This window comes from Asanoa ishikariensis (assembly GCF_900107455.1).
GTDB lineage: Bacteria > Actinomycetota > Actinomycetes > Mycobacteriales > Micromonosporaceae > Asanoa > Asanoa ishikariensis.
The window spans coordinates 2,442,255-2,498,317 of the sequence record NZ_FNQB01000001.1; the positions used below are offsets into that span (position 1 = coordinate 2,442,255).

A 56,063-nucleotide genomic window follows, 5' to 3' on the forward strand; every position below is an offset into this window, starting at 1 on the left:
TGCAGACGGCCGGCGTGCCCGTCGCCGAGGTGCCGCGGCTCGAGCGGCTGCTCTCCACGCTTCTGCTCGGCTTCGCCAACTCCGAGGTCAACGGTCGTTTCGGTGCGGGGCCGCCGGACGGGGACTGGGACAGCGAGTTCGCCGCGGACCTGGACGACGAGATTCGCCTGATCGAGCAGGTGATCGCCCGATCAGGCACAGGGCCTAGCGCGTTCGGTGCCGGATGATCAGCGCGACGCCCGCGACCATGAAGGTGAGCACCAGCACCACGCCGCCGTTGAGCAGGACCAACTGGCGTAGCTCGGCCAGCAGTGTGTCGAGGTCGCGGCCCGTGGGCAGGGAGTCTTCGGGGATGACCCGCTCGCCGCCGCCGATGCCGCCGCTCATCACGTCGGGCTTCTGCGGGATGGGCGCGCCGGCGATGCGGAGGGCCTCCGACATGGTCATCCGGCCGAGGAACCACGCGGCGGTCGTCTTCTTCTTGTCGGGCTGCGCGGCTGGGCGGAAGGCCTTCGGCCCGCCCTTGGCCAGCGGGTAGAGGTCGTAGCTGTAGCGCGGCTTGTCGTCGAACCGCACCACGACGGTGAACTTGCGGCCCAGCGCGGCCGCCTTCGGCGCGGTGATCTGGCCCATCGTTCCGCCGAGGAAGCTCACCTCTTTGAGCAGGTCAGCGAAAAGCTGGGGCTTCTCCGTCGCGGTCACGGTGATGTCGCCCATGCCCTCCGACGTGAGGGTCAGCCCGGTGGGCTTGGGTGCCTTCGGCGCCTGACCGACCACAGTGGTCGGCTGTGCTGCGAGCGCGGGAGCGGCCGCGCCGGTGGCGGCGAACATGAAACCGGCGGCAACCACCAATAACAACCGTCTAAAGACCGATCGCCCCACCACCGTCCTCCTCGCCCCGTTCCGATGGCTGGCTGGTGCTTACTGCATAGACTCCGCGAACGGCCCACAGGTTGCACACAACCGTCGGGTTATTTGCAGCTTTCTGCCATCTCGGTGCCCCTCGCGGGGGACGCCGCCGTGATCATCGGCAGGCCGGCATCGTAACCGGCCCGCACAATGTCGTGGGGACCGGTCCCGTCAGAGGCGGGCGCGGGCGGCGCGGATGCGGGCCAGCGTGCGTTCGCGGCCCAGCACCGCCAGGGACTCGAACAGCGGCAGGCCCACCGAACGGCCGGTAACCGCCACCCGGACGGGTGCCTGTGCCTTGCCGAGCTTGAGCCCGCGCGCGGCGCCGACCTCTTCGAGCGTGTTCTTCAGCGTCTCAGCGTCCCAGGAGGGCAGATCCGCGTATGCGGCCGCCGCGCCGTCGAGCAGGTCGGCCGAACCGTCCTTCATGGCCTTCGCCCACGCCGCGTCATCAAAAGAAGGCTCGTCGAGGAACAGGAAGTCGACGTTGGGCACGATCTCGCTGAGCACCGCCACCCGGGTCTGCGCCAACGGCGCCACCGCAGCGAACGCCGCCGGGTCGAACGAGGCGGGGTCCCACGGCGGCGCGGGGATCGTCGCGGTGCCGGTCAGCCAGGGCTGGCAGGCCGCGATGAACTCGTCGACGGACAGCGCGCGGATGTACTCGCCGTTGAACGCGCGCAGCTTCTTCTCGTCGAAGAACGCGGGGGAGGGGTTGACCTCCTCGAGCCGGAACTCGTCCTCGATCACCGACCAGGGCACGATCTCCCGGTCGTTGCTCGGCGCCCAGCCCAGCAGCATCAGGTAGTTGCGCATCGCGTCGCGGAGGTAGCCCTCGTCGCGGTAGGCCTCCAGGGCCACCTTGTCGCGGCGCTTGGAGAGCTTCTGCCGCTTCTCGTTGACCACCACGGGCACGTGGGCCCAGACCGGCGGCTTGACGCCGAGCGCGTCCCAGAGCAACTGCTGCTTGGGGGTGTTCGGCAGGTGCTCCTCGGCGCGGATCACGTGCGTGATGCCCATGGTGATGTCGTCGACGACGTTGGCCAGCAGGAACACCGGCGAGCCGTCGGCCCGGGCGATCACGAAGTCTTCGATCTTCGCGTTCTCGAAGGTGGGCTCGCCGCGGACCAGGTCGACGACCTTCGTCTCGCCCTCGTCCGGCATGCGGAACCGCAGCGCGCGGCCCTCGCCCGGCCCGAGGTTGCGGTCACGGCAGAAGCCGTCATATCCGGAGTACGAGTTCCCGGTGCGGGCCTGCACCATCTCCCGCGTGCAGTCGCAGTAGTAGGCCCGGCCGGCGTCGTAGAGCCGGCCGGCGGCGGCGCGCTGCTCGTCGGCGTTGGCCGACTGGAAGTACGGGCCCTCGTAGCTGTCCCGCTCGATGCCGAGCCAGTCGAGTGCGGAGAGGATGCCCTCGGTCCACTCCGGGCGGTTGCGTGCGGCGTCGGTGTCTTCGACGCGCAGCACGAACACACCGCCGTGCTGCTTGGCGTAGATCCAGTCCTGCAGCGCCGTCCGGGCGCCGCCGACATGGAACATTCCCGTCGGGGAGGGGGCGAATCGCACGCGTACCGTCACGCGCCAAGCCTACGGGCGACGCCCGGCCACCCCGCCACCAGGTTTCCCGCGTGAAATGTCCGGTTCTACGGCACCGAGCGGATCTTGCGCACCAGTACGCTGCCGAGCAACGTCACCACCGCCGTCGCCGCGTACAACGTGGGGTATCCGCCCAGGTAGACCACGATCCAGGCGGCGCAGAACGGCCCGAGCGCCTGGGGTGCCGAGTTGGCGATGTTGATCACTCCGAGGTCCTGGCCGCGACTCGTCGCCGCCGGCAGCACCTGGGTGATCAGTGCCGCGTCGACCGCCAGGTAGGCGCCGTAGCCGGCTCCGAGCAGCACCGCCGCGACCACCGCCGCCGTCCAGACCGGCCAGATCGCCAGGATCAGCGCGGCCACGGCCATGATCACGCCGGACCAGATCACGAAGACCTTGCGCCGGCCGGAGCGGTCCGACAGGCGCCCGGCGTACACCGCCGTGGCCATCATCCCGGCCGTGTAGAGCAGGATCAGGATCAGCAGCCCGCCCTCGGGGTCGGCGTAGTGCACCCCGTCCTCGAGGAAGTAGAGCAGGTAGAGCGTGCCGAGCGCGTTGCCGACCTGGACGAGGAAGCGGGTGCCCCAGGCCCAGGCGAAGTCCGGGTGGCGGCGCGGGCTGATCCACATGCCCCGGAGGAGAACTCCCCACGAGAACGGTGGCCGGTGTTCCCGGGGAAGCGGATCGTCGCCGGTGAGGAACGCGAACGGCAGCCCGAGCAGGAGTACGGCGACCGCCACCGCGACGTAGCCGGAGATGGTGCCGGTGAACACCGTGGTGACCAGCACCGCGCCGATCACCAGGCCGAGTGCCTGGGGGATGCCGGCCCAGCCGGACACCCCGCCGCGCTGGTCGACCGGCACCCGGTCGGGCAGCGCCGCGGTCAGCGCCGCCAGCATCGCGTTGAAGCAGGCCTGCGCGGCGACCCAAGCGAGCGTGACGCCGAGGATCGTCTGCTGCTGCGACAGTGCCAGCAGCGACAGTGCGCCGAGCACCGCGCCGCCGACCGTCCAGACGTGCCGGCGCCCGAAGCGGCGGCCGCCGACGGTCAGCGTGGTGCGGTCGGAGAACGCGCCGGCGACCGGGTTCGCGATGATCGCGGCCAGCGCGCCGAAGCCCATCGCCCAGGCCAGCGCGGTCTCCTTGTGGCCCGGTGCGATGTCGGCGACCTGGTTGGGCAGCAGGATCTGGATCGGCGTGAAGAAGGCCATCCAGACGCCGAGGTTGGCCGAGAAGAGCAGCGCGATCCAACCGCGCCGGACCCGTGCCGTCGGCTCGGCCAGCGCCGCCGGCAGGGCGGACGCCTCCGGGTCAACGGTGGTCACGGATGCGCTCCCGCAGCCATTCGAAGGAGCTCTTCGGCGTACGCGCCTGCGTATCGAAGTCGACGTGCACCAGCCCGAACCGCTTGGTGAACCCCTCGGCCCACTCCCAGTTGTCCAGCAGCGACCAGACGAAGTAGCCGCGCACGTCGACCCCGTCGGCCTGGGCGTCGCGCAGGGCGGCCAGGTGAGCGTCGAGGTAGGCGATCCGGTCGGGGTCTTCGCAGGTGCCGTCAGAAGAGACCACGTCGTCGTACGCGCAGCCGCTCTCGGTGATGTAGATCGGCGGCAGTTTTCGGCCGTAGCGACCGTGCAGGGTCACCAGCAGCTCGCGCAGCCCGTCCGGGGCCACCGGCCAGCCGAACGCCGTGGTCGGGTAGCCGTCCAGCGGCACCATCTCGAACGGCAGCGGGCTGCCGTCCTCCGGGCCGCGTACGCCGGTCGGGTTGTAGTAGTTGACGCCGAGCGCGTCGATCGGCGCGGCGATCACGTCGAGATCGCCGTCGCGGACCACCGAGAGGTCGGCGGCACCCTCGGGGTAGCCGAGGCCGAACAGCGGGTCGGTGAAGACCCGGTTGTGCAACGCGTCGTACGCCGTCGCGGCGGCCAGGTCGGCGGCCGAGCCGGACACCGGCCGCGCGGGCGAGTAGTTGTTGGCGATCGCCACCGGACTGCCGGAGTGGTCGCGCAGCGCGGCCACCGCGAGCCCGTGCCCGAGGAGCTGGTGGTGCGCCACGGGGAACGCCTCGAACAGGAGCTGCTCGCCCGGCGCGTGTGTGCCCAGCGCGTAGCCGAGCGACATGTGCACGAACGGCTCGTTGAGCGTGATCCACATCCGCACGCGGTCACCGAGCCGCTGCGAGACCAGCGCGGCGTACTCGCCGAACCGGTGTGCGGTCTCGCGGTCGAGCCAGCCGCCGCGATCCTGGAGGCTCTGCGGAAGGTCCCAGTGGAAGAGCGTGGCGACCGGCGCGATGCCGGCGTCGAGCAGCCCGTCGACGAGGCGCTCGTAGTAGTCGAGGCCCGCCGCGTTGGCCGGCCCGGTGCCGTCGGGCTGGATCCGGGGCCAGGCGATCGAGAACCGGTACGCGCCGACGCCGAGCTCCCGCATCAGCGCGATGTCCTCGGGAAAGCGGTGGTAGGAGTCGGTCGCTACCGCGCCGGTGGTCCCGTCGACGATACGGCCCGGTGTCGCGCTGAAGGTGTCCCAGATCGACGCGCCCCGGCCGTCTTCGGTGGTAGCACCCTCGACCTGGTGCGCCGAGGTCGACACTCCCCAGAGGAACCCGCCTGGCAGCTCCGGCATCAGCTTCCGCGCCTCCTAGGTAGCGTTACCGGCCGGTAAGCCGAAACTGGCTCGGACTGTAACCCCCGTCTCACCCGCCAGTCGAGAGGTTCGCTTCGATCAAGCTTTGGGCCGCCCGGCGTACCGTCGCCGGGATCGTCCCGAAGTACCTGATCTCGCCTGTGTCGGGCTCCCAGACACCCCGCACCCACCCGTCGACGACGACGGTGGGTGAGATCCAGCCCTGCGGCCGCGACACGTCGGCCTTGTGCCCCGCGGCGCCGATCTGCTCGAGTTGCCGGGTGCTTCCGGTGATGTACGGGTCGAAGGCCGGCAGGAGCGCGACCTCTCGCGCGCCCTTCTTGGTGAGCCCGGCGAGGTGCTCGGCCGGTAGGCGCATGGCTGTGCCGTCGACGTCGACCGTCGCGAGGCCTTCGAGTCGTTGGAACGACTTCTTGGCCAGGGCCGGCGTGAGGTCGAACCAGCGGGCGAACTCCTCGGGGGTGGCCGGGCCGTACGCGCCGAGGTAGTCCCTTGCCAGCCGGTCGATCGCGGCGTCGGTCTCCACGGGCTCCCAGTCGCCGAGCCAGCGGCGGGGCGCGACGAAGGTGACGTTGCGTCCGCGCGGCGGCCCGGAGCAGAGCTGCCCGCGGAAGGCGGCCGGCTTGAGGATGGTGCCGAAGCCATGGGTCAGCCGGTCCTTGAGCTCCTGGTGGCCGGTCGCCTCGATGATCGCGTCGGCGAGCTCCTCGCGGGTCAGTGGTTCGTCGGTCAACACGTCCGGCAGCGCGGTCAGGATGTCGCTCATCTGTGCGGCGGTCACCCCGTTGTACCTGAGCCACGAGTTGGTCTTGTCCCGCGTGCGCGTCGACATGGCCGCCACCCAGTGCGGGAAGTCGTCGGCCGGGAGCAGGTGCAGGGTGCCGCGGGCGGCCCAGGTGCGGACCAGGGTGCGGCGTTCGTACAACAGGTGGTCGATTCTTGCGGGTTTCGTGGTGCGCAGCGCGGTCGCGGTGACCGCGGACGCCGCCACCTGGGCGTGGACGCCCACGACCCGGCGCGCCACGGCGACCGGGTCGGCCGCCTTCTCGTCCGCCAGGTGATGCCGGCGCATCCGCCACCGCAGAACCTGCTCCCAACCGACGGTGGTCATGCGTCCTCCCGGTGGCGTTGTGTGAGTAACCACTTTAACCGGTTACGGCGGCGGCTGGCTGCCGAAAAAGCATTCGCAAAGCGATCACTGTGAAAGTCGGGCCAACGTCCTAACAGGAGGTCCCAGTGATACGGAAAGCCCTGAGCGTCGGTCTGGCCGGTGTGCTGATCGCGCTGTTCACCGCCGTCGTGGCGCCAGCGCCGGCGCAGGCGGCCGGTACGCCCTCGACGTCGCCGAAAGTGATTCCCGAGGTCACGAGCGAGGTGAATCCGCCCTGCCGGGACGGGTATGCCTGCGCCCACGTGCTCGGCGACTCGGTCGGCAACTACCGGTACATCTTCAGGTTCTACACGTACAACACGTACAACCTGAACGGCTGGACCAACTGGGGCTATGCGATCAACCGCCAGACCAACGGCGCGTCGATGAGGCTGCTCAACCAGAGCGGCGGCCTGATCCTGTGTGTTCCGCCGAAAAACCAGCCGCTGGTGGACTGGTATCCGGTCTGGAAGATCCAGCTGAGCCCGACTCCCTGCTAGCAACGCCACCGGGTGGGCGAGGATCTTCCTCGCCCACCCGCTCGCGCGCGGGATCTACCCTCGTCGACATGAGGGGGACCTGGCTAGTGACCATCATCGCGACGGTCGGGCTGTTGCTCGTCGCCGGTCTGCGCTCGGTTCGGCGGCGTCGCCGGGCCCGCCTGTCGGCTTTGGATCAGGCCCGGCGCGCGACACGCGAGATTCGCCGCGACAACCGCAACCGGCGGGGCGGTCGCATGCGCGGCGACGGGAAGCACTTCGGCCGCACGAAAATCAACAAGTACGGCGACGAGCGGCATTCGGACCCGTCCAGCGGGGATTACTCGGACCCCGGCGGCGGGTACTCGGACTCCGGCGGTGGCGGCTCCTCCGACTCCGGCGGCTCGGGCGGTGGGAGCTACTAGCCGCGATCTGCGACGCTCCTATGTGTGGACACGTTGATCGCTCAGTTGCCGGTCCTGATCGGCGTCCTGATCGGGACCCTCGGGACCATCGCGGCCACCACGCTGACCGATCGGTCACGGTGGCGGCGGACGGTGTCGGTCCGCTGGGACGAACGACGTCTCGACGCGTACGTGGCGTACGCCTCCGCGGTCAAGGAGATCCACGCTCTGCTGTTCCGGATCACCGCTGACGACCGGCCCGGGTCCCTGTCCCATCGCATCGACCGCGACGCCGGGCTGGCGCTGCTGGCCGAGGCCGACGCCGCGCGCACCAAGGCCTGGGAGAAGGTGCTCATGCTGGGCGACGCCGCCGCTGTCACGGCCGCGCGCGACTGGCGCCAGGCGGTCCGCAAGCTGGAGTTCTTCGCGTTGGGCATCGCCACCGACTGGGAGCGATGGGACGGCGCGGTGCGCGACGTGGACGACGCGCGGGACCGCTTCTACGTCGCCGCCCGCGCGAGCCTGACGGTGGGCGGTGGAAGCGTCGCCCAGTCGCCCTGGCTGGCCGAGGTCAAGCTCGCCCCGGAGCAGCGCGAACCGTCGAACGGCTAGCGCTTCCGACGACGCCGCAGGAAGAGGGCGGCCGCCGCGAGGGCGCCGAGGATGGTCCAGTCGCCGGCCACGGTGGCCTCCGGCAACGGCACGGTCGGGTTCGGCGGGCGTGGAGGTTCCATTCCCTGACGGTACCGATCGCGATCAATGGGGAGGCGCCTCAGAGCGGCGCCCTCCCCAACGCGGATGTCACGGGACGATGCGGGTCCCCGGGGTGTCGCCGGGCAGGCGCGACGAGTTGTTCTCGAACGGTGGCACGGGCGTGCTGCCCAACAAGGACCCGTCCGCCGCGTACGCCGTCACCGTCGCCTGCTGGTCCGGTGGCACGGCGGTCGTGCCGAACCCTGACCCGTCCAAGGTGACCGGCACAGGTGACCCGCCGCCGGCCGTCATCGCCGCCCGGGCCGTGCCGGTCGGGGTCGCCACCAGCACCCGGTCGGTCCGCCCGTCACCGCCCTCGGCCCGCAGCCGCCAGGCGATCGGCCGAAGCTCCGCGCCCGCGGCCGGCAGCAGCAACCGCAGATCGGTGCGGCTGCTCGTCGCAGAGCCGTGCAGGGCGTACGCGACCACCCCGCCCCCCGAGGGCTGCACCGTGAGCAGCACGGCCGCCTGCCCGTTCACCGAGCCCGACCAGCGGAGCCGGACAGTGGTCCCGGACGCCGGCAGGTGGCTGTCCGTGAGCGCGAGCCGGACGAAGCTGGTCAGGATCGCGGGGTCCGGCGCCGGTCCGCGGCTGCCGACCACCGCCGAGGCGAGCTGGCCGGCCGGCGGCTCGAACGGGTCGCCGTCCGCCGACGAACCCCAGCCACCGAAGACGGCGCCCGAGTAGACCACCGACGAACCCCGGGTGACCCGGGCGTCCAGGCCGGGCGGCAGCGGCGCGGGCGGCAGGAGCACGACACCGACCCCGCCCCCGTCCGATCGGGCCAACTCCCGCCGCTCCACCACCCCACGAGCCGCATAGCGAGGATCGCCGCTGATCGTGACAGTGGTGTCCGGCGGCCCGATGACCAGGGCGTATCCACCCCGTTGCCCGTCCACCTGCGACAGCGTGACGACCGGGTCGCCGGCATCCTGGTTGCCGGCGTACGTCATCTCCGAGGGCGCGGCGCCGGCCGGGCCGTCGTACCAGATCAGCTCCCAGCTCGTGACGAACCCGAACCGCAGCGGTACGAGCACGAGCGCGACCCGGCGGCCCGGCGCGTCGCTGGCGTACAGCACCTTGATCCGTTCGCGTCCCGCCACCGCCCAGAAACCGTCCGGGTCCTGTAGGCCCGTGACCCGGTCACGGAACGCCGCCACCCAGGCGGTGTCGCCCGTCAGCGAACCCCGCGGCGGCGCGGACGCCAGCGCCGACCAGGGTGACGCGAGCGCGATGCCGGGCGCCCATCCGGGCAACGGCACCACGTTGGTCTGCACCCCGACCGCGGCGGCCACCACCACGGCCAGGGCCGTCCGACGGACGCGGCGGGTCCGCCGGCGAAGCCGCTCGCGCCGGGCGAACCCCGGCCAGGGGTCCTCGGGCGCCGAGATCGTGGCAGCGGCCTGGCGCAGCGTGTCGGTCAGCATGGGTCCTCCTGCAGTTGTGCCGGTGCCTCGTGGGCGAAGTCGAGTCGCAGCCGGGCCAGCCCGCGCGACGCCTGGCTCTTCACGGAGCCGACGGAACAGCCGAGGACGCGGGCGGTGTCCGCCTCGCTCAGGTCCTCGAAGTAGCGGAGCACCAGGATCGCCTGGGTCCGCGGCGGTAGCCGCCGCAGCGCCGCGAGGAGCTGTTGTCGCTGCTCGACCTGGAGGTAGGCATCGGAGCCCGCCACCGCATCGGAAGCGACCAGCGGCACCTCGATCGCCCGGCGCCGCCGCCACCACGAGGTCGCGGTGTTCACCATGACCCGGCGCACGTAGATCAACGGTGTGTCGATCCGGGCCCAGCGCCGGTGCGTCTTCTCGAGCGCCGACTGGACCAGGTCCTCGGCCGTGCCGCGGTCTCCGGTCAGCAGGTACGCCGTCCGCAGCAGCGGCGCCCACTGGTCCCGGACGAACTGCCGGAACCGTTCCTCGTCATCCACGGGAGGTAGACGCCACGCACACGCGAAAGGTTGAGTCGCGAAAAAGGGCGCCCCGCACGAAGCGGGGCGCCCTCAGCAAACCAGCAACCTTACGAGTCGCCGCCGGTCTCGCCCACAGGCGCGGCGTTGACGTCGTCGATCGCGTACTTGCGGGCCGCCTCGACCGGGATGGACGGGGCGAGCTCGCCGCGGACCGCGAGCTGGCGCAGCGTCGCCACGGCCACCGACTCGGCGTCCACGTTGAAGTGGCGGCGCAGGGCGTGCCGGGTGTCGGAGAGACCGAAGCCGTCGGTGCCCAGCGACGTGTAGTCGCCCGGGATCCAGCGCGAGATCAGGTCCGGCACGGCGCGCATCCAGTCGCTGACCGCGACCACCGGGCCGTCCGTGCCCGCCAGCTTGCGACGGATGTACGGGACCCGCGGCTCGCTGCCCGGGTGCAGCAGGTTGTATTCCTCGGCCTGCACCGCGTCGCGACGAAGCTCGGTCCAGGACGTCACCGACCAGACGTCGGCGGCCACGCCCCAGTCCTGGGCCAGCAACTGCTGGGCCTTGAGCGCCCACTGCATGCCCGTACCCGAGGCCAGGATGTTGGCCTTGAGGCCGCCGCCCTCGACCGCCGGGGCGGGCGAGTAGCGGTAGATGCCCTTCAGCAGACCCTCGACATCGAGGTCGACCGGCTCCACGGGCTGGAGGATCGGCTCGTTGTAGATGGTCATGTAGTAGAAGACGTTCTCCGCCTCCTCGCCGTACATCCGGTGCAGGCCGCGCTCGACGATGTGCGCCATCTCGAACGCGAACGCCGGGTCCCACGCCACGACGGCCGGGTTGGTCGCCGCGATCAGGTGGGAGTGGCCGTCCTCGTGCTGGAGGCCCTCACCGTTGAGCGTCGTCCGGCCGGCGGTGGCACCGAGGACGAAGCCGCGGGCCATCTGGTCGGCGGCGGCCCAGAAGCCGTCGCCGGTGCGCTGGAAGCCGAACATCGAGTAGAAGATGTACAGCGGGATCATCGGCTCGCCGTGCGTGGCGTAGGAGGTGCCCGCCGCGGTGAACGAGGCCACGGAGCCCGCCTCGTTGATGCCTTCGTGCAGGATCTGGCCGCCCAGCGCCTCCTTGTAGGACAGGAACAGCTCCCGGTCGACCGGGGTGTAGTTCTGCCCGTGCGGCGAGTAGATCTTGGCGGTCGGGAACAGCGAGTCCATGCCGAAGGTGCGCGCCTCGTCCGGGATGATCGGGACCCAGCGCTTGCCGAACTCGCGGTCCTTCATGATGTCCTTGAGCAGGCGCACGAAGGCCATCGTGGTGGCGACCTTCTGCTTGCCCGACCCGCGCTTGACGTCGCCGAACCGCTCGCTGCCGGGGATCTGCAGCGGAATCACGGTCGTGTTGCGCGTGGGCAGGTAGCCGCCGAGCGCGCGCCGGCGCTCGTGCAGGTACTCCATCTCGTCGGACTTGTCCTCGGGACGGATGTACGGCGGGAGGTACGGGTTCTCCTCGAGCGCCTTGTCCGGGATGTCCAGGTAGAGCCGGTCGCGGAACGTCTTCAGGTCGTCCAGCGTCAGCTTCTTCATCTGGTGGGTCGCGTTGCGGCCCTCGAACGAGGAGCCGAGCGTCCAGCCCTTGATCGTCTTGGCCAGGATGACCGTCGGCTGACCGGTGTGCTCGGTCGCCGCCTTGTAGGCCGCGTAGATCTTCCGGTAGTCGTGACCGCCGCGCTTGAGGTTCCAGATCTCGTCGTCGGACATGCCTTCGACCATCTTGCGGGTACGCGGGTCACGGCCGAAGAAGTGCTCTCGGACGTACGCGCCGGACTCCGCCTTGTAGGTCTGGTAGTCGCCGTCCGGCGTGGTGTTCATCAGGTTGACCAGCGCGCCGTCGGAGTCGGCGGCCAGCAGCGGGTCCCACTCGCGGCCCCAGACGACCTTGATGACGTTCCAGCCGGCACCCCGGAAGAACGACTCGAGCTCCTGCATGACCTTGCCGTTGCCCCGGACCGGGCCGTCGAGCCGCTGCAGGTTGCAGTTGATCACGAAGGTCAGGTTGTCGAGCTCCTCGCGGGCCGCGATGCCGATCGCGCCGAGCGACTCGGGCTCGTCCATCTCGCCGTCGCCCAGGAACGCCCATACGTGCTGGTCGGACGTGTCCTTGACGCCACGGTGCTGCAGGTAGCGGTTGAACCGCGCCTGGTAGATCGCGTTCATCCCGCCGAGGCCCATGGAGACGGTCGGGAACTCCCAGAAGTCGGGCATGAGGCGCGGGTGGGGGTACGACGGCAGGCCGCCGCCCAGCCCGGCGTGGGAGAGCTCCTGGCGGAAGCCGTCGAGGCGCTCCTCGGACAGCCGGCCCTCCATGAACGCGCGCGCGTACATGCCGGGGGAGGCGTGGCCCTGGTAGAAGATGTGGTCGCCGCCGCCCGGGTGGCTCTTGCCCCGGAAGAAGTGGTTGAAGCCGACCTCGTAGAGCGCCGCGGCGCTGGCGTAGGTCGAGATGTGGCCGCCGACGCCGATCTCCGGACGCTGCGCGCGATGCACCAGCATCGCCGCGTTCCAGCGGATGTAGGCACGGATCCGTCGCTCGACGAACTCGTCACCGGGGAACCAGGGCTCTCGCTCCGGCGGAATCGTATTGATGTAGTCGGTGGTGGTCAGCGGCGGGACGCCGACGTTGCGCTCACGAGCGCGCTCCAGCAACCGCAACATCACGTACCGGGCGCGCTTGGCGCCACCCGCGTCGATGACTCCGTCGAGAGACTCGACCCACTCGGCGGTTTCCTCGGGGTCGATGTCCGGAAGCTGGCTCGGCAGGCCGTCACTGATCACCGGGCGCTTGCGTTCCGTAGCCACAGGCATTCCTCAGATTGTGGGGACGACTGACATTTCGGAGCCAAGTGTCCCGGGTGTGGGATTCGTCTCCAACGCCATACTGCCCCGTTTCTCATTCCGGCGTCACGTCGCGTATGGCCAGACGCGACACTCGACACACATACCAACCGGTAACTCACCCCGGAAGGAATGAAAAGCGGACCTGTCGGACAGCGTTGTCCCCGTTGGTGTCGACCAGGCAGATGGACTGCCAGGTGCCCAGGGCGAGCCGACCACGCAGAACCGGGATGGATGCGTACGGGGCGATGAAGGCGGGCAGCACATGGTCGCGGCCGTGGCCCGGCGAGCCGTGCCGGTGTCGCCACCGGCCGTCCGCCGGCAGGAAACCGTCGATCGCCGTCAGCAGATCGGGGTCGTCGGAGCCGGAGCCGCTCTCGATGATCGCGATGCCGGCGGTGGCATGGGGCACGAACACGTGCAGCAGCCCGTCACCCTCGCCCGAGACGAACTGCTGCGCCTCGGCCGTCACATCGCGCACGGTCGGCCGGCGGCCCGTCTCGACCGTGATCACCTCACTCCGCATCCGGCCAATTCTAGGGATCATCGGGACACCGTGGGTGCGTGTTCTGCGTGGCTGGTGGGGCAGGTGACTGGCCGTGAGTGGTCTGCGTCGGTAATGCTTTCGACGTGACCACGCCGCAAGATCTCGACGAACGGTTCCGGGCGGCGGTCGGCGCGCTGACGCCCGGCACCGCCGGCCTCCCCGAGGGGATGACCAGCGAGCTGGCGCGCGCCGTGTTCGACGCCCAGCTCACCAGCCGCCATCTCGACCTGGCCGCGCGCTGGCTGCGCAGCTTCGGCGAGGGCTTCTACACGATCGGGTCCTCCGGCCACGAGAGCAACGCTGTTGTCGCCGCCGCGCTCCGGCACACCGACCCGGCCTTCCTGCACTACCGCTCCGGCGCGTTCTACGCCGCCCGGGTCGGCCAGGCCGGCCTCGCGGATCCGGTCGCCGAGACGGCCCGTGACGTGCTGCGCGGCGTGGTCGCCTCGACCAGCGAACCGATCGCCGGCGGCCGCCACAAGGTGTTCGGCAACGCGGCGCACCACGTCGTGCCGACCACCTCGACGATCGCCTCCCACCTGCCCCGCGCGGTGGGTGCGGCGTTCGCGATCGAGCGGCTGCGCAAGGTCAACGGCAACGGGGGCGGGTCCGAGGCACCGTGGCCGGCCGACGCGGTGGTGGTGTGCTCGTTCGGCGACGCGTCGGTCAACCACGCGACGGCCACGGCGGCGCTCAACACCGCCGGCTGGATCGACCACACCGGTATGCGCCTGCCGCTGCTGCTGGTCTGCGAGGACAACGGCATCGGGATCAGCGTGAAGTCCCCGGCCGGTTGGGTCGCGTCGACCTTGCGGGCTCGCCCGGGACTGCGCTACTTCGCGGCCGAGGGCGACGACCCCGCAGCCGCGTACGCCACCGCCGCTTCGGCCGTTGAGCACGTGCGGCGGTCGCGCAAGCCGGCCGTGCTGCACCTCTCGACCGTGCGGTTCATGGGGCACGCCGGCGCGGACGCCGAGGTGGCCTACCGGCCGGCCGCCGACCTGGAGCGCGACCTGACCCGCGACCCCGTGGTGGCGACCGCGCGGCTGCTGGTCTCCTGCGGCCTGGCCACCCCCGAGGAGCTCCTGGCCCGGTACGACGAGGTCGGCTGGCAGGTGCGCAAGGTCGCCGAGGAGGTGCTGGGCGAGCCGAAGCTGACGACTCCCGCCGAGGTCGTGGCAACCCTGGCACCCCGGCGGCCGGTGCGGGTCGCCCGTACCGTGGCGGATTTGTCGGTCTCGTCGTTGACCGAACGCGAGGCCGCCTTCGGCGGGCGCCTCCCCGAGGACGCCGGCCCCTTCACGCTGGCCCAGACGATCAACGCGGCGCTCGCCGACGGCCTGCTGGCCAACCCGAAGATGGCCGTCTTCGGCGAGGACGTGGCGCTCAAGGGCGGCGTGTACGGGGTGACCAAGGGCCTGCGCGAGCGGTTCGGCGCGACCCGCGTGTTCGACACCCTGCTCGACGAGACCTCGATCCTGGGCCTGGGCCTGGGTTCCGGGCTGGCCGGGATGCTGCCGGTGCCGGAGATCCAGTACCTGGCCTACCTGCACAACGCCGAGGACCAGCTCCGCGGCGAGGCCGCCACCATGCAGTTCTTCTCGGGCGGCGCCTACCGCAACCCGATGGTCGTGCGGGTGGCCGGGCTGGCGTACCAGGAAGGCTTCGGCGGGCACTTCCACAACGACAACTCGGTCGCCGTGCTGCGCGACATCCCGGGCCTGGTGGTCGCGGTGCCGGCCCGGGCCGACGACGCCGCGCCGCTGCTGCGCACCTGCCTCGCCTCGGCGGCCGTGGACGGCAGCGTCTGCGTGTTCCTCGAGCCGATCGCCCTGTACCACACCCGTGACCTCTACGAAGAGGGCGACAACGAGTGGCTGGCGCCGTACCTCGGCCCCGCGTCGTGGTCCGAGGCGCATGTGCCGATCGGGCGGGCGCGGGTCTACAACGTGGGCTCGGCCGAGGACTTGACGATCATCACGTTCGGCAACGGGGTACGGATGTCGCTGCGGGTGGCGGCCCGGCTCGTCGAGGAGGGCATCGGCGCGCGGGTGGTCGACCTGCGCTGGCTCGCCCCGCTGCCGGTCGCCGACGTGATCCGCGAGTCGTCGGCAACCGGACGCGTGCTTGTCGTGGACGAGACACGACGTTCTGGCGGCGTCGGCGAAGGTGTCCTCGCGGCCCTGGTAGACGCCGGATATGTCGGATCTGTGAGCCGGATCGCATCGGTCGACTCGTTCGTCCCGCTAGGCCCAGCGGCCAGAGAAGTGCTGGTCGCCGAGGATGCGATCACTCAGGGTGCCCGAGCGCTCCTGGCACGGTAAGTTTCCCCGGGGGACCCGAAAAGTCCGCGTCACACGTCGGCCCGGCAGAAAATCGAAGCCGGATCGGTCGGTGCGCCACTTGCGCGGGAGCCGCTGACTGTGTGGACTTTGCGGGAACTGCAACGAATGAGGGAGGCACGCAACAGTGAGCGCGACCGCAGGTCAGGCCGCCGACGGCGTACGCAGCCTGGCGGACCGGTTCGGCATCGAGCCGGGGATGGTCGTCATGGAGATGGGGTACGACGACGATGTCGACCAGGATCTCCGCGACGCCCTGACCGACCGCTCCGGTGAGTTGGTCGACGAAGACACCGACGAGGTCGTCGATGCGGTGCTGCTCTGGTACCGCGACGGCGATGGCGACCTCTTCGAGATGCTCGTCGACGCACTCGGCCCGCTGGCAGGCAACGGCGTCGTCTGGCTACTGACGCCCAAAGCCGGCCGTGACGGGCACGTCGAGCCGAGCGAGATCACCGAACTGGCACCGACGGCAGGTCTCCAGCAGACCTCCACGGTCAACGCCGGCAAGGACTGGAGTGCCGCCAGGCTCGTAGTGCCCCGCGGCTCCCGCAAGAAGTGATGCTTCAGGTCGGCACGCCGGCACCGGACTTCACGCTCAAGGACCAGAACAACCAAGAGGTACGACTTTCGTCGTACCTAGGGTCCCATCCGGTCTTGTTGGTGTTCTATCCGCTGGCGTTCTCGGGCACGTGCAGCGGCGAGATGGCGGCGCTGGAGAAGGCGCTGCCGTCCTTCGCCGCTGCCGGCGTCTCGGTCCTGACGATCAGCGTGGACTCGTCGTACTCGCACAAGATCTGGCTGGAACGCGAGTCCTGGTCGATGCGGATGCTGGCCGATTTCTGGCCGCACGGGGGCGTGGCCCGCTCTTACGGGGTCTTCAACGAGTCGGCCGGGTTCGCGGACCGTGGGACGTTCCTGATCGACAGGGCGGGGTCGATCAGGTGGGCGGAGTGCCTAGGCCCGGGTTCGTCCCGAGACACGGCCGTGTGGCTGGCCGCAGTGGCCTCCCTGGACGACGGCTGACCGGGCCGCGGTCGGGTAAGCTACGGCCGATCCGGGGCGCGTAGCTCAGCGGAAGAGCACTCGCCTTACAAGCGAGGGGTCGCAGGTTCGAACCCTGCCGCGCCCACCAAATCGCTGCCTAGATCCTGTCCGCTTCGCGGCCAGGATCTAGGTGGCGATTTGGCATTCCTATACCGGGGGCGACCCCCGGACGCTCCACGGTTTCGTGGGCGCGGTCCGCGTAGGCGCGAGGTAGACCCAACGCCTGCGTTGGGTCTACCCCGCCAGCCGGCATCCGGACCGTCGCTCGGGCGAGTCGCGACCGTCCCGCGGTGATGTGCGGAGAGTAAGGTCACCAGTACCCCTTGTGGCATCGACGTCCGTTAGTGCAAAATGCAATAGCGGGACGGGGGATTGGAAGTATTTCGTGGAGGGCTTCTGCCAACTCGGAACGCGACGCCTATCCGCATCGAACAGGGAGATCCATGAGAGTGCTGAAATTGGCTGCGGCAATTATGTTCGCAGCCGTCTTCGTCGTGGGAGCACCTTCGGCCGCCTCCGCGTCCGGCGGTGACAGCGTCGCGGGCGCGTCGCCTGTCAGGGTGCAGATGTCGGCGGCTGCCGCCGCAGCCCAATGCTCCACCTACCGGGTCGAGTCGATCGCCAACAACCTGCCGATTCGGGTCGCGGCGCAGCACACCGCCGCTCTGCACACCGTTGCCCAGAAGGGTTACCGATACAATTGCACGGGATGGTACGTGCTGGGTGACCGATACACTGCGTGTGGTGTCACGAATGCCAACGGATGGCTCGAGCTCGACTTCGGTGGAGCTTGGCGCTATACCTATATGACTTGCCTCAAGGACGTTTAGTCAAAAGGCAGTTGAGGGCCAGCGCGCTCCACGGTGCTCGGCCCTCACCTCCGCGGTGCTCAGAATGCAGCGAGGTCGGATCAATTCCCGCCTCGGCCTTGTCGACATATACCTACGGCGACTGATTCCTTCGTTCGCCGCACGCGCGGCCGATTCCTTGCCGACATATGTCCACACGACGTCGGGCTTGAGATCATCCGCTATCCCGGAGAGGTCGACGTCTGCCGAACCTTCGTGCCCGGTTCGCGGCTGATGTTGAGGAACAGCACTTGGCCGTCGATCCGGTCCTGCGTTCCCGGTCGGTAGTAGGCCACGGCCCGGTGCACGTCGGTGTTGTCCGTGCAGACCGTCCACGAACGCTTCCAGTTGTCGAGGTCCACGATGAAGTAGTTTGTGTCGCGAACGGCATCACCGCTCAGCCTGCTGCTTTGACCACGGATCTCCTCGCTCCCACCACACCGACCGTCTTTCCGGTCAGCCGGACCGGCATCCGCCGGGGCGTACAACGTCAACGGCTGGCGATTGGCAACGAACTGGGTGTTGAGCGAATCCGGATGTCTTATTGAGGTCTCGGCGCCGGCGCCACGGCCGCGTAAGAATGCTTGAGCTCGTGGGGTTGGGCCAGCCGGTGGACCTGGTTGGTGTCGGGGTCGATGCGATAGACGCCGTCTTCGATGACACTCGTCCGGCAGATCAGCCAGACCGTGTGCTCGCCCGCGACGATCCGGACGTGGGGTTGGTCCCAGGACGCGCCGGGGATCTCCAGGCGTCCGAGGATCCGACCGGTTCGCACGTCCAGGCGCACCAACGCCTCGTCGTCCCGGTCGACGATCCACAACGATCCGAGGGCCACAGCGGCGGAGGCTGCCTCCAGTTGGCGCCGCCGGACCAGCGGGGACGCACTGCCCCCACCCGGATCGAGCCGCATCGCGGTGCTCTCGGACAACGCCCAGATGTCTCGACCGCTCTGGTGGACGGTCACGACGAAGCTGCCGTCCGGAACGCGCGTCGTCCACTTCGGTCGCATCGTGTCCGGGTCCAGCACCACGATGTCCGGCTCGTTGTAGCCCATCGCGAGGACCAGATCGTCAGGGCCGGCCGTCATGGAGTCGAGCACGCCGGGTGGCGGGATCCGAGCGGAATCCAAGGCGGCGTGCAGCCGGTCGCTCTCGTCGGCAACCGCGCCGGTCCGCGGATCGACACGCAACAACTGCCGGCCCTGCCCGAAGAACACCCAACGATCTGTGGCGGCGGCCTGAACCGCCCCGCCGAACCGCCGAGTGTCCCGTTCGGCCGGAGTGGCGGAGCTCTCGCCGGCAGCCGTCACCCGCCACACCCGGTCCGTACCCCAGATCCACATCGCTCCATGCGAATAGTGCGGCATTCCGACCAGGCCGCCAGGCGGTCGTGGTGCGATCACCGGCGGCGCCAGCAGCCGCGCCGTGAACGGGTCGACCAGCGCCACTGACCCGTCCGACCCGAACACCCAGACGAGTCCGCCTCCTGCCTGCGGATACCACCGGACGTCGCCCGTCCCGCCGAGCTCGACCCGCGCGCTGGCCTGACCCGTCCGCCCGTCCCAGGCCAGCAGCACGTTCGACTCGTCGACCACCCACAGCGCCTCGTCCGTCATAGCGGATGATTCTCGATCCACCAGGCGTCGCCGCGGTGCCCCGACCGGTTCGCGTCCGATTCCCGCCGGACTGGGGCCCCTGTCGGCGGGTTTGCTGGGCGCATGACGAACTCGCACGACGAACAGGTCCGCTACTTCGACTCCCTGCACCGCGCCGCGAAGCCGATCGTATTGCCCAACGCCTGGGATGCCGGGAGCGCGCGGTTGATCGAGGACGCCGGGGCGGACGCCATTGCCACCACCAGTGCGGGCGTCGCCTGGGCGGCCGTCGGTGCCGCTGACGACGGGTCCATCGGCCGGGAGCGGGCCGTCGAGCTCGTTGCCCGGGTGGTGGCTGCCGTCCGCGTGCCGGTGACCGCCGACATCGAGGACGGCTACGACGAACTCGCCAGCACGATCCGCGGTGTGCTCGATGCCGGAGCAGTTGGGGTCAACCTAGAGGACGGCGTGCGGGCGCACCCCGAGCGGATCGCGACCGCTCGCCGGGTCGCCGGAGCGGGATTGTTCATCAACGCGCGCATCGACACCTACCTGCGCGAGCTCGGCGACCCCGCCGGCCGCCGAAAGGAGACCCTCGACCGCGCCGCCGCCTACGTCGCCGCCGGTGCGGACGGGGTCTTCGTTCCCGGCGTGACCGATCCCGAGACCATCGCCGCCCTGGTGAAGGAGATTCCGGCGCCGCTCAACGTGATGGCCGGCCCCGCGTCGCCCACCGTCGACGAGCTCGCTGCCCTCGGCGTCGCCCGGGTCAGCGTCGGCCCTGCGATCACCCTGGCCGCGTACGCCGCGATCCAAACCGCCGCCCGCGAGCTTCTCACCACCGGCACCTACGACGCGCTCGGCACAGGGTTCGCGGAGATCGACGATCTCATGGGCCGTCACTCACACGTGTGACCTGAGCCACCGAACTGACCGCTCGGTCAGATCCTGACCGAGCGGTCAGGGAGTATGTGTGTGTGGTTCGCATTCGGACGCGCGACGAGATCCTTCGGGTCGCCGGGGAGCTCTTCACCCGGTACGGCTTCAAGGGCACCTCGCTGCACGACATCGCGGCTGAGGTCGGGTGTTCCAAGGCGACCCTGCTCTACCACTTCGCGCACAAGGACGCGATCCTGCTTGCCCTGGTCGAGCCCGCCCGGCAGTCGTTGATCGATCTCGTGGCGCGCCTGGCCGGGGTCGACGACAAGGGTGTCCGGGACGCGGCCATCGGTGGGTTCATCGACCTCGTTCTCCGCTACCGGCGCGAGGTCGCGCTCATCTACGACGTCACCCCCCAGTTCCTTCAGGAGCCGGCGTTCGTACGCGTGCGTGAGCTGACCGACGCGCTCGTCGCCGGATTCGCCGGGCGCTCGGCCGATCCGAATGACCAGACCGCGGCCAAGGTGTTGCTGGCCGGCATCGCCGCTGTGGTCATCGACGACAAGCGCGACGAGGTGGAACTGCGACCGGCGCTCGTCGCGGTCGCCCGTCGCGCCCTCATCCCCGGGAAGGACTGACATGGCTACCTTGCTCTACCGGCTGGGTCGCGCCTCGTACCGCCGCCGCAGGCTGGTCGTCGTGCTCTGGCTCGTGCTGCTCGTCGCGCTCGGCGGTGCGGCGCTCGCCTTCAAGGGGCCGACGTCCAGCAACTTCACCATGCCTGGCACCGAGTCGCAGCGCGCGATCGACTCGCTGCGGCAGGAGTTTCCCGAGGGGGCCGGGGCGGTCGGGCTGATCGTCGTCGCCGCGCCGGAAGGGCGCACGTTGACCGACGGGCCGCTCACCCAGGCCGTCCATGAGGTGGTGGAAGAGGCCAAGCGGCTGCCCGGCGTCGTCGGCGCGGTCGACCCCTTCCAGAGCAAGGCCATTTCCCAGGACACGCGGTACGCGCTCATCCAGGTCCAGTTCGCCGGTCGTGCAGACGAGCTGACCGAGGCGCAGCGCAGCGCGTACGAGGAGACCGGTGCGGCTGCCGAGCGGGCTGGACTGCGGGTCGGCCACGGCGGTGAGGTGATGAACTCTCCGCCCGAGGTCGGTGGCACCGAGGCGATCGGCGTGGCCATCGCGCTCGTCGTGCTGCTGGTGACCTTCGGCTCGCTGGTCGCCGCCGGCATGACGATGCTCAACGCGCTGATCGGCGTCGCCGCGGGCATGGCCGGGCTCTTCGCGTTGAGCAGCGTGGTCGAGCTGACCAGCGTCACCCCGGTGCTCGCGCTGATGCTCGGGCTCGCGGTCGGCATCGACTACTCGCTGTTCATCACCTCCCGGCACCGCCAGCACCTCAGCGAGGGGATCGAACCCGAGGAGGCGGCGGCGCGCGCGGTCGGCACCGCCGGTTCGGCGGTCGTCTTCGCCGGCGTCACGGTGGTCATCGCGCTGGCCGGTCTGGCCATCGTCGGCATTCCGTTCCTGAGCGCGATGGGGTTGGCCGCGGCCGGCACAGTGGCGGTGGCCGTCCTGGTCGCGATCACGCTGCTGCCCGCGCTGCTCGGGTTCGCCGGACTCAAGATCCTGCCTCGGAAGCAGCGGGGCGCGGCGCCGCAGCAGCACAAGGAGGGCTTCGGCTTCCGGTGGGCCCGGCTGGTGACGCGGGCGCGCATTCCGGTGATCCTGGTCGGCATCCTCGGTCTCGGCGCGCTGGCGCTGCCCGCCGCCGACATGCGGCTCGCGCTGCCGGACGCCGGCGCCGGTCCCGAGGGCACCCCCGCCCGCGTCGCGGCCGACCTGGTCGCCGAGGGCTTCGGGCCGGGCTTCAACGGCCGGATCACGCTCGTCGTATCCACCGACTCGCCCGAGCAGACCGCGGCCGCCGTGCAGCAGGTCGGTCCGGCCCTGGAGGGCACGCCGAACCTGATCGCCGTCACCCCGCCCACGATGAGCGGCGACCAGCGCACCGCGCTGCTGGGCATCATCCCCAAGGAAGGGCCGACCGCGGCGAGCACCGAGACGCTGGTGCACGACGTGCGGGCCAAGACCCACGGCCTCGGCGGCGCCGACGTCGCGGTGACCGGGCAGACGGCGGTGGGTGTTGACGTCTCGGAGAAGCTCGCCGACGCGCTGCCGGTCTACCTGCTGATCGTCGTCGGCCTCTCGGTGCTGCTGCTGATGCTGGTCTTCCGGTCGATCCTGGTGCCGGTCAAGGCCGCGCTCGGCTTCCTGCTGACGGTCGGCGCCACGTTCGGCATCACCGTCTGGATCTTCCAGGAGGGGCACCTGGCCGACCTGCTCGGCATCGGTACGCCCGGCCCGCTGATCAGCTTCCTGCCGATCCTGCTGGTAGGCATCCTCTTCGGACTGGCGATGGACTACGAGGTCTTCCTGGTCTCCCGGATGCGCGAGGACTACGTGCACGGCGCCGACGCCCAGCACGCGACGATCTCCGGCATGGGCCACGGCGCCCGGGTCGTGACCGCGGCCGCGCTGATCATGATCAGTGTGTTCGCCGGCTTCGTGCTGATCGACGACCCGATCATCAAGTCGATCGGGTTCGCGCTGGCACTCGGCGTCGCGGTCGACGCGTTCGTGGTCCGGATGACCATCGTCCCGGCCGTGATGTCGTTGCTCGGCCGGTCCGCGTGGTGGCTACCGCGCTGGCTCGACCGGGCGCTGCCCAACGTCGACATCGAGGGCGAGAAGCTCCGCGCGGAGCTCGTCGAGCCCCCGGTCCGCGAGCCGGTGGGCGCCGGTCACCGCTGACCCCGCGCAATAGGAAGGGCCCCTTGTTAACGGTGCGCGTTAACAAGGGGCCCTTCCTATGCGGAAAGCGTTAACAAGGGACCCTTGCTTGGTCAGCGGCGTGCCGTCAGGTGCACCGTGACCTCCGCGCCCGCCTCCTTGCCGACCGTCTTCTTCAGGGCCGCCCGCACTGGCAGCCAGTGCGGGCCCTGGCCCGAGGGCATCAGGGTCGAGTCGAAGGGGTGGCCGTCGATCGTGCCGCTGACCTTGACCGCCTTGCGGGTGCCGAGCAGCTCGTGCGAGCCGGGCAGCTCGATGTAGGTCGGGAAGGCGCCGTCGACCCGGATCGGGGCCGTGAAGGTCGCGTCGAGCTGGTCGGTCATGTGGTTCCTCCAGAGGTCAGGCCTTCGATGACGGTGTCGACCACGTAGGACGCCAGCGCGTCCACCGTCGCCGTGTCGTGGTGGCGCATCGGCCCGCGGGTGGTCAGGTCCGCGAAGCCGTGCACGGTCGACCAGCACGCCCATTCGGCGTGCGGCCGGCGCGCGGCCGGCAGCCCGCCCGCTGCCACCAGGGCGTCGAGCGCGTCGAGCAGTAGCTGGAACGGCGCGGGGAACGGCCCATTGGCTCCGGGCGGGCCGTCGTCCCGGGTCAGGATGGCCAGCTCGAACCAGCCGCGTTCCGCCCGGGCGAAGTGGATGTAGCCGAGGCCGACCGCGCGCAGCCGGCCGAGCGCGGAGGCAACCGGCGGCAGGTCGGGGGAGATGCCCGCGATCCGTGCGCGCATCGCGTCGGCCAGCAGGTCCTGCGCCTCCAGCGCCACGGCCAGCACCAACGCTCGGCGGTCGGCGAAGTGCCGGTACGCGGCGTTGGGTGAGACACCGACGGCGCGGGTCAGGTCCCGCATCCCCAGCGCGGCGGCCCCACCGGTCCGCGCGACCCGCAGCCCTTCCGCGATCAGCGCCGCGCGGAGGTCACCGTGGTGATAGGACACCCTGGAAGGGTCCACGACCCTGGTGTACGGTGTCAACATTGCTCCAGTGGACATCGTCCACGCAGGAGCGGCCCGCGCGGACCGGGGCGACCGGGGAGACCGGCACTGCTGGTCAGGAACGCCCACACGGGGGCGGTCCGCGCGACGGCCGCTGGGTCTTTTACCCCACGCGAAGCATCGACTGCCATGGACGTGTTGACGGTTTCCGTAGCACGTCGGTAACCTGGCGCCCAACTTGCCGCAAGATTGCGACAGAGTCCTGCAAACTCTGTCGTGCAGCACTGGAATTTTCGCGCAGCGCACCCCCGTCCCACAAAAGCCGTTCCACCGGCTCCGTGCCGGACTTCCGCCCCTTCCCGGTCGCACCGTCGCCCGGGGAGAAGTCCCCACTGCGAAAAGGACAGCGATGAGACGCACCAGAATCGTGGCCGCCGCGCTCGCGGCGGCCCTCGTCACCATGGGTTGGCAGGTGCCGGCAGCCGCGGCCGGCGGTCCCAACCTCGCGCTCGGCAAGACCGCCTCGGCCAGCTCGACCAACGGCGGCTTCGGCGCCGGCAACCTCAACGACGGCAACGCGGGCAGCTACTGGGAGAGCTCCGGCGCGCTGCCGCAGTGGGCCCAGGTCGACCTCGGCGCCAGCACGAGCATCGACCAGGTGGTGCTCAAGCTGCCCGCCGGCTGGGGCGCCCGCAACCAGACCGTCACCCTCCAGGGCAGCACCAACGGCACGTCGTTCAGCACCCTGGTCGGGGCGCAGAGCTATGCGTTCAACGGCAACCCCGTGACGATCAACTTCACCGCGACCAGCACCCGGTACGTGCGCGCCAGCGTCTCCGCCAACACCGGCTGGGGTGCGGCGCAGCTTTCCGAGCTCGAGGTCTACGGCGCCGGCACCGGCGGCAGCGACAACCTCGCGCAAGGTAAGGCGACCGCCGAGAGCGGGCACGCCGACGTCTACGGCTCCGGCAACGTCGTCGACGGCAACCAGGGCACCTACTGGGAGAGCACCAACAACTCGTTCCCCGAGTGGGTGCAGGTCGACCTCGGCGCGGCCCAGACCGTCAACCGGGTCGTGTTGAAGCTGCCGACGAGCGGCTGGGGCACCCGCACCCAGACGTTGAGCGTGCAGGGCAGCACCAACGGCACGTCGTTCACCGACCTGGCCGGCTCGCAGACCTACACGTTCAACCCCGCGGTGGCCGGCAACTCGGTCTCCATCACGTTCAACCAGGCCACCACGCGGTACGTGCGGATCAACATCACCGCCAACAGCGCGTGGCCGGCCGGCCAGCTCTCCGAGGTCGAGGTCTACGGCCCGGGCGGCACCACGCCGGACACCACGCCGCCGAGCGTGCCGGGCACGCTCTCCTACAGCGTCTCCGGTACCACCATCACCCTGAACTGGGGCGCCTCCACCGACACCGGTGGCAGCGGCCTGGCCGGCTACAACGTCTACCGGGACGGCACCCAGATCGCGACGGCCGGCACGGGCACGTCCTACCAGGACACCCAACCGGCGACGGCCACGGTGAGCTACTACGTGCGGGCGAGGGACAACGCCGGCAACCTGTCCGGCAACAGCAACACGGTCACCCGCACCGGCACCCAACCCGGCGACACGACTCCGCCGAGCGTGCCGGGCACGCTGTCGCACAGCACGAGCGGGACCACGATCACCCTGAGCTGGGGCGCCTCCACCGACACCGGCGGCAGCGGCCTGGCCGGCTACAACGTCTACCGCAACGGCACGCAGATCGCGACCGCCGGCACCGCTACGTCCTACCAGGACAGTCAGCCGGCGACGGCCACGGTGTCCTACTACGTGCGGGCACGGGACGGCGCCGGCAACCTGTCCGGCAACAGCAACACCGTGACCCGCACCGGCACCCAGCCGCCGGGCTGCACCAACGTGGCCGCCGGCAAGACGATGACCGCGACCGGCTCGACCTTCACCTTCACCCCGGACAAGGCCAACGACGGTCAGCTCGGCACCTACTGGGAGGGTGGCGGCGGCTACCCGCAGGACCTGACCGTGGCCCTCGGCGCCAACCACGGCGTCACCGGGGTCAATGTCAAGCTCAACCCGGACGCGTCGTGGGGCACCCGTACCCAGACGATCCAGGTCCTCGGTCGTGACCAGGCCGGCTCGACGTTCACCAGCCTGGTGGCGGCGACCGCCTACCAGTTCGTCCAGGGCAACAACGTCGTCGCGATCCCGGTCTCGGCGACCGCCGCCGACGTGCGGCTGCGGTTCACCTCCAACACCGGCGCCCCGTCGGGCCAGGTCGCGGAGTTCGAGGTCTGCGGCACCCCGGCACCCAACCCGGACCTGGTGGTCGACTCGGTGAGCTGGAGTCCGGCGTCCCCGAACGAGAGCAGCGCGATCACGCTGTCGGCGACGGTGCGCAACGCGGGCACCGCGGCGGCCGGCGCGACCACCGTCAACTTCAGCCTCGGCGGCCTGGTCGTCGGTTCGGCGAACGTCGGCGGGCTCGCCGTCGGCGCGTCGCAGACCGTCACCTTCAACGCGGGCACGCGCTCGCAGGGCAGCTACGCGGTGACCGCGGTGGTCGACCCGAGCAACACGATCATCGAGCAGAACGACGCCAACAACAGCGCCACCGCGTCGTCGCAGCTCGTCGTCGCCCAGGCGCCGGGACCGGACCTCCAGGTCACCGGCGTCACCAACAACCCGTCGAACCCGGCGGTCGGCGCGGCGGTCTCCTTCACCGTCAGCGTCAACAACCGGGGCACGACCACGGCGGCAGCCTCGGTGACCCGGGTTTCCGTGGGCTCGACGACGCTGAACACCAACACCGGCACGATCGCGGCCGGCGCCACCGCCACGGTGGCCGTCAGCGGCACCTGGACGGCGACCAGCGGCGGCGCGACCATCACGGCCACCGCCGACGCGACCAACGTCGTCGCGGAGACCAACGAGACCAACAACACCCGTACCCAGGCCATCGTGGTCGGTCGCGGCGCCGCGGTGCCGTACACCTCCTACGAGGCCGAGAACGGGCAGTACACCGGCACGCTGGTCGAGGCCGACGCGCTGCGGACGTTCGGGCACACCAACTTCGGCACCGAGTCGTCGGGTCGCAAGTCGGTGCGGCTGACCAGCCAGGGCCAGTACGTGCAGTTCACCTCGACCGTCCAGACCAACTCGATCGTCGTGCGCAACTCGATCCCGGACTCCGCGAGCGGCGGCGGCACCACGGCGACGATCAGCCTCTACGCCAACGACCAGTTCGTGCAGAAGCTGACCCTGTCGTCGCGCAACAGTTGGCTCTACGGCACGACCGACGACACGGAGAGCCTGTCGAACACCCCGCAGGCCAACGCCCGCCGGCTGTTCGACGAGTCGCAGGCACTGCTGGCCCAGTCGTACCCGGCGGGCACGCGGTTCAAGCTCCAGCGCGACTCGGGTGACGACGCCGCGTTCTACTACCTCGACCTGATCGACCTGGAGCAGGTCGCGCCGGCGCTGAGCCAGCCCGCGGGCTGCACCTCGATCACGTCGTACGGTGCGGTGCCGAACGACAACGTCGACGACTCGGGCGCGATCCAGCGTGCCGTCACCGACGACGAGAACGGCGTCATCTCCTGCGTGTGGATCCCGGCCGGGCAGTGGCGGCAGGAGCAGAAGATCCTCTCGCCGGACCCGGGCCGCAACGGCAACAACCAGAAGGGCATCCGCAACGCCGTGATCCGCGGCGCCGGCATGTGGCACACGAAGCTCTACACGAACACCGAGCCGCAGAACGTGCAGGGCAACATCAACCACCCGCACGAGGGCAACGTCGGCTTCGACATCGACGACAACACGCAGATCTCCGACCTGGCCATCTTCGGGATGACCACCAACCGGGCCAACCGGGGTCACGGCATCAACGGCCGGCTGGGCAAGAACACGAAGATCAGCAACGTGTGGATCGAGCACGTCAACGTCGGCGCCTGGGTCGGCCGCGACTACTCGGACACGCCCGCCTACTGGAACCCGGGCGACGGGCTCCAGTTCTCCGGGATGCGGATCCGCGACACGTACGCCGACGGCATCAACTTCGCCAACAGCACCCGCAACTCGACAGTGTTCAACTCGTCGTTCCGCACCACCGGCGACGACTCCCTCGCCGTCTGGTCGAGCACCTACGTCAAGGACCAGGCAACCGACATCGGGCACGACAACCACTTCACCAACAACACGATCCAGCTACCGTGGCGGGCCAACGGCATCGCGATCTACGGCGGCTACGGCAACACGATCGAGAACAACCTGGTGTACGACACGATGAACTACCCCGGGATCATGCTGGCGACCGACCACTCGCCCCAGCCGTTCAGCGGGACCACGCTGATCGCCAACAACGGCCTCTACCGCTGCGGCGGGGTGTTCTGGGGAGAGCAGCAGGAGTTCGGCGCGATCACCCTGTTCGCACCGGGCCAGCCCATCCCCGGCGTGATCATCCGGGACTCGGAGATCGTCGACTCGACCTACGACGGCATCCAGTTCAAGACCGGCGGCGGACGGGTCACCGCCACGATCAGCAACGTCCGCATCGACAAGTCCAACAACGGCGCGGGCATCCTCGCCATGAGCGGCGCGCAGGGCAGTGCCACGCTGTCCAACGTGACGATCACCAACTCGGGGACCGGCGACATCGTCCGGCAACCCGGCACCCAGTTCGTGATCACTCCGTAACGGGAAGCGCGATGCTCCCCGGTGGTTCCGGCCACCGGGGAGCTCGTGCGTCAGCGGCGGTGCGGCGTCGCTGGTGAAACAGGTGGTCGCGAACGGCGGGGAGCGCGTGCGTCAGTGGCGGTGGGGCGTCGCTGGTGAAAACGGGTGGTCGCGAACGGTGGGGAGCGCGTGTGTCAGCGGCGGTGCGGCGTCGCCGGTGAAAACGGGTGGTTGCGAACGGCCGCGGAGCGCGTGTGTCAGTGGCGGTGCCGGCGTCGCTGGTGGAACAGGTGGTCGCGGCGCACCAGGTCGGCGACCTCGCTGGCGGCCAGCGGCGCCGCGTAGCGGGCCAGCGCGTCGAGCAGGTGGTGCGGGTGGGTGCCGACGAGGCTGACGGTCGGGTCCTGGCAGTGGCCGAGCCGGGCCTGCTCGTGGGTGAGCACGACGGCGGTGCGCACCGGGACGTCGTGCCGGTTGCGGCGCAGCCAGGCGGCGAGGTCGTCGGCGATGTCGTTGACGCGGCGTGGCAGGGCCCGCCCCGCCCGGTCGACCGCACGCCCGGTCCCGACGCTGTGCCCGCGGGCGTCGAGCTTCTCCCACCACCACTGGTCGCCGACCGCGTGCAGCCGGATTCGGCGCCGCTCGACCTCCACCGCCCAGATGCCGTGCGGCCCGACCAGCACGTGGTCGGTCCCGCCGCGGCGGTTGCGGTAGCCGCGCAGCATCACCCAGTCGTCGGGTAGCACGCCGAGCGCCGCGGTGAGGGGATCTTCGCCCAGCACACCGGTCGCGCGCGCCGGCGCGCGATCGCCGGCCAGCAGCACCTCCTGCCAGTCGGCGCCGACCCGGGTGGCCGGGGCAGGATCGCGGGCCGGCGGTGCGTCGATCAGCCGGCGCCACACCCGCCGCGCCCCGCGCACCCTGGCCCAGAGTTGCCGCGCGGCCACCGAGGTGCTGGGCAACCAGTGCTCGCGCGGCGCGGTGTGGTCGGAGAGCATCTCGACCCGCATGGCCCCCGCGCCCCTTCCGCATCGAAGAATCGACCTACTCCTATCACGTTGGGTGCTTGTGTGGCTACCCAAAGCGACGAAGTGATGCGGAAGTGGTAGGTCTCAGCCCGCGCGGGCGGCCAGCATCTCGCGCATCCGGCGCACCTCGATGGACTGGTCTGCGTTGACCTCGCGGGCGACCCGGTCGGCCGCGGACTCGACACCGCCGCCGTCGCGGTAGAGCTGCCCGACCATCGTGATCGCGCCCTCGTGGTGGCGGATCATCAGCTCGAGGAACAGCTTGTCGAACGCCGGACCGTTGGTCGCCGCGAGCGCCGCAAGATCCGTGGCGTCGAGCATGCCCGGCATCAGGCCGCCGTGGCCGACGTGGTTCGCGTGCGGCTCGGGCAGCGGCTCGCCGCGGTCGACCAGCCACTGCTGGAGCTGGGCGATCTCGTCCTTCTGCGACACCTCGATCCGCTTGGCGAGCTGCGGGATGTCGGTGCTCGGGCTGCGGCCGGCGACCAACGCGGTCAGCTCCAGCGCCTGCAGGTGGTGCGTGACCATCTTGCGCATGAAGTCGGCGTCGGCCGGCGAGTGCGGCGGCGCGGACAGGCGGGTGAGCTCGTCGGGGGAGAGGGTGCGGGAGTCCTGACCGGGCGCGCCGGGTTGCACCACCCGGCCCGGTGCGGGCGGGGTGCGGTTGGCCTGGGGCGACTCGTCGCGGTTGGCCGCCACCGAGATCCCGACCGCGCCCGCGATCAGCGCGGCGGCGACCAGCGACACGACGACGACTCGACGGTTGACCTGCATGGACGTTCGTCATCTCCGATCAGCGCCGGCAGCCGCGGCTGCGCCGGACGGCCAGCGACGTTGTTCCAGGGCCCTTCCGAGAACGAGCGTTCGTTCATTCCAGCTAGGGCTCGGACTTGGGCTCCGCGAACGAGCGTTCGTTCATTCCAGCCAGAGCTCCGACTAGGGCTCCGCGAACGAACGTTCGTTCATTCCAGACAGGGCACCAGATGCACAGTGTGGCATCGACAGGGCGCCCACCCCTGCGGGGGGAGCAGGGGTGAGCGCCCTGAGTTGGCACGCGCTCAGCGGGTCGGCGAACCGGCCGCCGTCGCGCGCCACCGACGTGGCGCCCGGTCAGCGGGGGGAGCTGAGGCGGGCGCCACGTGCGGCGTTCAGTCCAGTGCGGCGCACTGGCCGACGGCCAGTCCGCGCACCTTGTTCTTCGAGCCGACGTTGATCGGCGTCGGGTTGTTGCCGGTGCAGGACAGCACACCGAACACGTCGTTGCCGGCGATGACCGACGCGACACCCGGTGTACGGGCGCCGCTCAGCGAGACCGCGCCTCGGATGGTCGAGTCGACGACCGCGAGGCTGCCGGTCGTGCCGCTGACCGCCATGGCGCCGTTGAGCGTGCTGTCGTACAGGTGCACCGCGGACGCCGACGACGACGCCAGGGCGCCGTTGATCGTCGAGTTGATCGCGAGCAGCGAGGCTCCCGGCCGCACCGTGATCGCACCCCGGACGGTGGCACCGTCGAGGCAGGTCACGCCGTCGGCCACCACGATGCCGTTGCGGTTGCCGGTGATCGTCGTGGTGCAGGTGCGGACGAGTTGGTCGAACCGGGCCCGCGTGTTCGCCAGGCTCGGCGTCCACGTGAACTTCTGCTGGTGCTGCGGGTTGGTCTCCGGCACCTGGACCTCGCGGGCGGCCGCGATCTCGGCGGCGGAGAGGAACTCGCTCGGCTTGAGCCCGAAGGTGTCGAAGCCACGCGCGATCTCACTGCCGTAGACCTGGCCGTTGTGCCAGTAGGCCGACCAGAAGCCACCGAGAGACAGCGCGTTCGGGTTGACCGGGCCACGGTCGAAGAAGGCGATCTCCTTCGGGTTGGCCGAGTCGGTGAAGTCCAGCACCGACAGGCCGCCCTGGTACCAGGCCTGGACCATGATGTCCCGGCCGGGCACGGGGAGCAGCGAGCCGTTGTGCGCCACGCAGTTCTCGACAACCGTCTGCGGCACCGGCAGCTTGTAGTAGCTGCGGAACTCCATCTTGCCGTCGACGATGTCGAAGATCGCGTTGGCACCCCACGACGGCAGGTCGGTGTCGCGGCACCGGGCACCGGTGCCACCGCCCCACTCGTCAGTGAAGATGACCTTGGTGCCGTCGTTGTTGATGGTCGCCGAGTGCCAGTACGCGAAGTTGGGGTCGGCGACCTCGTCGAGCCGCTTCGGGTTGGCCGGGTCGGAGATGTCGATCAGGATGCCGTTGCCCTCGCAGGCGCCGGCGGCCAGCCCGATCGCCGGGTACGACGTGATGTCGTGACAGGCGTCGGTGACCGGCGACGGGCTCCAGTTGCTGCCCGACGGGTGGCGCGGGGTCTGCGGCGCGTTCTGCAGACCGTCGACCGCCCCGGTCGTCTCGTCCGCGAACAGCCGCGGGTTGTTGACCACGGCCGCCTGGTCCGGCGCCGCGACCGGAACCTTGATGACGTCGATCCGCCAGCGGGACGGGTCCACGCCGGCGGCCGGGTTGTTGTTGCAGCCGGCCAGGCCGTCGGTGCGGACGCCGGCCGTGCCCGAGACGTACACGTACACGTTGTCGGTGTCGCCCGGCTTGGTGACCAGCGAGTGCGTGTGCGAGCCACGGCAGAGCTGGACCGCGGCCACCTGCTGCGGGTTGGTCACGTTGCTGATGTCGAAGACGCGGACGCCCTGGAACCGGGTGCCGACGGCGGGGTTGGTGCCGCAGTCGACCCGGCCGCGGGTCTCCTCGACCGACATGAAGAGCAGGTTGCCGAAGACGGAGACGTCACCCTGGCCGCCGGGGCAGACCACGGTGGTCAAAATGGACGGTGCGGACGGGTTCGCCACGTCGAAGACGGTGAAGCCGTTGTAGCCGCCCATGAACGCGACGTTGCCCTTGAAGGCGAGGTCGGAGGCGACGTAGGAGAAGTTCGAAGGGTTGGCCGGATCGAACGAGCCGGCCGGCTTGTCGACGTGCGCCAGGCGCTCGATGTTGCTGGCGGCCTCTTGCGCGTCGAGCCAGCCACCGGTGAGCCCGATCCGGGGATCCGGATCGGCGGCGGCGGCACCGGGGGTGAACGCCAGGATGAGGAGCGCCGCCGCGGTGGCGGCGAAGCCCTTTCTGATGGTGATGGCCATGCGGTGCCTCTCGGGGACAGGGGGACCGAAAGCGCGGCCGGGTAACGACCGCCTCGCACCGCACACGTTATATCGAACAGTGGACATTCGATAATGCCTTACGGCCAACTTTTCATCGGCCGGTTGTCGCGATCACTTGCCAAGTCGACACCGTGTTCCGGCGCACGTGAGGAGATGCAACGGATAAGTCGGGCTCGCCGGGTTATGGCCCGGCCCCTTACGGGATGTTTGGCCGGATCGCCCGCACCGTTATAGTTCCCGCGTGACGGAAGATCTGCCGAAGAAGCGCAGCCCACTGGCGGCGATCGCTGATGTGGTGAGCACTCCGGTGGCTCCTGCCGCGCTCGACGCGATCGACCTCCGCCTACTCGAGTTGCTCGTCCAGGATGCCCGGACCAGCCAACGCGGGCTCGCGCGCGAGCTACAGATGTCGCCACCCGCGGTGGGCGACCGGATCGCGCGGTTGGAACGGCTCGGCGTCATTCGCGGTTATCGCGCGGACATCGACTGGGCCGCGCTGGGCTTTCCGATGCAGGTTTTCCTCTCGGTTATCGCCGCCACCGACCAGGCGTCGATAATTCGCGCGCTGCACGCCATCCCGGAGGTCGAGGAGGTCAGCGTCGTCACCGGTTCGATCGACCTGCTGGCCCGGCTGCGCGTGCGCGACCAGGCGCACCTGCGCGCCATCCTGCTCGAGGGCATCTGGCAGATTCCCGGTGTCTCTCGCACCGAGACATTGCTGAGCCTCGCGGAGACACCGCGCAAGGACTTCGTGCAGGGCCTGATCGCGGAGCTCCGCGAGGAACGCTAGCTGTATTTGCCCATTCCGCCCGCGACGTCGATCGAGGCGCCGGTGATGTAGCTCGCCCGGTCGCTGGCCAGGAACGCCACCAGGCCGGAGACCTCGTCCACCGTGCCGAACCGGCCCAGCGGCACCTCCTGCGCCGCGAGCTCGGCGAAGAACTCCTCCTCGGTGAGCTCCGGCGCCCGCCGCGCCCGGATGTTCGCCCACTGCGGCGTCACCACGAACCCGATGCTCACGCTGTTGACCAGGATCCCCTCGGGCCCGTACTGCTGGGCCAGCACCTTGGTCAGGTTGTGGCACGCGGCCCGGTTGACGGAGGTGGCGAAGAACGTGGGATCGGGATAGCGGGCGTAGACCGCGTTGATGTTGACCACCCGAGGGGCGGCACTGCGTCGCAGGTGCGGCAGCGCCGCGCGGGTACAACGGATCTGCGAGAACAGCTTGACGTCGAGGTCCTGCTTCCAGTCCTCGTCGGTCAGGTCCTCGAAGCCGCCCGGGTGGGCGCCGCCGGCGTTGTTGACCAGCACGTCGATGCCGCCGTGCTCGGCCGCGACCGCGTCGACCATGGCCAGCACCGCGTCCGCGTCGGTCACGTCGCAGACGTGCCCGGACACCACCGCGCCGTCCACTTCGGACAAAGACTTGACGGCCGCGGCCACCTCGTCCGGCGTACGCGCGCAGATGGCCACCGAGGCGCCCTCGGCCAGCAGTTCCGCGGCGACGCCGTACCCGATGCCCTTGCTGCCACCGGTGACCAGCGCGTGCCGGCCGGTCAGGCCGAGCTTCACGCGTCGCCCTTCTCGAGCGCCGCCTTGGCCTGCTCCAGCAGCGTGGCCCGCGGCGGCGTGAAGAAGTCGACCTCGAGACAGGGCGTGCCGGTCGTACGCGCGCCGTGCGGCACCCACGGCGGGATCACCGCGACGTCGCCGGGCTTGAGCACCCGCACGTCGCCGTCGACCTCGAACTCGATCTCACCCTCGAGGACCAGCACGACCTGCTCCTCCTCGTGCGTGTGCACTGGCGCCTCGGCGTGCGCCTCGAACTGGACGAAGTTGAGCAGGCTCCGCTCGCCCAGCACGGGCTGGAAGTTCAGCCCCGGCAGGATCTCGTGCGGATCGATCTTCGTGCGGTCGACGAACCGGCCGGGCGTGGTCGGCGTGCCGCCGGTGCTGCCGAAGTGCGAGTCCGCGTTGGTCATGCGCCTGCTCCTAACAGAAGGCCGAGCCGCCGGGTGCCTTCGGCGATCTCGTCGGGGGTGGTCGCGCTGAACGCCAACCGCAACGTGTTGTGCGTGTCGCGGCGAGGGTGGAACGGTGCGCCCGGCACGTAGGCGATGCCGACCTCGCGCGCCCGCGGCAGCAGCGCCGCGGTGTCCAGGTCGGCCGGCCCGGTCACCCACGTGAAGAAGCCGCCGCCCGGCTCGCTCCAGGAGAACTCCGGACCCAGGTGCTTGGTCAGGCCGGCCGACATCGCCGCCCAGCGCTCGGCGTAGGCCGCCCGGGCCCGTGCGAGCTGGGCGTCGAGCCGGCCGTCGCGGAGGAACGACTCGGCCAGCCACTGGCCGAAGGCGCCCGCGCACTGGTCGGAGTTCTGCTTGGCGCGCACCAGGTGCGGGATCAGCGTCGGTGGCCCGGCCGCCCAGCCGAGCCGGATCCCCGGGAACAGGATCTTCGAGAAGGTGCCGACCTGGACCACCACGTCGGGGGCGAGCGACCAGAGAGACGGCCGCTGCTCGCCGGTGAAGCCGAGCTCCCGGTACGCGACGTCTTCCACCACCAGCAGGCCGTGCCGCCGGGCCAGCGCGACGATCTCGTGCCGGCGCGCCGTGGACAGCCAGGCACCGGTCGGGTTCTGGAAGTCGGGGATCACGTACAGCAGCTTCGGCGCCGGACCCGTGGCCAGCGCCTCCTCCAGCGACGCGGGGTCGAGCCCGTCGCCGTCCGCCGCGACCGGGTCGACGCGCGCCTCGAAGCCGCTGAAGGCGGTGATCGCGCCGAGGTAGGTGGGCGACTCGACCAGCACCCGGTCGCCCGGGTCGAGCAACGTCCGGCAGATGAGCTGGAGCGCCTCGATGCCGCCGCTGGTCACCATCAGCCCGTCCGGCGCCACGCCCTGGGACGACGTGATCCACGACGCCAGCGCGTCCCGGAACGAGGCGAGCCCTTCGGTCGGCGTGTATTGCAGTGCCACCGGCGCGTCGGTGTCGAGCTTGGCGGCCACGACCTCGCGGACGAAGTCGACCGGGAAGATCTCGTGCGCCGGGAAGCCGCCGGAGAAGGTGATCAGCCCGGGCGCGTTGACGAGCGAAAGGATCGCGCTCAGCTCGTCGCCGCTGCCGGCCGCCCGGCGGGCGAGGCGTAGGTCAAGATTGCTCACGGCGGCCTCCGATGAAACCAAGCGTTCGGTCGGTGACCCTAACATCGGGTCATCCGGAAGACCAAGAGCCAATGCAGCCTTACATCAGCCGCGATAAAACGGGCGTATCGCGGGCGGATCTTCCTCAACCAAGCAGCTCGTCGAGCCGGGTCGCGAACTCCGGCACCTGCTGGCCGAAGCCGCCGTGGTCGCCAGGCACCCCGGCGGTGGGTGCGCCCAGCCGCTCGCCGAGCGCCTGCGCGGCCCGGTGCGGCGGCTGCCCCGCGGACGCCTCGCCGGCCGCCGGCACTATCCGGACCGGTCCGGTGCGCAGGGTCGCGTAGTCCGGCACGTACCGGCCGAACGGCGGGACCTCGTACCCGATGAAGAAGGCGAAGTTCTTCTCCAGGCGGCCGAACATCGCGAGCGTCTCGGGATCGGGTGTTTCGGCGGGCCCGCCGCCCGGCGCGCGGTCCTCCTCCTCGGCCGGCCCCATGTCGAGACCGCGGCCCAGCACGGCGTTGGCGGCCTCGGGACCGTCTGCGGCGAACGTCTTCTCCACCTCGTCGATCACGGCCCGGAAATGATCCCGCTCGGGCAGCAGGTCGAACAGCGGGGGCTCGTGCGCGACCAGCACGCGCACCCGGTCCGGATAGCGGGCGGCCAGGTCGAGCCCGATGATCGCACCGGAGCTGCTGCCGAACACGTGCGCCGGGCCGCCACCGACCGCGTCGATCAGCGCGGCAGCGTCGTCGGCGTGCTCCGGCAGCGACTGCGGCCCGTCGGGGCCGTCCAGCGGGCTGCGCGAGTTGCCGCGCCGGTCGTAGGTGACCACCGTGAACCGGTCGGCCAGCGCCTTGCCCAGCCCGGCGTAGCCGGCGGCGTCGTAGACACCGCCGCAGATCAGCAGCAGGGTGGGTCCGGTGCCGCGCACCTCGTAGTGGAGCGTGGCACCGGGAACCTTCAGCGTCGTCATGTCGAACCTCCTCACCGACACGTCGGAGCCGGCCCGACCGATTCGACAGGGATCAGCCGAGGATCTGCCGGACCTCCATCGCGCCCCACTGGGAATCCGGCCAGCGGGCGGCGATCTCGACGGCCCGCTCCTCGCTGGCCACGTCGACCGCGATGTAGCCCGCGAACTGCTCCTTGGCCTCGATGAACGGGCCGTCGGTGGTGGCGACGACACCGCCACGCAGGCGCACGGTCTTGGCCGCACCGGCCAGGGCCTCGCCCCGGATCAGCTCACCGGACGCGGTCAGCTCCGCCATGATCGTGTCGACCTCGCCGAAAAGCCTGGAGCGCTCCTGCTCGGACATCGCTTCGATGGCGGCCGGGTTGTTGTAGATCAGCAGCATGTACTTCACGGGCGCCAACGATAGACGCCAGCGTTCGCCGAGTGGTCCATACGGGGGATAGCGTCGGTTTACCGACCCCCCAGGAGGATGATCCCCCAATGCTCGCTGGAGTCCATTTCATCAACTTCACCCTGCCCGGCGGAGCCGCCGCGATCGCCCCCACGCTCGCCGCCACGGCCCGGACCGCCGAGGACGGTAGCTGCGCGACGTTCACGCTGATGGACCACTGGTTCCAGATGGAGCACGTCGCCGACGCGCGTGACCCGATGCTCGAGGGCTACACCGCGCTCGGCTTCCTCGCCGGCCGGACCAGCCGGATCAACCTCGGGCTGATGGTGACGGGCGTGACCTACCGCCACCCGGGCCTGCTGGCCAAGACCGTCAGCACGCTCGACGTGCTCTCCGGCGGCCGGGCGACGCTCGGCCTCGGCGCCGCCTGGTACGAGCGCGAGCACCACGCGATGGGCGTACCGTTCCCGCCGGTCGCGGAGCGCTTCGAACGTCTCGAAGAGACGCTGCGGATCTGCCACCAGATGTGGTCTCCGGAGGACGGGCCGTTCGAGGGCCGGCACTACCGGCTCGCCGAGACGATCTGCGAACCGCAGCCGCTCTCCGAGCCCCGGCCCCGGGTGCTGGTCGGCGGCATGGGCGAGAAGAAGACTCTCCGGCTGGTCGCCCAGTACGCCGACGCGTGCAACCTGTTCGCCGAGAACCATGACCAGGTGGCGCACAAGCTGCGCGTGCTGGCCGACCACTGTGCCGAGGTCGGCCGCGACCCGCTGGAGATCCAGAAGACGATCCTCGGCCACGGCGACCCGATCAACGCGCCTGACCAGTTCCTGTTCGACATGGAGGGGTACGCCAAGCTCGGCGTCGAGCTCGTCGAGATGGTGCCGCGGGCCGACGACCCGGTCGGTTGGACGACGACGTTCTGCGAGAAGGTGGTGCCGCGCCTGGCCGAGATCGGCTAGCCGGGCTTCCTCGCGACCAGAATGTCCCGGCGGATGGCCTGGTCGACGCGGTGCGCCAGCCGGCGGTGGGCGTCCGAGTCCACCAGCCGCAGCCCCGCGTCCTCCAGGGCCGCTGCCGCGTCGGCGCGGTCGGCCACGTTCGTGTTCCAGGACAGGCCGAGTGCGCCGCCGGGGCGCAGCACGTCGGCCCAGACCGGTGCCGCGACCCGCAGCAGGTCCAGCGGGTCGCGGGTCAGGCCGCGGTCGGCGGTGCGGCTGCCGTGCTGCACGCCGTACGGTGCGTCCGCCACCACCAGGTCGACCGACCGCGGCTTCCAGAACTCGAGCGTCCGGGTGGTGTCCGCGTTGATCATGTCGATCCGCTGGGTGTCGCCCGCCTTGTGGGCCTCTTTCGTGGCGGCCAGCGTGATCTGCAGCCGCCGGCCGACCACCTTTCCGTTGCGGCGCACCGGCCCGCTCTCGGTGCGGTGCTTGATCCGCTTCTCCTTGAGCCAGCGCTGGACGAACGCGCTGTACGCCTCGTAGTCCTTCTGGTCGCGGTCCACGCCGTACGCGTCGTAGCCGTACATCATCGCCTGGTGCAGCGTGGTGCCGCGGCCGGCGAGCGGGTCGAGGACGACCAGCCGCCGGTCGAGCATCGCGCCGGCGAACGCCGAACCCATCACGGTGGCGTTGAGCAGCAGCTTGGTGAACTGCTCGTTGGTCTTGCCGGCGTACTTCGGAATGGTGATCAGGTCGTCGTCGAAGCGGTCGAGCCGGATCAGCGGCACGGGCCGCAGGAGCCCGCCACCCTCGACGGCGAACAGCGCGTAGATCGACGACAGGTTGGCCAGGTACCGGGCGGCCCGCTCGTCGAGCTCGGCCGACTCGAACGTTATGTACGGCACACCGGCGATCTCGTCGGCGGTGATGTCGCCGAGCTCACCGCCGAGCACCGTGTCGGAGAAGATCTCCAGCTCGGCGCCGGTCAGTCCGACGGACGACTCGGCGTAGACCCGGTTGGCGGAGGGCAGGATCAGCATCGCGTATCGCATGGTGCGCTGATTTTAGGCAGTACCGGATGGCCCAGTTGTCGGATGCCGGGGTGCGCGGCGGGCGGTCGGGATGATAGGTACGACGAGTGACAGAAGTGCCAGAGCGGATTCGCCGCACCGGCTCGCGCGACCGGCTACGGCTCGGTTACCCCGACGAGCTCGTCGCCGACGTGTTGGCGTACGCCCGCCTGGACGGCTCACCGGCCATCGAGGTGGGCGCCGGCAGCGGTCGGGCGACGATGAAGTTCGTCGCGCGCGGCGTCCGGATCACCGCCGTCGAGCCGAACCCGCGACTGGCGGCGGTGCTCACCCGGCGGGTGGCGGGCGCGCCGGTCACGGTGGCCGTCAGCACCTTCGAGGACTACGTTCCGGACCGCCGGTTCGGGCTGCTGTTCAGCGCGCAGGCCTGGCACCGGGTCGATCCCGCGGTCCGGTGGCGCAAGGCGGCCGAGGCGGTCACCCCGGGCGGCGTGGTCGCGCTCTTCTGGAACCGCGAGCGCCCCGCGGACCGGGCGGTCAATGACGAGATCCGGGCCGCGCACCAGGTGTACGCGCCGCGGGTCCCGTTCGACCGGGACATGCTGCCGGACCCGCCGCCGTGGCCCGGCATCCACGGCCTGGCCCACCGCGACTCGCACGTCTACCGCTGGCAGGTCACGATGCCCACGGTGGACTTCGTCGCGACGCTCGCCACCCGATCGGCCTACACGGCCCTGCCGCCCGAGACCCGCTCGACGCTGTTCGCCGACATCCTCGGGCGCCTCGACAACGAGGTCCAGGTCGCGGTCGACACGGAGCTCTACCAAGCACGCACCCGTTGACCGGCCCGGGCCGGCACAATGGACCACGTGACCGCGATCGACAGCTACGTCCGCGAGCTCGACCGCCGGCTGCACGGTCCGCGCCGGCGTAAGGCCGACATGATCGTCGAGGTACGTGACGGGCTGCGCGACGCGGCCGACGCGGTGCGGGCCGGCTCGCCCGGGGTCAGCCCGGCCGAGGCCGAGCGGCAGGCCGTCGAGGAGTTCGGCCCGGTGCCCGACCTCGCGCCGGAGTTCCAGACGGAGTTGGCCGTCACCCAGGCCTGGCGCACCGCCTGGGTGTTCGCGGTCGCGCTGCCGCTGGTGATGACGGTGACCACGCTGATGTGGCGGGGCGGCGGCAGCGGCGTCGAGCCCGGCGCGGCCTACCTCGACCTGGCGCGCGCCACCGACCTGTTCCTGATCGTCGCGAGCGTCAGCTTCGCCGTCGCGCTGTTGGCGCTGCACGTGCTGGCCCGGCGCGCCGCCTCGCCGGTTGGGCTGGTGCGGACCGTCGGTGTCGCCGCGCTGTGCACCGTGCTGGCGATGATGGTCAGCGGCCTGTTCCTGACGATGGGCGCACCGGGCGGAGGCATCTCGCTGTGGGGGGCGCTGGTCGGCGGTCTGCCCACCCTGCCGGGCTATGGCCTGCTGTTTTATCTCGGCGTCCGCTGCCTGCGGTTGACCCGGCCACGTAGGCCTGGGGCCGGACGCCCGTCCCGACGCCCGGCCCCAGTCCCTTCAGCTTAAGGCCAACCGCACATGTCCAGTGGCCCGCTCACCGGGCTGAATGTCGTCGAGCTCGCCGGCATCGGTCCCGCGCCCTACGCCGCCATGCTCCTCGCCGACATGGGCGCCGACGTCATCCGGGTCGACCGACCCGACGGACCGGCCCCGGAATATCCACCCAACCCGGTGCTCGACCGGGGCCGGCGGTCGATCGCGCTCGACCTGAAGGCACCCGAGGGCGTCGACCTGTTCATGCGCCTGGTCGCCCGGGCCGACGTGCTGGTGGAGAGCTACCGGCCGGGTGTCGCCGAGCGGCTCGGCATCGGTCCGGTGCCCTGCCTCGCGGTGCGACCCGGGCTGGTCTACGCCCGGATGAGCGGGTGGGGGCAGACCGGTCCGTTGGCCGGTGCCGCCGGGCACGACATCAACTACATCAGCCTGACCGGCGCGCTGGCCGCCCTCGGCCGGGCCGGCGGGCCGCCCCAGCCGCCGATGAACCTGGTCGGCGACTTCGGCGGCGGTGCGCTGTTCCTGGTCTACGGGATCATGTGCGCGCTCTGGGCCGGCGGCGGCCGGGTGGTCGACGCCAACGTGCACGACGGCACCACCTCGCTGCTCGCGATGGTGCAGGGCTTCCGCGCGGCCGGCCTCTGGTCCGACCGGCGGGGCACCAACCTGATCGACACCGGCTGCCCGTACTACGACGTCTACCGGTGCGCGGACGGCGGCTACGTGGCGGTCGGTGCGATCGAGCGCCGGTTCTTCGTCAACCTACTGACCGGGCTGGGGCTGGCCGACGACGCCGACCTGGTGGCCGCGCACCGCGACCCGTCGTCCTGGCCCGCGCTGCGGGCGGCCCTGACCGCCGCGTTCGCCGGCGCGACCCGTGACGAGTGGGCCGAGCGGTTCGCCGGCCGCGACGCGTGCGTGACGCCGGTGCTGGAGCTGGCCGAGGCGCCCGCCGCGCCGCAGGCGGCCGCCCGTGACCTCTACGCGCCCGTCACCGGGCACCCCGGCGCGGTGCAGGTGACGCCGACGCCGCGGTTCACCACGGACCCGGGCGCCGACCCGGTCGCGCCGGCCATGCCGGCCCCGGCCCCGCAGCCCGGCGAGCACACGGCGGCCATCCTCGCCGAGCTCGGCGTGTCTGACGAGGAGTGCGTGACGTTGTTCGGTGCTGGCGTGGTGGCTAGCTGAGCTGGTGCAGGCCCTGGAGGGCGAGCACGTAGCCGTACACGCCGAAGCCGACCACGATGCCGCGGGCCACGGGCGAGATGAACGAGTGGTGCCGGAACTCCTCGCGGGCGTGCACGTTGGAGATGTGCACCTCGATCACCGGCAGGCTGGCGCCCTCGATCGCGTCGTGCAGGGCGATCGAGGTGTGCGTGTAGGCGCCCGCGTTGAGCACCGCGCCGAGGCACTCGCCGGCCGCCACGCGGGCGCCCGCCTCCTGCACCCAGTCGACGAGCTGTCCCTCGTGGTTGGACTGGAGGAACTCGAGCTCCAGCCCGAGCTTGCCGGCCTCCTCGCGGCACAGGTCCTCGACGTCGGCGAGCGTGGTGCTGCCGTAGACCTCGGGGCGCCGGGTGCCCAGCAGGTTGAGGTTGGGTCCGTTGAGGACGTAGACCGAGGTCATCAACGGCCGCCGGGGTTGTGCCAGGAGCGGCCGTCGCGGGCCAGGAGCTGGTCGGCCTCGTCCGGGCCCCAGGACGCCGCCTCGTACAGCGGGATCCGGCCCCGGCTGTTGGCCCAGTGCTCGATGATCGGGTCGACGATCCGCCAGCTCTGCAGCACCTCGTCGGAGCGGATGAACAGCGTCGGGTCGCCGATGAGCGCGTCGAGCAGCAGTCGCTCGTAGGCCTCGGGCGACTCCTCGCGGAACGTCGACTCGTAGGAGAACTCCATCGTCGCCGTGCGGACCCGGAACGAGTGGCCCGGCACCTTGGCGCCGAACCGCAGCGTGATGCCCTCGTCGGGCTGGATGCGCAGGATCAGCGCGTCGGGCTGCAGCCCGGTCACCTGGGCGGCGCTGATCGGCAGGTGCGGCGGCCGGGTGAACTGGAGGACCACCTCGGTGACCCGGCGCGGGAGCCGCTTGCCGGTGCGTACGTAGAACGGCACGCCCGCCCAGCGCCAGTTGTCGACGTTCAAGCGCATCGCGGCGTACGTCTCGGTCCGGGACAGCGGGTCGACGCCCTGCTCGTCGCGGTAGCCCGGCATCAGGTCGCCGCTCGTGCCGCCCCGGGTGTACTGCCCGCGGACCGCGATCTGGTCGATGTCGCCGTCGGCCGGGTGCCGGATCGACTGGAGCAGCTTGACCTTCTCGTTGCGCAGCGCTTCCGGCGCGAACGACGCCGGCGGCTCCATCAGGGCCAGCGCGAGCACCTGGAGCACGTGGTTCTGCACGATGTCGCGCATCGCGCCGGCGTGCTCGTAGAACCCGCCGCGGGTGCCGACGCCCAGCGTCTCGGCCACCGTGATCTGCACCTGGTCGATCCACGTGCGGTTCCAGATCGGCTGGAAGATCGTGTTGGCGAACCGCAGCGCCATCACGTTCTGCACGGTGTCCTTGCCGAGGTAGTGGTCGATCCGGAAGACCTGGTCCTCCTCGAACCCCGCGTGGATGCGGTGGTCGAGGTCGCGGGCACTGGCCTCGTCGTGGCCGTACGGCTTCTCGATCACGAGGCGGGCCGAGCCGTCCGGCGAGCCGGGCTGGTTGAGCCCCGCGGCGGCCAGGTTCTCGATGATCGGCACGAACGCCTGCGGCGGCGTGGCCAGGTAGAACAGCCGGTTGCCGGCGGTGCCCGCGTCCCGGTCGAAGCTGTCGAGCAGCTCACGCAGGTGCGCGTACGTCTGCGGGTCGTCGTAGGCGCCGCTGACGTAGCGCATGGTCTCCACCAGGCCCGGAGCCTCGGCGGCGGGACCGGCGGGGAAGCGCTGGCGGAACTCGTCGTCGCTCAGGTGGCTGCGGGCCACGCCGACCAGTCGGAACTCCTCGGGGAGCCGCTTGTACTGCGCGAGTCTGGCCAGCGCGGGCATCAGCTTGCGTTCGGTCAGGTCGCCGGACGCGCCGAAGATCACCACGACACCGGGTGGCGCCTTGCGGTCGTCGCCGCCGTCTCCGTTGATCCGGATCTCGCTGGCCGGGCCAAGGTCGCCGTTCATGCGTACCCCTCGTGTCGCGCGGTCGTCGGGCTTCGCCGCCGTTGGCGCCCCGCAGAACGCTACCGGCCCTCGCGCCCCAATCGGAGCGGCGCGCGCCGATGTGGGACGGACGCCTCTTACGACCGTATCGCTTCCGCCGGAACTCGCCGGAAACGGCGGGTTATCGGCCGGTTTACTCCGGATCTGAGACGTCGGCGATCGTCGCGCCGAGCGCGCGCAGGGCGGTATCGGCATCGACGGCCACCGCGACTCCGTGCTCGCCCGCGCCCAGCGTGATCTCCCGACCGGCCATCCGCTCGTCGGCGACCACCGGCCACGGTGCCAGCGACCCGAACGGGGTGATGGTGCCGCGCTCGTAGCCGGTGGCGTCGAAGGCGGTCGCGGCATCGGGCATGGACAGCCGGCTGACCCCGAGCAGCGTGCGCAGCTTGGGCCAGGAGATCACCCGGTCACCCGGCACCAGGACGAAGAGGTAGTCGCCCTCGCCCCGGCGGACCACGATCGTCTTCACCACGTCCGGGATCTCCACGCCGCGGGCGGCGGCGGCCTCGGCGAGGCTGCGCACCGGGCCGTGGTTGACGACCCGGTGCGCCACACCGGCGTTTTCGAGCGCTTCGACCGCGCGACCACTCATGTGGCCAAGGTTATGACCTTGCCACCGCGTTGGCGTGGATCGCCTCGTTGAGGAACCGCGCCATTCCCGGCTTCAGGTTCTCGTAGAACGCCGTGAAGCGTGGATCCGCGACGTACATGTCGGCCAGCCCGGTGTGGATCTCGTACGTGCACTCGTAGAACCATTGGCTGATCTGCTGCCGGTGCTCCTCGGCCAGGTCCATCGCCGCCCGCCCCTCGGCCGGCTGCCCGCTGTCCATCACGGCGGCGAACCGGCGGCCCCAGTCCTCGCTCTCGGAGCGGAACCGCAGCCAGTCGTCCTTGCTGTAGCGGCCGGTCCGGCGCTGTGACTCGGCGTACGCGTCCGTGCCTCCCCACCGTTCCTCGGCCTCGTCGGCGTGACGCTCCGGGTCGACGTCGCCGAACACCTCGAAGCGCTCCTCCGGGGTCAGGTTCACACCCACCTTCTGTGCCTCCATCGCGAACTCGATGGCGGTCGCCATCTCCGTCAGTTTCTTGATCCGCTCCAGCAGCAGCCGGTGCTGCCGGCGGAAGTGCTCCCGCGGGTCGGCCGTGTCCAGCAGCACCGCGATCTCGTCCAGGCCGAAGCCCAGCTCGCGGTAGAACCGGATCTGCTGCAACCGCTCCAGGTCGGCGTCGGTGTAGACGCGGTAGCCGGCCGAGGTCCGCTCGCCGGGCACCAGCAGCCCGATGTCGTCGTAGTGGTGCAACGTGCGCACCGTGACACCGGCCAACGCCGCGACCCGGCTCACCGGGTAACCCATCCGGGCTCACCCCCTCTCAGAGACCCACGAAACACCCTGCCGTCGCGTGAGGGTCAAGTTTTTCGCCCGGGTCGCCGCGACACCGGCCAGGCAGAGCAGGCCGCCGCCGAGCGCGAGCGCCGCCGGCACCTCGCCGAGCAGGGCCCAGGCCAGGACCACCACCAGCGGGGGTACGAGGTACGTGGTGGCACCCAGCTTGCCGGCGCCGGTGTGGGCCAGCGCGTACGCCCAGGTGGTGAACGCCAGCGCCGTCGGCCCGGCGCCGAGGTAGACGAGCCAGCCGATGGTCGCGGGTGCGGTCGCGTCGGCGACGAGTTGGCCGGCGAACGGCAGGCAGGCGACGGCGCCGACGACGGTGGCCAGGAACGTGACGGCGAGGGGGTCGGAGCCGGCCAGCAGCGGCTTCTGTGCGACCACCCCGACGGCGTAGCCGACCGCGGCGACCAGGCAGAGCACGACGCCCCACGGGTCGGCACGCGCGTCGCCGGCGGCCGCGACACCGATCAGGACGGTGCCCGCGAACGCCGTGCCCAGCCCGAGCAGCAGCGTGCGCGGGAAGCCCTCGCCGAGGAACAGCCCGGCCAGGACGGCGATCAGCACCGGCCCGAGGTTGACCACCATCGCGGCGGTGCCGGCGTCGACCCGGCGTTCGGCGGCGTTCAGGGCCACGTTGTACACGCCGAGCCAGGCGACGCCGCAGAGCACCAGGCGCGGCCAGGCGCCGCGGTCCGGCCAGCGTGGCCGGCGGACCGCGACCAGTGCGCCGAGCAGGACCGCGGCGACCAGCAGCCGGCCGAGCGCGAGCGCGCCGGGGCGCACGTCGGCGCCGACGTGCCGGATGGCGACGAACGCCGAGGCCCAGAGGAGGACGGTGGTGGCGATGGCGGCAGCGATTTTCACGCCGTCAACCTAGGTCCGGGACCTTTCGGCGCCGGCCGAAACGTAGGTGGCCTCCTCGTACCCGCCGATGACCGTGAAACCGATTCGGCGGTACGCGGCGACGGCGGGTGCGTTGTCGGCCTTGACGTTGAGGGTGATGACGTCGGTCGTCTCGCGCAGCCGGTGGCACAGCGCGGCGGTGACCCGCTGGGCGAGGCCCTGGCCCCGGTGGGCCGGGTCGGTGGTGACGTTGCCGATCGCGCTGACCCGGTAGACCGGCGACCAGACGTGCACGCCGGCCACCGCGACGAGCTTTCCCGCGCGGCGGAGGCCGACGTACTGGCCGGTCTCCAGCATCCGCTCGTCGAACCAGTTGCCGGGGTACGCCCGCGCGTACAGCGTCTCTAGCTCGGCCAGGTCGGCCTGTCCCAGCGGCTCGCCCTCCGCGGGACTCTCGGGTGCGCCCCGCAGCACCATCTTGTGGTGCGGGCCGCCGTCGTGCGTGCGGGTGTACGCCGGGGTCAGCGCGCTGCCTGCGCCGGGGGAGAGGTGGGCGTAGACCGTGCGCGGCAGCAGCGGGACGAGCCGGGTGAGCAGGTCGCGCAGCGGCTCGTCCGGGCCGAACGCGAGCAGGGTCGGCGTCGGCTGGCCGTGGTAGATCAGGGCGACCGTCTCGCCGTGCGCGTACCAGGTCGTGAACGGCCAGAAGAAGTCGTCGAGGTCGCCTAGCTGGTACGCGTGCAGAGCAGGGTCCTTGCGGAGCAACGCGGCAAGCTCGGCGCGGTCGTGGACGCTGCGCAACATGGCCGCGATCGTGTCACAGGGTTCGCCCCTGGCCTGCTCACGGTGCTAATTTGCGGCGCGTGATGTCGGCAGAGCCACCCGCGGAGCCACCCAGGCCGGCGCCCGCGCGCGGGCTGCTCGTGTTCGGTGTGCTGTTCGCGGTGGTCATCCTCGTGGCGGCGGTGGTCGGCGCGGCGGTCGCCCTGCGCGGTGCGGACGCGTCGTCGTCCGGCGGCGAGGTCTCGGCGGGCAAGCTGGCGGTCGGCCACTGCGTCGACGGGCTGCGGGAGAGCGACGACGTCGCCGCGCTGCCGGTGCTGCCGTGCGAGCGGCCGCACGAGGGCGAGGTCTTCGCGATCGTCGTGCTGCCGGCCGGGCCGTACCCGGGTGCCGAGAAGTTGGGTCTACAGGCTCGGCAGGAGTGCCTGGCACAGTTCGAGGACTACGCGCCGTCGTCCGTCGCCGATGACAAGGTCGAGCTGTTCTACCTGCACCCGACCGAGCTCTCCTGGACGGCCGGCGACCGCGGGGTCACCTGCGTCGCCACCGACCCGACGACCAAGCGCACCGGCTCGCTCAAAGGGTGAGCACGACCGCTGCCGCACCGGAGCCGATCAGGGCGACGGCCCACACGAGGTCGAGGTTGACCCAGGCCTTGCGCAGCACCTCGAGCCCGAGCACCCGGTAGACCAGCAGGCCGATCACGCCGGCCACGGTCACCATCGCGACGGTGTGGACGGTGGTCGCCGCGAGTCCCTGCCAGAGCAGGGCGCTCGGGTCGGACGGCGCGTGCAGGGCGTGGTCCTGGTGCACGCCGGGCGGCGGGTTGGCCACGAGCACCGGCACCAGCATCAGCCCGGCGCCGTGCACCGAGGACATCAGGAACGACCAGCCGGTGAGCTGCCACGGCGTGAGCCGCATGCCGGCCCAGGTGAAGTGCCGGCGGGACAGCGCACGCCACAGCCCGAAGCCGACCATCACCAGCCCGCCGGCGATGGCGACCACCCGGGTCGCCAGCACCGACCGCAGACCCTCGACCAGCGCGGCCACGGCGAACACCGACAGCGCGTGCCCGGCCGCGATCGGCACCAGCGAGCGGAGCACCGCCAGCGCCGAACGCTCCTGAAGGCCGATGGCCACGGCGAACAGCCACCCCATGCCGGGGTTGAGGCCGTGGAACGCGCCGAGGCCGGCGAGGGTCGCGATTTCCAGCCAACTCACGGGAAGCAGTATGAGTCCGATGAGGCGTCGCCGCCCTGCAGCCTTGTCTGGTGCACGCGGCGACCCCGGAACTCGTCGCCGTGCGGGAAGAAGCGGGGGTCGGGGGTGAGGCCGCCGTTGTCGAGGTCGACGTCGAGGCGGGCCGCCCAGGCGCCGACACCGTCCGGGTAGAACTGGTCGTCCCAGGCGCCGTAGAGCGAGTTGGTGATGTAGACCCGGCGCCCGTCGCGGGACACCTCGACCATCTGCGGGCCGCCGGCCAGCGCGAGGTCCGGCGCGGCCGGGTGGGCGGCCTTGGTGACGATGCCGCCGAGCCGCACCTCGCCGGTCAGCCGGGGTGCGAACGGGTCGGACACGTCGTACTGCAGGAGCTTGCCGATGCCCCACGCGGAGACGTAGAGGTAGCGGTCGTCGACCGACAGGTCGATGTCGGTGACCAGCGGCGGCACGGCGCCGAACGGCTGGAGGATCGGCGGCAGGTCGGCCGCGTCCGCCGGCTCGGCGGGGATCTCGATCACCTTGCGGACGGCGAAGTCGCCGGTCTCGTCCCGGTGCCAGAGCCAGACGGAGGCCGACAGGTCCTCGACGCTGACCACCACGCCGACGAAGCCGTATTCCTTGGTCGGGTCGTGCGCGGGCCGCAGCTCCAGCGCCATCTGGTGCTGGTCGCCGAGGTCGAGCGTCTGGAGATGGCGGCGCTTGCGCAGGTCGAAGAAGTGGATCGAGTGGCCGTATTTCCGGCCCAGCAGCAGCTCCCCGACCAGCCCGTCCTCGATCATCGACGGGGTGCCCCACTCGCTGGTCACCACCACGTCGCGGGTCAGGTGCCACCAGAAGTCGTACCCGAAATATTGTGGCCCGCGGTCGATCTCCCAGGCGCCCAGCACATCGAACGAGTCGTGGTCGAGCAGCGCGATGCCGCCGGGTCCCTCGGCGCCGTCGGCCCCGCCCAGGTTGGAGACGTAGATCCCCTCGGGGCCGCAGTGCACGGTGTGCGGCCGGGAGTAGCCGGCCTTGGCCAGCTCCGCGGGCTCGATGGTGCGGACGATCGACGGCGCCTTCGGGTTGTCCTTGGTGTCGAGCACGTAGATCCGCGAGGACCGCAGCCCCGGCACGATCAGGTAGCGGCGCTCGACGTGCGGGTGCGGCGACGACGGGCACAGCGCGCTGCTGCACGCGTTCCAGCCGAAGTGGTGCAGCTCGTCGCCGCGGTGCGGCAGGTCGGTCCAGCCGACGACACGCCCGTAGCTGTCGGAGGTCTCGTCGACGTCGAGCACGGCGATCGCGTCCGGCTGCTCGGCCGACCGGTCGAACGCGGCGACGTAGGCCAGCTTCTCGGCGGGTGCGGACACCGCCTGGCGCGGCGAGGGATAGAAGGTCGGGTCCGGCTTCCACAACGGCATCGCGGCACTCCTTTGCCTGATTCCGACAGTAACCTACAATACCTATAGGATTTGAGGGGCGGCGATGGCTTATGAAAACCCTGATCATCGGTGGTGGCCCCGCCGGGGCACTGGCCGCGTTGGCCGTCAACCGACACAGTGGACGCGCGGTGACCGTCGTCGACCCGTCTCCCGAACTGGGACCGGGCTCAGCGTATGCCACCCGGGAACCCCGGCATCTGCTCAACTCACGCGCCGGGGCGATGTCGGTCGATCCGGACGATCCGGGTGACTTCGCCGCCTGGGCCCGATGTCGCCCGGACGAGTTCCTGCCCCGAGCGCTCTACGGCCGCTACCTCGCGGACCGGATCGGCGCGGTGCCACACCTCGCGCATCGTGCCCTGCGGGTCCGACCGGTCGGCCCCGCCGGCTGGGCGGTCGAGCTCAGCGACGGCACGACCCGATGGGCGTCCGACGTCGTCCTGGCGGTCGGCCCGCCACCGCCGGTCTTCCCGGCGGCGGCGTCGGTCGCGGTGCGCCGGGCGCCCGGCTACGTCGCGGTGCCCTGGTCGCCGGGCGCGCTGGACGGCGTCGCGGCCACGGACCGGGTGCTGCTGCTCGGCACCGGCCTGACCGCCGTCGACGCGGTGCTCACCCTGCTGGCCCGAGGTCACCGGGGCCAGATCGTCGCCGTCTCCCGGCACGGCCTGCTGCCCCAGGCGCACACCGACCTGCCGGGCGCCCCCTTGGGGGTCGACGCGACCGGGCTGCGCGAGCTCCTGCGGGTGCTGCGCGGCAGTCCTGACTGGCGGGCCAGCGTGGACGCGCTGCGCCCGCGGGTCGACCAGGTCTGGTCCGGGCTGACCCTCGACGAGCAGCAGCGGTTCCTGCGCCACCTGGCGCGCTACTGGGAGGTGCACCGACACCGCTGCGCGCCGGAGGTGGCGGCCGCCGTCGCCGGTGCCCGGGCGGGCGGCGCCCTGGAGGTGATCGCGACCCGGCTGACAGCGATCCGCACCGCTCCCCGCGGTTTCGAGGTGGCCATGCCCGGCCCCCGGACCTTCGACGCGGTCGTCAACTGCACCGGGCCGGGCCACCCGGCGGGCATCCCGCTGGTGCGCTCCCTGGTCGCCGACGGGCTGGCTCGGGCGGACCCGCTGGCGCTCGGCATCGACGTCGACGACGCCGGCCGCCCGATCGGCCGGGACGGCCGGCCGACCGAGGGCCTGCACGTGCTGGGCAGCCTGCGTCGCGGCCGCTGGTGGGAGACGACCGCGATCCCGGAGATCCGCGCGCAGGCGTACGCCGTCGCGACCCGCCTGGCGAGCGCACCGGCCCAGCGCGCCGCCTGACCTCCGCACGGTCAGTGATCGACATGCATGAGTTGCGTCACATCGAACGATGTCGTGATCTCTGTATTCTTCGATCTCCTGACCATGGAGGAAGGTCCACATGCGAATCCTGGAACGAACCGGTCGGCGGTGGGCGCTGGTCGCCGGCGCGAGTGTGGTCGCACTGCTGGCCGCCGGCCTGGTGAGCCCCACGCCGGCGCGGGCGTCGGCGGCGCAGGGCGTCATCTCCGGCTCCGGCGCGGTGACCGACGACTTCGGCGACGAGGCGACGCTCAGCCGCACCGGGCCGTGGCGGCGCAGCACCGCCGTCGCACTGTGGCAGACGATCCTCGCTGCCGAGGGCTTCATCGACAACGAGGGCATCGACTGTGAGTTCGGGCCCGGCACCGAGGCCGGCACGAAGAGCTTCCAACGCCGGTACGGGCTCGGCGCCGACGGCATCGTCGGTCCGAACACCTGGAGCAAGGCCGACAACTACCTGGTCAACGACTACGACACCGTCGGCTACGAACACGTCGCCTACAACTCGCCCAATCGCGTGCAGGAACTCGGTTTCCGGCGCCTGGGCAACGGCTACTACGCGGTCTTCCTGTGGGGCGGCGGCGCTGTCGACGCGGAGGCGTGGAACACCAAGGCATCGCCGTACTGCTAGGGGATTGCCCGGGACATCGATCCATCGTTATCCTATCAACCCGATAGGATAAGGAGGGAGAGATGCCATGAGCAGACCTACGCGGATCAGCGAGGACTGGGCGGCCACTGTGGTCGGTCTCGTGCTGCTGGTCCTGATCCTGACCGGTGTGATCAGTCGCGGGATCCTGCAGTGACCACGGTCAACGAGACCGAGGCGCTGGTCCCGGCCGAGCAGACCGAGCGGAAGGTCGACTGGGCGTGGGTGGGCGCCGGCCTCGTGGTGGTGCTCGCCCTCGCCTGGCTCACCAAGTATCTGGACAAGAACGTGCCCGCCTGGCTCGCCGACACCAGCCTCAAACGGGTCGCGAAGTCGGTCGAATACCCCGTCTACGCGATCGTGATCGGCCTGCTCGGCAACGCGGTGCTGACCGCGACCGGAGTCCGCGACCGGCTCGCGCCCGCCTTCCGCACCGAGTTCTTCATCAAGACCGGCCTCGTCCTGCTCGGTGTCTCGATCAACCTGTCGCTGCTGGTCACGGCGGCCGGCCCGGCGATCGTCCAGGCGCTGCTGCTGATCTCCGGCGTCTTCCTGTTCACCTGGTGGCTCGGCGGCAAGCTCGGCCTCGACGACAAGCTCCGCGCGCTGCTCGCCTCGGCGGTGTCGATCTGCGGAGTCAGCGCGGCGATCGCCGCCGCCGGTGCGGTGAAGGCCAAGCGCGAACAACTGGCGTACGCGGCCAGCCTGGTCATCCTGTTCGCGCTCCCGTCGATCTTCCTGCTGCCGTGGCTGGCGGGCGTGTTCGGGCTCTCCGACGCGGTGGCCGGCGCCTGGATCGGCGGCAACATCGACACCACCGCGGCCGTCACCGCCGCCGGCACGCTGGCCGGTGAGGACGCGCTGAAGATCGCGACGATCGTGAAGGTCACCCAGAACGCGCTGATCGGCATCGTGGCCGTCGCGCTGACCGCGTGGTTCGCGTTCAAGGTGGAGCGCACGGCCGACTCCGCCCGGCCCGGCGCGGGTGAGCTCTGGCGGCGGTTCCCGAAGTTCGTGCTCGGCTTCGTCGCCGCGTCGGTGCTCGGCACCTGGTTCGCCAACACGGTCAGCGCCGCCGACAACAGCGCGGCCCAGGCCGTCGCGACGAACTTCCGCACCTGGTTCCTGATCCTGGCGTTCGTCAGCATCGGCCTGGAGTTCCGGCTGACCGCGCTGCGCGAGGCGGGGTGGCGGCCCATCGCGGTGTTCGCCAGCGCGACGGTGGTCAACATCGTTCTGGCCCTCGCCCTGGCCGCGTTGCTGTTCTCCGACTTCACCGTCTGACCCATGACGGGGCCCCGATCCAGGGGCCCCGTCAGTTGTCCGTCGGCCAGGTCGTGATGCGCTCCACGGTCTCCGTCACCGTAAGGGCGGCGAGCACCGCGTCGGCGTCGGCTACCTCGTAACCCTGGTACGCCTTGCCGATCCGGACGCTGACCTCCAGGTGCGCCACCCCGCGCAGCGCCACCTCGTCGCGGCCGGGGTAGAGGAACGCGGGCCGGCCGCCGACCGTGTGGTTGCCGCTGCGGTCTGTGCGGCCGCGCGAGTACTGCGCCTGCACCTCCATCCGCGCGCCGTCGGCGCCCCGCAGGATGACTCCGCCGTGCGCGTACACGCGGTCGATGAAGCCCAGGTAGGCGGTGACCGGCACACTCCCCGGCGGGCGGTGCCCGAGTCGGAACGGCAGGACAAGTTGTTGCGTGCGGTCCAGATCGACGACGGCCGCGACCCGCGCGGCGTACGCCGGATCCTTGGCCTGGATGCGCAACCAGAGCCCGGGCACCGGCTGCGAGCGCACCACCGCACCGCCGTCGGACTGCCTTTCCGCCGCGTCGACGGCCGCCTGTGAGCGCCCGATGGTCACGGAGACGAGGGCGTCGTCGATCTCCGCCTCGAGCTGCTCGTAACCGGCCGCGCTGGTCCAGTTGTGGAACCTCGCGCCGGCCTCGATCGCGGGCGCCGCGAAGTGGATCAGCCGAGGGTCCGTGCCCACGGCGGCCGGGTCGGCCTCGGCACCCGGCGCTGAGACGGCCGGCAGGGCGACGGCCGGGGGAGTCCGCCCGCCGACCTCCAGCCCGGCGCCGCCGCGCAGCGACGAGATCGCGACCGTGCCACCGGCCGCGACGACCAGAGCGACCGCCGCCGCGCCCCACAGCGTGGCCCGGCGCCGGCGCCGATAGCTCCGCCCGCGCCCCACGGCCCGCGAGATCAGCGCGTCACGGTCGACCTCGCCGGCCGCGTGCCGGTCGAGGGTGGTCCGGATGAGCTCGTCCAGGTCCGGCATCGGTCCGCCCCTCATTCCGTCTTCAACAGGGTCTGCCGCAGCGTCTGGGTCGCGCGCAACGCGTGGGTGCGCACCGTCGACGCCGAGCAGCCCAGGATCGTCGCGATGGTCGCGTCGTCGAGGTCCTCGTAGTAGCGCAGCGCCAGCACCGCCCGCTGTTGTCGGGGCAGCTCCAGCAGCAGTCGCCACAGGGCGTCCCACTCGGCGACCGCGGTGCCGACGTCGTGGACCGGCCCGCGCCGGTCGGCGGCGTCGGCGATCGCCTCGTGCGGAGTCGGTCGCTCGTGGTTCGCGCTCCTGCGCCACCACGACGCGTTGGCGTTGACGAGCATGCGCCGCAGGTAGACCTCGGGCCGCTCCATCCGGCTGATCGACCGCCACCGCACGAACGCCTGGCCCAACACCTCCTGCACCAGATCGTCGGCCCGGTCGCGGTCGCCCGTCAGCAGCCGGGCCAACCGCACGAGCGCGGGGCCACGCGTGCCGACGTACTCCTCGAACGTCATCCACAACCTCCTCACCGACCAGACGCTTTCAGCGGCGTCCGGTGTCCACAAGGCGGTCGGGGAATTACCAATTCCCTACTTAATCGATAGGATTACCGCATGCGCTTCCACTGGTTCCTGCCCACCACCGGCGACGGCCACCAGGTCCGCCCGGCGACCACGACGACCGGCACCGACCCCCGCCGAGGTCCGGCGCGCGCGGCGACTCTCGGCTATCTCACCCAGGTGGCCCGGGCCGCGGAGGACAGCGGGTTCGGCGCGCTGCTCACGCCCGTCGGCGCGGGTTGCCCGGATCCGCTCGTGGTGTGCACCGCCCTCGCACAGCACACCCAGCGGATCAAGCTGCTGGTCGCGTTCCGGCCCGGGTTCACGCTGCCGACCGTCTTCGCCCAGCAGACCCAGGCGTTCCAGGCGCTCACCGGAGACCGGTTGCTGCTCAACGCCGTCACCGGTGGGGATCCGCAGGAGCAGCGCGGCTACGGCGACTTCCTGGACCACGACGCGCGGTACGCCCGCACCGCCGAGTACCTGCGCGTGCTGCGCGGCTCCTGGGCGGGCGCCCCGTTCGACTTCGCCGGCACGCACTACCGGGTCGAGGGTGGCGGCCTGGAGGAGCCGCTGGCCGCCCAGCCCGAGATCTACTTCGGCGGCGCCTCTCCGGCGGCCGAGAAGGTGGCAGCTGCGCACGCCGACGTCTACCTGATGTGGGGCGAGCCGCCGGCCGCGATCGCCGCGCGGGTCGACCGGATCCGGGCGGCCGCCGCGGCGGAGGGTCGCACTCTCCGGCTCGGCATCCGGTTGCACGTGATCGCCCGCGACACCTCCGAGGAGGCGTGGGGCGAGACCGGGCGGCTGCTGGCCCAGATGAAGCCCGAGCAGATCGCCGCCGCGCAGGCCCGGTTCGCCCGGATGGACTCGGTCGGCCAGCAGCGGATGGCCGGCCTCCACAACGGACACTCGACCGACCTGGAGATCGCGCCGAACTTGTGGGCCGGCGTCGGCCTGATCCGCGAGGGCGCCGGCACCGCGCTGGTGGGCAGCTACGCCGAGGTCGCCGACCGGATCCGGGAGTACGCCGCCCTCGGCGTCGACGAGTTCATCCTGTCGGGCTGGCCGCACCTCGAGGAGGCCTACCGGGTGGGTGAGTTCCTGCTGCCCCGGCTGGCCTCCGTGGCGGTGCCGGCCTGAGCGGGGTCGGCGAGGCTGGTCCGATCGACGACGTCGGCGGCGAGTTACTTGCCGATGGACATTATTTGGGCTTAGCCGTCCCTTAAGTTTTCCTGTGCCGATTGATTAGGCCCGCTGCCAGGCACGTTGCCCGGTGGGGCACGGTGGGTGACGCCGGCAGACATCGAAGCAGCGTGCTGCGCTGACCGCCCGGTCCGGTGCGGTCCGGACCGCCTTAAGTCACTGGATCATGGGCCGCGAAACAGCCCTTGAGCAGGCCATCCGCGTGCCTTAGCTTCCGTGACGACCCTTCGACACCCAACCGCCGCCGCGGACGACCGTGGCGCACTCGCGAGAAGCGGGAACCGCACATGGCCAACCGGAACACGCCGCCCGACAGGCCGGGCGACGACGGCCGTTGGGACGGCCGGCCGCACCCCACCACGGACAGGTACCGGTCGCGGCCCGCCACCATGCAGCAGCGGGGGCCGCGCTGGGTGGGGCCGGACGGCGGTGTCGACATCGACTCGGTCGCCGGGCTGCCGGAGATCTACGACGAGGACGAGGACGACTC

The 56,063-nt window shown here is 70.9% G+C and carries 56 protein-coding genes and 1 tRNA gene (2 of these 57 cut by a window edge); 24 read left to right on the plus strand and 33 right to left on the minus strand.

Annotated features, from left to right (window positions below):
• On the plus strand, nt 1-227 hold the final stretch of the coding sequence (locus BLV39_RS11550) for a TetR/AcrR family transcriptional regulator (RefSeq protein ID WP_090790050.1). It extends 352 nt beyond the left edge of the window; only the last 227 of its 579 coding nucleotides appear in the window; its start codon lies off the left edge, out of view; it ends in the stop codon at nt 225-227.
• On the opposite strand, the gene BLV39_RS11555 is transcribed toward BLV39_RS11550, so the two are convergent.
• The 5 genes from BLV39_RS11555 to BLV39_RS11575 form a co-directional block, all read right to left on the minus strand.
• The gene (locus BLV39_RS11555) at nt 205-849 is read right to left on the minus strand and encodes a hypothetical protein (RefSeq protein WP_090790052.1); all 645 of its coding nucleotides are present in this window, start codon (nt 847-849) and stop codon (nt 205-207) included. The two genes, BLV39_RS11550 and BLV39_RS11555, sit on opposite strands and share 23 nt — an antisense overlap.
• Nucleotides 850-1,080: 231 nt before the next feature.
• A complete protein-coding gene (gltX, locus tag BLV39_RS11560; RefSeq protein ID WP_090790054.1) occupies nt 1,081-2,487 on the minus strand; it encodes a glutamate--tRNA ligase in 1,407 nt (468 codons plus the stop codon).
• Between the two features lie 65 nt (nt 2,488-2,552).
• Nucleotides 2,553-3,830, minus strand: coding sequence for an MFS transporter (locus tag BLV39_RS11565; RefSeq protein ID WP_090790056.1), 1,278 nt, complete (start codon nt 3,828-3,830; stop codon nt 2,553-2,555).
• Nucleotides 3,817-5,133: a GH1 family beta-glucosidase gene (locus BLV39_RS11570; protein WP_090790058.1), complete on the minus strand. Its 1,317-nt coding sequence runs from the start codon at nt 5,131-5,133 to the stop codon at nt 3,817-3,819. The genes BLV39_RS11565 and BLV39_RS11570 overlap by 14 nt, the downstream gene beginning before the upstream one ends.
• 70 nt (nt 5,134-5,203) lie before the next feature.
• A complete protein-coding gene (locus tag BLV39_RS11575; protein WP_090790060.1) occupies nt 5,204-6,265 on the minus strand; it encodes a winged helix DNA-binding domain-containing protein in 1,062 nt (353 codons plus the stop codon).
• A 161-nt stretch (nt 6,266-6,426) separates the two neighbouring features.
• On the opposite strand from BLV39_RS11575, the gene BLV39_RS11580 reads away from it, so the two are divergent.
• From BLV39_RS11580 to BLV39_RS11590, 3 genes are all read left to right on the plus strand, one after another.
• A complete protein-coding gene (locus BLV39_RS11580) occupies nt 6,427-6,804 on the plus strand; it encodes a hypothetical protein (RefSeq protein WP_143049728.1) in 378 nt (125 codons plus the stop codon).
• Nucleotides 6,805-6,872: 68 nt separating this feature from the next.
• Entirely contained in the window at nt 6,873-7,208 is a 336-nt protein-coding gene (locus BLV39_RS11585) for a hypothetical protein (protein WP_143049729.1), read from the plus strand.
• A 24-nt stretch (nt 7,209-7,232) separates the two neighbouring features.
• Entirely contained in the window at nt 7,233-7,799 is a 567-nt protein-coding gene (locus tag BLV39_RS11590; protein ID WP_090790067.1) for a hypothetical protein, read from the plus strand.
• Here the strand turns inward: BLV39_RS11590 and BLV39_RS44755 are convergent.
• From BLV39_RS44755 to BLV39_RS11610, 5 genes are all read right to left on the minus strand, one after another.
• Entirely contained in the window at nt 7,796-7,921 is a 126-nt protein-coding gene (locus BLV39_RS44755; protein WP_275414307.1) for a hypothetical protein, read from the minus strand. The genes BLV39_RS11590 and BLV39_RS44755 overlap by 4 nt on opposite strands.
• A gap of 67 nt (nt 7,922-7,988) precedes the next feature.
• Nucleotides 7,989-9,368: a hypothetical protein gene (locus BLV39_RS11595; protein WP_090790069.1), complete on the minus strand. Its 1,380-nt coding sequence runs from the start codon at nt 9,366-9,368 to the stop codon at nt 7,989-7,991.
• Nucleotides 9,362-9,865, minus strand: coding sequence for a SigE family RNA polymerase sigma factor (locus tag BLV39_RS11600; RefSeq protein WP_090790071.1), 504 nt, complete (start codon nt 9,863-9,865; stop codon nt 9,362-9,364). Before BLV39_RS11600 ends, BLV39_RS11595 begins: the two co-directional genes overlap by 7 nt.
• Before the next feature lie 89 nt (nt 9,866-9,954).
• Nucleotides 9,955-12,705 (minus strand): pyruvate dehydrogenase (acetyl-transferring), homodimeric type, encoded by a 2,751-nt coding sequence (aceE, locus tag BLV39_RS11605; protein WP_090790073.1) that lies wholly within the window; start codon nt 12,703-12,705, stop codon nt 9,955-9,957.
• Between the two features lie 154 nt (nt 12,706-12,859).
• Nucleotides 12,860-13,267, minus strand: coding sequence for a YjbQ family protein (locus BLV39_RS11610; protein ID WP_090790075.1), 408 nt, complete (start codon nt 13,265-13,267; stop codon nt 12,860-12,862).
• A 104-nt stretch (nt 13,268-13,371) separates the two neighbouring features.
• On the opposite strand from BLV39_RS11610, the gene BLV39_RS11615 reads away from it, so the two are divergent.
• The 5 genes from BLV39_RS11615 to BLV39_RS11635 all read left to right on the plus strand — a co-directional run bounded on the left by BLV39_RS11615 (nt 13,372) and on the right by BLV39_RS11635 (nt 17,507).
• Nucleotides 13,372-15,612, plus strand: a complete 2,241-nt coding sequence (locus tag BLV39_RS11615) for a thiamine pyrophosphate-dependent enzyme (protein ID WP_373315409.1) — start codon at nt 13,372-13,374, stop codon at nt 15,610-15,612.
• A gap of 145 nt (nt 15,613-15,757) precedes the next feature.
• Nucleotides 15,758-16,192: a DUF3052 domain-containing protein gene (locus BLV39_RS11620; RefSeq protein WP_089248697.1), complete on the plus strand. Its 435-nt coding sequence runs from the start codon at nt 15,758-15,760 to the stop codon at nt 16,190-16,192.
• Nucleotides 16,189-16,656, plus strand: coding sequence for a peroxiredoxin (locus BLV39_RS11625; protein ID WP_090790077.1), 468 nt, complete (start codon nt 16,189-16,191; stop codon nt 16,654-16,656). Before BLV39_RS11620 ends, BLV39_RS11625 begins: the two co-directional genes overlap by 4 nt.
• A gap of 34 nt (nt 16,657-16,690) precedes the next feature.
• Nucleotides 16,691-16,765: transfer RNA gene (locus BLV39_RS11630), tRNA-Val, on the plus strand.
• Nucleotides 16,766-17,120: 355 nt separating this feature from the next.
• On the plus strand, nt 17,121-17,507 hold the full coding sequence (locus BLV39_RS11635) for a hypothetical protein (RefSeq protein ID WP_143049730.1): 387 nt from the start codon (nt 17,121-17,123) through the stop codon (nt 17,505-17,507).
• A 200-nt stretch (nt 17,508-17,707) separates the two neighbouring features.
• Here BLV39_RS11635 and BLV39_RS11640 read toward each other — a convergent pair whose 3' ends face one another.
• Nucleotides 17,708-17,887 (minus strand): hypothetical protein, encoded by a 180-nt coding sequence (locus BLV39_RS11640; protein ID WP_090790081.1) that lies wholly within the window; start codon nt 17,885-17,887, stop codon nt 17,708-17,710.
• Between the two features lie 179 nt (nt 17,888-18,066).
• The gene (locus tag BLV39_RS11645) at nt 18,067-19,140 is read right to left on the minus strand and encodes an NHL repeat-containing protein (protein ID WP_090790083.1); all 1,074 of its coding nucleotides are present in this window, start codon (nt 19,138-19,140) and stop codon (nt 18,067-18,069) included.
• 102 nt (nt 19,141-19,242) lie between these two features.
• On the opposite strand from BLV39_RS11645, the gene BLV39_RS11650 reads away from it, so the two are divergent.
• The 3 genes from BLV39_RS11650 to BLV39_RS11660 all read left to right on the plus strand — a co-directional run bounded on the left by BLV39_RS11650 (nt 19,243) and on the right by BLV39_RS11660 (nt 22,815).
• Complete coding sequence (locus BLV39_RS11650) at nt 19,243-20,034, plus strand: isocitrate lyase/PEP mutase family protein (RefSeq protein ID WP_090790085.1); 792 nt, start codon at nt 19,243-19,245, stop codon at nt 20,032-20,034.
• A gap of 62 nt (nt 20,035-20,096) precedes the next feature.
• On the plus strand, nt 20,097-20,636 hold the full coding sequence (locus tag BLV39_RS11655) for a TetR/AcrR family transcriptional regulator (RefSeq protein WP_176984862.1): 540 nt from the start codon (nt 20,097-20,099) through the stop codon (nt 20,634-20,636).
• A 1-nt stretch (nt 20,637) separates the two neighbouring features.
• Nucleotides 20,638-22,815, plus strand: a complete 2,178-nt coding sequence (locus tag BLV39_RS11660) for an MMPL family transporter (RefSeq protein WP_090790089.1) — start codon at nt 20,638-20,640, stop codon at nt 22,813-22,815.
• 92 nt (nt 22,816-22,907) lie between these two features.
• Here BLV39_RS11660 and BLV39_RS11665 read toward each other — a convergent pair whose 3' ends face one another.
• Nucleotides 22,908-23,177 carry a DUF1905 domain-containing protein gene (locus BLV39_RS11665; protein WP_090790091.1) on the minus strand — a complete coding sequence of 90 codons (270 nt, stop codon included), beginning with the start codon at nt 23,175-23,177 and terminating at the stop codon, nt 22,908-22,910.
• Complete coding sequence (locus BLV39_RS11670; RefSeq protein ID WP_204082916.1) at nt 23,174-23,788, minus strand: TetR/AcrR family transcriptional regulator; 615 nt, start codon at nt 23,786-23,788, stop codon at nt 23,174-23,176. Before BLV39_RS11670 ends, BLV39_RS11665 begins: the two co-directional genes overlap by 4 nt.
• A gap of 406 nt (nt 23,789-24,194) precedes the next feature.
• Between BLV39_RS11670 and BLV39_RS11675 the strand changes: the two genes are divergently transcribed.
• Entirely contained in the window at nt 24,195-28,490 is a 4,296-nt protein-coding gene (locus tag BLV39_RS11675) for a galactose-binding domain-containing protein (RefSeq protein ID WP_090790095.1), read from the plus strand.
• Nucleotides 28,491-28,726: 236 nt separating this feature from the next.
• On the opposite strand, the gene BLV39_RS11680 is transcribed toward BLV39_RS11675, so the two are convergent.
• The 3 genes from BLV39_RS11680 to BLV39_RS11690 form a co-directional block, all read right to left on the minus strand.
• Nucleotides 28,727-29,479 (minus strand): nuclease-related domain-containing protein, encoded by a 753-nt coding sequence (locus tag BLV39_RS11680; RefSeq protein ID WP_090790097.1) that lies wholly within the window; start codon nt 29,477-29,479, stop codon nt 28,727-28,729.
• Nucleotides 29,480-29,581: 102 nt separating this feature from the next.
• Entirely contained in the window at nt 29,582-30,271 is a 690-nt protein-coding gene (locus BLV39_RS11685) for a DUF305 domain-containing protein (protein WP_090790099.1), read from the minus strand.
• A gap of 374 nt (nt 30,272-30,645) precedes the next feature.
• On the minus strand, nt 30,646-32,631 hold the full coding sequence (locus BLV39_RS11690) for an LVIVD repeat-containing protein (RefSeq protein WP_090790102.1): 1,986 nt from the start codon (nt 32,629-32,631) through the stop codon (nt 30,646-30,648).
• 262 nt (nt 32,632-32,893) lie between these two features.
• Between BLV39_RS11690 and BLV39_RS11695 the strand changes: the two genes are divergently transcribed.
• Nucleotides 32,894-33,442, plus strand: coding sequence for an Lrp/AsnC family transcriptional regulator (locus tag BLV39_RS11695; RefSeq protein WP_090790104.1), 549 nt, complete (start codon nt 32,894-32,896; stop codon nt 33,440-33,442).
• Here the strand turns inward: BLV39_RS11695 and BLV39_RS11700 are convergent.
• From BLV39_RS11700 to BLV39_RS11720, 5 genes are all read right to left on the minus strand, one after another.
• Complete coding sequence (locus BLV39_RS11700; protein WP_090790107.1) at nt 33,439-34,224, minus strand: SDR family oxidoreductase; 786 nt, start codon at nt 34,222-34,224, stop codon at nt 33,439-33,441. The two genes, BLV39_RS11695 and BLV39_RS11700, sit on opposite strands and share 4 nt — an antisense overlap.
• Entirely contained in the window at nt 34,221-34,634 is a 414-nt protein-coding gene (locus tag BLV39_RS11705) for a cupin domain-containing protein (RefSeq protein WP_090790109.1), read from the minus strand. Before BLV39_RS11705 ends, BLV39_RS11700 begins: the two co-directional genes overlap by 4 nt.
• Complete coding sequence (locus BLV39_RS11710; protein ID WP_176984863.1) at nt 34,631-35,812, minus strand: aminotransferase-like domain-containing protein; 1,182 nt, start codon at nt 35,810-35,812, stop codon at nt 34,631-34,633. Before BLV39_RS11710 ends, BLV39_RS11705 begins: the two co-directional genes overlap by 4 nt.
• Before the next feature lie 124 nt (nt 35,813-35,936).
• Nucleotides 35,937-36,767, minus strand: a complete 831-nt coding sequence (locus tag BLV39_RS11715; RefSeq protein ID WP_090790113.1) for an alpha/beta fold hydrolase — start codon at nt 36,765-36,767, stop codon at nt 35,937-35,939.
• Nucleotides 36,768-36,819: 52 nt separating this feature from the next.
• A complete protein-coding gene (locus BLV39_RS11720) occupies nt 36,820-37,149 on the minus strand; it encodes a YciI family protein (RefSeq protein WP_239083963.1) in 330 nt (109 codons plus the stop codon).
• 98 nt (nt 37,150-37,247) lie between these two features.
• On the opposite strand from BLV39_RS11720, the gene BLV39_RS11725 reads away from it, so the two are divergent.
• Nucleotides 37,248-38,120: an LLM class F420-dependent oxidoreductase gene (locus BLV39_RS11725; RefSeq protein ID WP_090790118.1), complete on the plus strand. Its 873-nt coding sequence runs from the start codon at nt 37,248-37,250 to the stop codon at nt 38,118-38,120.
• On the opposite strand, the gene BLV39_RS11730 is transcribed toward BLV39_RS11725, so the two are convergent.
• On the minus strand, nt 38,117-39,154 hold the full coding sequence (locus BLV39_RS11730) for a TRM11 family SAM-dependent methyltransferase (RefSeq protein ID WP_239083943.1): 1,038 nt from the start codon (nt 39,152-39,154) through the stop codon (nt 38,117-38,119). The two genes, BLV39_RS11725 and BLV39_RS11730, sit on opposite strands and share 4 nt — an antisense overlap.
• A 95-nt stretch (nt 39,155-39,249) precedes the next feature.
• Here BLV39_RS11730 and BLV39_RS11735 point away from each other — a divergent pair, with 95 nt between their 5' ends.
• The 3 genes from BLV39_RS11735 to BLV39_RS11745 are packed head-to-tail and all read left to right on the plus strand — an operon-like array spanning nt 39,250 to nt 41,880.
• Nucleotides 39,250-39,975: a class I SAM-dependent methyltransferase gene (locus tag BLV39_RS11735; protein WP_090790120.1), complete on the plus strand. Its 726-nt coding sequence runs from the start codon at nt 39,250-39,252 to the stop codon at nt 39,973-39,975.
• Nucleotides 39,976-40,002: 27 nt separating this feature from the next.
• Nucleotides 40,003-40,704 (plus strand): permease prefix domain 1-containing protein, encoded by a 702-nt coding sequence (locus BLV39_RS11740; RefSeq protein ID WP_143049732.1) that lies wholly within the window; start codon nt 40,003-40,005, stop codon nt 40,702-40,704.
• A gap of 12 nt (nt 40,705-40,716) precedes the next feature.
• On the plus strand, nt 40,717-41,880 hold the full coding sequence (locus BLV39_RS11745) for a CaiB/BaiF CoA transferase family protein (RefSeq protein WP_090790124.1): 1,164 nt from the start codon (nt 40,717-40,719) through the stop codon (nt 41,878-41,880).
• On the opposite strand, the gene aroQ is transcribed toward BLV39_RS11745, so the two are convergent.
• The 6 genes from aroQ to BLV39_RS11775 all read right to left on the minus strand — a co-directional run bounded on the left by aroQ (nt 41,873) and on the right by BLV39_RS11775 (nt 46,928).
• Nucleotides 41,873-42,319, minus strand: a complete 447-nt coding sequence (gene aroQ, locus BLV39_RS11750; protein ID WP_090790126.1) for a type II 3-dehydroquinate dehydratase — start codon at nt 42,317-42,319, stop codon at nt 41,873-41,875. The genes BLV39_RS11745 and aroQ overlap by 8 nt on opposite strands.
• The gene (gene zwf, locus BLV39_RS11755) at nt 42,319-43,848 is read right to left on the minus strand and encodes a glucose-6-phosphate dehydrogenase (protein ID WP_090790128.1); all 1,530 of its coding nucleotides are present in this window, start codon (nt 43,846-43,848) and stop codon (nt 42,319-42,321) included. The genes aroQ and zwf overlap by 1 nt, the downstream gene beginning before the upstream one ends.
• A 172-nt stretch (nt 43,849-44,020) precedes the next feature.
• Nucleotides 44,021-44,482, minus strand: a complete 462-nt coding sequence (locus BLV39_RS11760; protein WP_090790130.1) for an aminoacyl-tRNA deacylase — start codon at nt 44,480-44,482, stop codon at nt 44,021-44,023.
• 10 nt (nt 44,483-44,492) lie between these two features.
• Nucleotides 44,493-45,245, minus strand: coding sequence for a MerR family transcriptional regulator (locus BLV39_RS11765; protein WP_090790132.1), 753 nt, complete (start codon nt 45,243-45,245; stop codon nt 44,493-44,495).
• Nucleotides 45,246-45,251: 6 nt separating this feature from the next.
• A complete protein-coding gene (locus BLV39_RS11770; RefSeq protein WP_090790134.1) occupies nt 45,252-46,145 on the minus strand; it encodes a DMT family transporter in 894 nt (297 codons plus the stop codon).
• Between the two features lie 9 nt (nt 46,146-46,154).
• Nucleotides 46,155-46,928 carry a GNAT family N-acetyltransferase gene (locus BLV39_RS11775; RefSeq protein ID WP_090790136.1) on the minus strand — a complete coding sequence of 258 codons (774 nt, stop codon included), beginning with the start codon at nt 46,926-46,928 and terminating at the stop codon, nt 46,155-46,157.
• A gap of 62 nt (nt 46,929-46,990) precedes the next feature.
• Between BLV39_RS11775 and BLV39_RS11780 the strand changes: the two genes are divergently transcribed.
• Nucleotides 46,991-47,494 (plus strand): septum formation family protein, encoded by a 504-nt coding sequence (locus tag BLV39_RS11780; protein WP_090790138.1) that lies wholly within the window; start codon nt 46,991-46,993, stop codon nt 47,492-47,494.
• Here BLV39_RS11780 and BLV39_RS11785 read toward each other — a convergent pair.
• Together BLV39_RS11785 and BLV39_RS11790 are read right to left on the minus strand one after the other, a co-directional pair.
• Nucleotides 47,484-48,128 (minus strand): hypothetical protein, encoded by a 645-nt coding sequence (locus BLV39_RS11785; RefSeq protein WP_090790140.1) that lies wholly within the window; start codon nt 48,126-48,128, stop codon nt 47,484-47,486. The genes BLV39_RS11780 and BLV39_RS11785 overlap by 11 nt on opposite strands.
• The gene (locus BLV39_RS11790; RefSeq protein WP_090790142.1) at nt 48,125-49,531 is read right to left on the minus strand and encodes a selenium-binding family protein; all 1,407 of its coding nucleotides are present in this window, start codon (nt 49,529-49,531) and stop codon (nt 48,125-48,127) included. Before BLV39_RS11790 ends, BLV39_RS11785 begins: the two co-directional genes overlap by 4 nt.
• Nucleotides 49,532-49,602: 71 nt before the next feature.
• On the opposite strand from BLV39_RS11790, the gene BLV39_RS11795 reads away from it, so the two are divergent.
• From BLV39_RS11795 to BLV39_RS11805, 3 genes are all read left to right on the plus strand, one after another.
• Nucleotides 49,603-50,862 (plus strand): FAD/NAD(P)-binding protein, encoded by a 1,260-nt coding sequence (locus tag BLV39_RS11795; protein WP_090790144.1) that lies wholly within the window; start codon nt 49,603-49,605, stop codon nt 50,860-50,862.
• Between the two features lie 100 nt (nt 50,863-50,962).
• The gene (locus BLV39_RS11800) at nt 50,963-51,514 is read left to right on the plus strand and encodes a peptidoglycan-binding domain-containing protein (RefSeq protein ID WP_090790146.1); all 552 of its coding nucleotides are present in this window, start codon (nt 50,963-50,965) and stop codon (nt 51,512-51,514) included.
• Between the two features lie 171 nt (nt 51,515-51,685).
• Nucleotides 51,686-52,816: a YeiH family protein gene (locus tag BLV39_RS11805; RefSeq protein WP_204082915.1), complete on the plus strand. Its 1,131-nt coding sequence runs from the start codon at nt 51,686-51,688 to the stop codon at nt 52,814-52,816.
• Between the two features lie 31 nt (nt 52,817-52,847).
• Here BLV39_RS11805 and BLV39_RS11810 read toward each other — a convergent pair whose 3' ends face one another.
• Both BLV39_RS11810 and BLV39_RS11815 read right to left on the minus strand, forming a co-directional pair.
• On the minus strand, nt 52,848-53,816 hold the full coding sequence (locus BLV39_RS11810; RefSeq protein WP_090790148.1) for a hypothetical protein: 969 nt from the start codon (nt 53,814-53,816) through the stop codon (nt 52,848-52,850).
• A gap of 11 nt (nt 53,817-53,827) precedes the next feature.
• Nucleotides 53,828-54,322, minus strand: a complete 495-nt coding sequence (locus BLV39_RS11815; protein ID WP_090790150.1) for a SigE family RNA polymerase sigma factor — start codon at nt 54,320-54,322, stop codon at nt 53,828-53,830.
• Nucleotides 54,323-54,421: 99 nt separating this feature from the next.
• Between BLV39_RS11815 and BLV39_RS11820 the strand changes: the two genes are divergently transcribed.
• Both BLV39_RS11820 and BLV39_RS11825 read left to right on the plus strand, forming a co-directional pair.
• Nucleotides 54,422-55,510, plus strand: coding sequence for an LLM class flavin-dependent oxidoreductase (locus BLV39_RS11820; protein ID WP_090790153.1), 1,089 nt, complete (start codon nt 54,422-54,424; stop codon nt 55,508-55,510).
• A 350-nt stretch (nt 55,511-55,860) separates the two neighbouring features.
• On the plus strand, nt 55,861-56,063 hold the 5' portion of the coding sequence (locus tag BLV39_RS11825) for a DUF1800 domain-containing protein (protein WP_090790155.1). Its footprint extends 1,783 nt past the window's final position; 203 of the gene's 1,986 nt are visible here — the first part of the coding sequence; its start codon is at nt 55,861-55,863; its stop codon lies off the right edge, out of view.

Excerpts from the sequence above, each read along its gene's own strand:
- BLV39_RS11570 (WP_090790058.1), bottom strand. The coding sequence starts at position 5,133 with ATGCCGGAGCTGCCAGGCGGGTTCCTCTGGGGAGTGTCGACCTCGGCG.
- BLV39_RS11575 (WP_090790060.1), bottom strand. The coding sequence starts at position 6,265 with ATGACCACCGTCGGTTGGGAGCAGGTTCTGCGGTGGCGGATGCGCCGG.
- BLV39_RS11585 (WP_143049729.1), top strand. The coding sequence starts at position 6,873 with ATGAGGGGGACCTGGCTAGTGACCATCATCGCGACGGTCGGGCTGTTG.
- BLV39_RS44755 (WP_275414307.1), bottom strand. The coding sequence starts at position 7,921 with ATGGAACCTCCACGCCCGCCGAACCCGACCGTGCCGTTGCCGGAGGCC.
- BLV39_RS11595 (WP_090790069.1), bottom strand. The coding sequence starts at position 9,368 with ATGCTGACCGACACGCTGCGCCAGGCCGCTGCCACGATCTCGGCGCCC.
- BLV39_RS11610 (WP_090790075.1), bottom strand. The coding sequence starts at position 13,267 with ATGCGGAGTGAGGTGATCACGGTCGAGACGGGCCGCCGGCCGACCGTG.
- BLV39_RS11635 (WP_143049730.1), top strand. The coding sequence starts at position 17,121 with ATGAGAGTGCTGAAATTGGCTGCGGCAATTATGTTCGCAGCCGTCTTC.
- BLV39_RS11645 (WP_090790083.1), bottom strand. The coding sequence starts at position 19,140 with ATGACGGACGAGGCGCTGTGGGTGGTCGACGAGTCGAACGTGCTGCTG.
- BLV39_RS11650 (WP_090790085.1), top strand. The coding sequence starts at position 19,243 with ATGACGAACTCGCACGACGAACAGGTCCGCTACTTCGACTCCCTGCAC.
- BLV39_RS11660 (WP_090790089.1), top strand. The coding sequence starts at position 20,638 with ATGGCTACCTTGCTCTACCGGCTGGGTCGCGCCTCGTACCGCCGCCGC.
- BLV39_RS11665 (WP_090790091.1), bottom strand. The coding sequence starts at position 23,177 with ATGACCGACCAGCTCGACGCGACCTTCACGGCCCCGATCCGGGTCGAC.
- BLV39_RS11675 (WP_090790095.1), top strand. The coding sequence starts at position 24,195 with ATGAGACGCACCAGAATCGTGGCCGCCGCGCTCGCGGCGGCCCTCGTC.
- BLV39_RS11680 (WP_090790097.1), bottom strand. The coding sequence starts at position 29,479 with ATGCGGGTCGAGATGCTCTCCGACCACACCGCGCCGCGCGAGCACTGG.
- BLV39_RS11685 (WP_090790099.1), bottom strand. The coding sequence starts at position 30,271 with ATGCAGGTCAACCGTCGAGTCGTCGTCGTGTCGCTGGTCGCCGCCGCG.
- BLV39_RS11690 (WP_090790102.1), bottom strand. The coding sequence starts at position 32,631 with ATGGCCATCACCATCAGAAAGGGCTTCGCCGCCACCGCGGCGGCGCTC.
- BLV39_RS11705 (WP_090790109.1), bottom strand. The coding sequence starts at position 34,634 with ATGACCAACGCGGACTCGCACTTCGGCAGCACCGGCGGCACGCCGACC.
- BLV39_RS11715 (WP_090790113.1), bottom strand. The coding sequence starts at position 36,767 with ATGACGACGCTGAAGGTTCCCGGTGCCACGCTCCACTACGAGGTGCGC.
- BLV39_RS11720 (WP_239083963.1), bottom strand. The coding sequence starts at position 37,149 with ATGCTGCTGATCTACAACAACCCGGCCGCCATCGAAGCGATGTCCGAG.
- BLV39_RS11725 (WP_090790118.1), top strand. The coding sequence starts at position 37,248 with ATGCTCGCTGGAGTCCATTTCATCAACTTCACCCTGCCCGGCGGAGCC.
- BLV39_RS11730 (WP_239083943.1), bottom strand. The coding sequence starts at position 39,154 with ATGCGATACGCGATGCTGATCCTGCCCTCCGCCAACCGGGTCTACGCC.
- BLV39_RS11745 (WP_090790124.1), top strand. The coding sequence starts at position 40,717 with ATGTCCAGTGGCCCGCTCACCGGGCTGAATGTCGTCGAGCTCGCCGGC.
- aroQ (WP_090790126.1), bottom strand. The coding sequence starts at position 42,319 with ATGACCTCGGTCTACGTCCTCAACGGACCCAACCTCAACCTGCTGGGC.
- zwf (WP_090790128.1), bottom strand. The coding sequence starts at position 43,848 with ATGAACGGCGACCTTGGCCCGGCCAGCGAGATCCGGATCAACGGAGAC.
- BLV39_RS11760 (WP_090790130.1), bottom strand. The coding sequence starts at position 44,482 with ATGAGTGGTCGCGCGGTCGAAGCGCTCGAAAACGCCGGTGTGGCGCAC.
- BLV39_RS11765 (WP_090790132.1), bottom strand. The coding sequence starts at position 45,245 with ATGGGTTACCCGGTGAGCCGGGTCGCGGCGTTGGCCGGTGTCACGGTG.
- BLV39_RS11775 (WP_090790136.1), bottom strand. The coding sequence starts at position 46,928 with ATGTTGCGCAGCGTCCACGACCGCGCCGAGCTTGCCGCGTTGCTCCGC.
- BLV39_RS11780 (WP_090790138.1), top strand. The coding sequence starts at position 46,991 with ATGTCGGCAGAGCCACCCGCGGAGCCACCCAGGCCGGCGCCCGCGCGC.
- BLV39_RS11790 (WP_090790142.1), bottom strand. The coding sequence starts at position 49,531 with ATGCCGTTGTGGAAGCCGGACCCGACCTTCTATCCCTCGCCGCGCCAG.
- BLV39_RS11795 (WP_090790144.1), top strand. The coding sequence starts at position 49,603 with ATGAAAACCCTGATCATCGGTGGTGGCCCCGCCGGGGCACTGGCCGCG.
- BLV39_RS11800 (WP_090790146.1), top strand. The coding sequence starts at position 50,963 with ATGCGAATCCTGGAACGAACCGGTCGGCGGTGGGCGCTGGTCGCCGGC.
- BLV39_RS11810 (WP_090790148.1), bottom strand. The coding sequence starts at position 53,816 with ATGCCGGACCTGGACGAGCTCATCCGGACCACCCTCGACCGGCACGCG.
- BLV39_RS11815 (WP_090790150.1), bottom strand. The coding sequence starts at position 54,322 with ATGACGTTCGAGGAGTACGTCGGCACGCGTGGCCCCGCGCTCGTGCGG.
- BLV39_RS11820 (WP_090790153.1), top strand. The coding sequence starts at position 54,422 with ATGCGCTTCCACTGGTTCCTGCCCACCACCGGCGACGGCCACCAGGTC.